This is a genomic window from Enterobacter asburiae, assembly GCA_011754535.1.
Classification (GTDB): Bacteria; Pseudomonadota; Gammaproteobacteria; order Enterobacterales; family Enterobacteriaceae; genus Enterobacter; species Enterobacter cloacae_N.
Map to the genome: position 1 here is coordinate 1,035,799 of JAAQVN010000001.1, position 57,170 is coordinate 1,092,968.

At 52.9% G+C, this 57,170-nt stretch carries 56 protein-coding genes and 1 pseudogene (2 of these 57 only partly in view); 34 read left to right on the forward strand and 23 right to left on the reverse strand.

Annotated features, from left to right (window positions below):
• On the reverse strand, positions 1 to 59 hold the start of the coding sequence (locus HBM95_04750) for a hypothetical protein (GenBank protein NIH42246.1). The gene continues 130 nt to the left of window position 1, outside the view; 59 of the gene's 189 nt are visible here — the first part of the coding sequence; the start codon lies at positions 57 to 59; its stop codon lies beyond the left edge, outside the window.
• Between the two features lie 512 nt (positions 60 to 571).
• Between HBM95_04750 and HBM95_04755 the strand changes: the two genes are divergently transcribed.
• Entirely contained in the window at positions 572 to 805 is a 234-nt protein-coding gene (locus HBM95_04755; protein ID NIH42247.1) for a hypothetical protein, read from the forward strand.
• A gap of 19 nt (positions 806 to 824) precedes the next feature.
• On the opposite strand, the gene HBM95_04760 is transcribed toward HBM95_04755, so the two are convergent.
• Both HBM95_04760 and HBM95_04765 read right to left on the reverse strand, forming a co-directional pair.
• Entirely contained in the window at positions 825 to 9,407 is an 8,583-nt protein-coding gene (locus HBM95_04760) for a cyclic beta 1-2 glucan synthetase (GenBank protein ID NIH42248.1), read from the reverse strand.
• A 452-nt stretch (positions 9,408 to 9,859) separates the two neighbouring features.
• Positions 9,860 to 10,021, reverse strand: coding sequence for a cold shock domain-containing protein (locus tag HBM95_04765; GenBank protein NIH42249.1), 162 nt, complete (start codon positions 10,019 to 10,021; stop codon positions 9,860 to 9,862).
• Positions 10,022 to 10,299: 278 nt separating this feature from the next.
• On the opposite strand from HBM95_04765, the gene HBM95_04770 reads away from it, so the two are divergent.
• From HBM95_04770 to HBM95_04785, 4 genes and pseudogenes are all read left to right on the forward strand, one after another.
• On the forward strand, positions 10,300 to 10,518 hold the full coding sequence (locus HBM95_04770; protein ID NIH42250.1) for a cold-shock protein: 219 nt from the start codon (positions 10,300 to 10,302) through the stop codon (positions 10,516 to 10,518).
• Between the two features lie 268 nt (positions 10,519 to 10,786).
• Positions 10,787 to 11,014: a hypothetical protein gene (locus HBM95_04775; protein NIH42251.1), complete on the forward strand. Its 228-nt coding sequence runs from the start codon at positions 10,787 to 10,789 to the stop codon at positions 11,012 to 11,014.
• Between the two features lie 503 nt (positions 11,015 to 11,517).
• Positions 11,518 to 11,982 (forward strand): H-NS histone family protein, encoded by a 465-nt coding sequence (locus tag HBM95_04780; protein ID NIH42252.1) that lies wholly within the window; start codon positions 11,518 to 11,520, stop codon positions 11,980 to 11,982.
• 79 nt (positions 11,983 to 12,061) lie between these two features.
• Positions 12,062 to 12,184: pseudogene (locus HBM95_04785) on the forward strand (arsenical resistance protein ArsH).
• Positions 12,185 to 12,272: 88 nt separating this feature from the next.
• Here HBM95_04785 and HBM95_04790 read toward each other — a convergent pair.
• From HBM95_04790 to HBM95_04800, 3 genes are all read right to left on the reverse strand, one after another.
• Positions 12,273 to 12,665, reverse strand: coding sequence for a hypothetical protein (locus HBM95_04790; GenBank protein NIH42253.1), 393 nt, complete (start codon positions 12,663 to 12,665; stop codon positions 12,273 to 12,275).
• Between the two features lie 111 nt (positions 12,666 to 12,776).
• Complete coding sequence (locus HBM95_04795) at positions 12,777 to 13,796, reverse strand: inovirus Gp2 family protein (GenBank protein ID NIH42254.1); 1,020 nt, start codon at positions 13,794 to 13,796, stop codon at positions 12,777 to 12,779.
• A 347-nt stretch (positions 13,797 to 14,143) separates the two neighbouring features.
• Complete coding sequence (locus HBM95_04800; GenBank protein ID NIH42255.1) at positions 14,144 to 14,347, reverse strand: AlpA family phage regulatory protein; 204 nt, start codon at positions 14,345 to 14,347, stop codon at positions 14,144 to 14,146.
• Between the two features lie 396 nt (positions 14,348 to 14,743).
• Here HBM95_04800 and HBM95_04805 point away from each other — a divergent pair, with 396 nt between their 5' ends.
• The 8 genes from HBM95_04805 (at position 14,744) to HBM95_04840 (ending at position 20,944) form a co-directional block, all read left to right on the forward strand.
• Positions 14,744 to 16,063, forward strand: a complete 1,320-nt coding sequence (locus HBM95_04805; GenBank protein ID NIH42256.1) for a hypothetical protein — start codon at positions 14,744 to 14,746, stop codon at positions 16,061 to 16,063.
• 356 nt (positions 16,064 to 16,419) lie between these two features.
• A complete protein-coding gene (locus tag HBM95_04810; GenBank protein ID NIH42257.1) occupies positions 16,420 to 16,854 on the forward strand; it encodes a hypothetical protein in 435 nt (144 codons plus the stop codon).
• 59 nt (positions 16,855 to 16,913) lie between these two features.
• Entirely contained in the window at positions 16,914 to 17,753 is an 840-nt protein-coding gene (locus HBM95_04815) for a hypothetical protein (protein ID NIH42258.1), read from the forward strand.
• 692 nt (positions 17,754 to 18,445) lie between these two features.
• Positions 18,446 to 19,267: a DUF945 domain-containing protein gene (locus tag HBM95_04820; protein NIH42259.1), complete on the forward strand. Its 822-nt coding sequence runs from the start codon at positions 18,446 to 18,448 to the stop codon at positions 19,265 to 19,267.
• A 69-nt stretch (positions 19,268 to 19,336) separates the two neighbouring features.
• Positions 19,337 to 19,807, forward strand: coding sequence for a DNA repair protein RadC (gene radC, locus HBM95_04825; protein ID NIH42260.1), 471 nt, complete (start codon positions 19,337 to 19,339; stop codon positions 19,805 to 19,807).
• 12 nt (positions 19,808 to 19,819) lie between these two features.
• Positions 19,820 to 20,146 carry a type IV toxin-antitoxin system YeeU family antitoxin gene (locus tag HBM95_04830; protein ID NIH42261.1) on the forward strand — a complete coding sequence of 109 codons (327 nt, stop codon included), beginning with the start codon at positions 19,820 to 19,822 and terminating at the stop codon, positions 20,144 to 20,146.
• 20 nt (positions 20,147 to 20,166) lie between these two features.
• On the forward strand, positions 20,167 to 20,535 hold the full coding sequence (locus tag HBM95_04835) for a toxin (protein NIH42262.1): 369 nt from the start codon (positions 20,167 to 20,169) through the stop codon (positions 20,533 to 20,535).
• 88 nt (positions 20,536 to 20,623) lie between these two features.
• Positions 20,624 to 20,944 (forward strand): hypothetical protein, encoded by a 321-nt coding sequence (locus HBM95_04840; GenBank protein ID NIH42263.1) that lies wholly within the window; start codon positions 20,624 to 20,626, stop codon positions 20,942 to 20,944.
• A gap of 124 nt (positions 20,945 to 21,068) precedes the next feature.
• Here HBM95_04840 and HBM95_04845 read toward each other — a convergent pair whose 3' ends face one another.
• The 9 genes from HBM95_04845 to HBM95_04885 form a co-directional block, all read right to left on the reverse strand.
• Complete coding sequence (locus tag HBM95_04845; protein NIH42264.1) at positions 21,069 to 21,923, reverse strand: GIY-YIG nuclease family protein; 855 nt, start codon at positions 21,921 to 21,923, stop codon at positions 21,069 to 21,071.
• Positions 21,924 to 22,059: 136 nt separating this feature from the next.
• A complete protein-coding gene (locus HBM95_04850; protein ID NIH42265.1) occupies positions 22,060 to 22,806 on the reverse strand; it encodes a class I SAM-dependent methyltransferase in 747 nt (248 codons plus the stop codon).
• Positions 22,807 to 22,816: 10 nt separating this feature from the next.
• Complete coding sequence (locus HBM95_04855) at positions 22,817 to 23,074, reverse strand: hypothetical protein (protein NIH42266.1); 258 nt, start codon at positions 23,072 to 23,074, stop codon at positions 22,817 to 22,819.
• A gap of 240 nt (positions 23,075 to 23,314) precedes the next feature.
• The gene (locus HBM95_04860; GenBank protein NIH42267.1) at positions 23,315 to 25,252 is read right to left on the reverse strand and encodes an EAL domain-containing protein; all 1,938 of its coding nucleotides are present in this window, start codon (positions 25,250 to 25,252) and stop codon (positions 23,315 to 23,317) included.
• Positions 25,253 to 25,269: 17 nt separating this feature from the next.
• Entirely contained in the window at positions 25,270 to 25,764 is a 495-nt protein-coding gene (locus tag HBM95_04865; protein NIH42268.1) for a molybdopterin-dependent oxidoreductase, read from the reverse strand.
• 797 nt (positions 25,765 to 26,561) lie between these two features.
• Positions 26,562 to 27,146, reverse strand: a complete 585-nt coding sequence (locus tag HBM95_04870) for a cytochrome b (GenBank protein ID NIH42269.1) — start codon at positions 27,144 to 27,146, stop codon at positions 26,562 to 26,564.
• On the reverse strand, positions 27,143 to 28,216 hold the full coding sequence (locus tag HBM95_04875) for a catalase family peroxidase (protein NIH42270.1): 1,074 nt from the start codon (positions 28,214 to 28,216) through the stop codon (positions 27,143 to 27,145). Before HBM95_04875 ends, HBM95_04870 begins: the two co-directional genes overlap by 4 nt.
• 328 nt (positions 28,217 to 28,544) lie before the next feature.
• Positions 28,545 to 30,329 (reverse strand): diguanylate cyclase, encoded by a 1,785-nt coding sequence (locus HBM95_04880; GenBank protein NIH42271.1) that lies wholly within the window; start codon positions 30,327 to 30,329, stop codon positions 28,545 to 28,547.
• Positions 30,330 to 30,442: 113 nt separating this feature from the next.
• Positions 30,443 to 31,552 carry an AI-2E family transporter gene (locus HBM95_04885; GenBank protein ID NIH42272.1) on the reverse strand — a complete coding sequence of 370 codons (1,110 nt, stop codon included), beginning with the start codon at positions 31,550 to 31,552 and terminating at the stop codon, positions 30,443 to 30,445.
• Positions 31,553 to 31,900: 348 nt separating this feature from the next.
• Here HBM95_04885 and mmuP point away from each other — a divergent pair, with 348 nt between their 5' ends.
• From mmuP to tauD, 6 genes are all read left to right on the forward strand, one after another.
• Entirely contained in the window at positions 31,901 to 33,301 is a 1,401-nt protein-coding gene (gene mmuP, locus HBM95_04890) for an S-methylmethionine permease (protein NIH42273.1), read from the forward strand.
• Positions 33,288 to 34,220 carry a homocysteine S-methyltransferase gene (mmuM, locus tag HBM95_04895; protein ID NIH42274.1) on the forward strand — a complete coding sequence of 311 codons (933 nt, stop codon included), beginning with the start codon at positions 33,288 to 33,290 and terminating at the stop codon, positions 34,218 to 34,220. Before mmuP ends, mmuM begins: the two co-directional genes overlap by 14 nt.
• A 177-nt stretch (positions 34,221 to 34,397) precedes the next feature.
• Positions 34,398 to 35,360, forward strand: coding sequence for a taurine ABC transporter substrate-binding protein (gene tauA / locus HBM95_04900; protein NIH42275.1), 963 nt, complete (start codon positions 34,398 to 34,400; stop codon positions 35,358 to 35,360).
• A 10-nt stretch (positions 35,361 to 35,370) separates the two neighbouring features.
• Positions 35,371 to 36,138 carry a taurine ABC transporter ATP-binding subunit gene (gene tauB, locus HBM95_04905; protein ID NIH42276.1) on the forward strand — a complete coding sequence of 256 codons (768 nt, stop codon included), beginning with the start codon at positions 35,371 to 35,373 and terminating at the stop codon, positions 36,136 to 36,138.
• Positions 36,135 to 36,962 (forward strand): taurine ABC transporter permease TauC, encoded by an 828-nt coding sequence (tauC, locus tag HBM95_04910; GenBank protein NIH42277.1) that lies wholly within the window; start codon positions 36,135 to 36,137, stop codon positions 36,960 to 36,962. Before tauB ends, tauC begins: the two co-directional genes overlap by 4 nt.
• Positions 36,959 to 37,807, forward strand: a complete 849-nt coding sequence (tauD, locus tag HBM95_04915; protein NIH42278.1) for a taurine dioxygenase — start codon at positions 36,959 to 36,961, stop codon at positions 37,805 to 37,807. Before tauC ends, tauD begins: the two co-directional genes overlap by 4 nt.
• Before the next feature lie 106 nt (positions 37,808 to 37,913).
• On the opposite strand, the gene HBM95_04920 is transcribed toward tauD, so the two are convergent.
• The 3 genes from HBM95_04920 to ampH form a co-directional block, all read right to left on the reverse strand.
• Positions 37,914 to 39,614 carry a lysophospholipid acyltransferase family protein gene (locus HBM95_04920; protein NIH42279.1) on the reverse strand — a complete coding sequence of 567 codons (1,701 nt, stop codon included), beginning with the start codon at positions 39,612 to 39,614 and terminating at the stop codon, positions 37,914 to 37,916.
• A gap of 72 nt (positions 39,615 to 39,686) precedes the next feature.
• Complete coding sequence (gene hemB / locus HBM95_04925; protein ID NIH42280.1) at positions 39,687 to 40,661, reverse strand: porphobilinogen synthase; 975 nt, start codon at positions 40,659 to 40,661, stop codon at positions 39,687 to 39,689.
• Between the two features lie 164 nt (positions 40,662 to 40,825).
• Entirely contained in the window at positions 40,826 to 41,986 is a 1,161-nt protein-coding gene (gene ampH / locus HBM95_04930; protein ID NIH42281.1) for a D-alanyl-D-alanine-carboxypeptidase/endopeptidase AmpH, read from the reverse strand.
• Positions 41,987 to 42,190: 204 nt separating this feature from the next.
• Between ampH and HBM95_04935 the strand changes: the two genes are divergently transcribed.
• The 3 genes from HBM95_04935 to HBM95_04945 all read left to right on the forward strand — a co-directional run bounded on the left by HBM95_04935 (position 42,191) and on the right by HBM95_04945 (position 45,172).
• Positions 42,191 to 42,724, forward strand: coding sequence for an isochorismatase family protein (locus tag HBM95_04935; GenBank protein NIH42282.1), 534 nt, complete (start codon positions 42,191 to 42,193; stop codon positions 42,722 to 42,724).
• Between the two features lie 115 nt (positions 42,725 to 42,839).
• A complete protein-coding gene (sbmA, locus tag HBM95_04940; GenBank protein NIH42283.1) occupies positions 42,840 to 44,060 on the forward strand; it encodes a peptide antibiotic transporter SbmA in 1,221 nt (406 codons plus the stop codon).
• Positions 44,061 to 44,074: 14 nt separating this feature from the next.
• A complete protein-coding gene (locus tag HBM95_04945) occupies positions 44,075 to 45,172 on the forward strand; it encodes a DUF1615 domain-containing protein (GenBank protein ID NIH42284.1) in 1,098 nt (365 codons plus the stop codon).
• Here HBM95_04945 and HBM95_04950 read toward each other — a convergent pair.
• Positions 45,169 to 45,468, reverse strand: coding sequence for a DUF2755 family protein (locus tag HBM95_04950; protein NIH42285.1), 300 nt, complete (start codon positions 45,466 to 45,468; stop codon positions 45,169 to 45,171). The genes HBM95_04945 and HBM95_04950 overlap by 4 nt on opposite strands.
• 250 nt (positions 45,469 to 45,718) lie before the next feature.
• Here HBM95_04950 and HBM95_04955 point away from each other — a divergent pair, with 250 nt between their 5' ends.
• Complete coding sequence (locus tag HBM95_04955) at positions 45,719 to 45,949, forward strand: DUF2754 family protein (GenBank protein ID NIH42286.1); 231 nt, start codon at positions 45,719 to 45,721, stop codon at positions 45,947 to 45,949.
• Here HBM95_04955 and ddlA read toward each other — a convergent pair.
• Positions 45,946 to 47,046 carry a D-alanine--D-alanine ligase gene (gene ddlA, locus HBM95_04960; protein ID NIH42287.1) on the reverse strand — a complete coding sequence of 367 codons (1,101 nt, stop codon included), beginning with the start codon at positions 47,044 to 47,046 and terminating at the stop codon, positions 45,946 to 45,948. The genes HBM95_04955 and ddlA overlap by 4 nt on opposite strands.
• Before the next feature lie 103 nt (positions 47,047 to 47,149).
• On the opposite strand from ddlA, the gene HBM95_04965 reads away from it, so the two are divergent.
• From HBM95_04965 to adrA, 5 genes are all read left to right on the forward strand, one after another.
• Positions 47,150 to 47,833: an extensin gene (locus tag HBM95_04965; protein NIH42288.1), complete on the forward strand. Its 684-nt coding sequence runs from the start codon at positions 47,150 to 47,152 to the stop codon at positions 47,831 to 47,833.
• A 168-nt stretch (positions 47,834 to 48,001) separates the two neighbouring features.
• Complete coding sequence (locus tag HBM95_04970) at positions 48,002 to 49,216, forward strand: multidrug efflux MFS transporter (protein ID NIH42289.1); 1,215 nt, start codon at positions 48,002 to 48,004, stop codon at positions 49,214 to 49,216.
• A gap of 210 nt (positions 49,217 to 49,426) precedes the next feature.
• Positions 49,427 to 49,687 (forward strand): anti-adapter protein IraP, encoded by a 261-nt coding sequence (gene iraP / locus HBM95_04975; GenBank protein NIH42290.1) that lies wholly within the window; start codon positions 49,427 to 49,429, stop codon positions 49,685 to 49,687.
• 287 nt (positions 49,688 to 49,974) lie between these two features.
• Positions 49,975 to 50,295, forward strand: a complete 321-nt coding sequence (gene psiF / locus HBM95_04980) for a phosphate starvation-inducible protein PsiF (GenBank protein NIH42291.1) — start codon at positions 49,975 to 49,977, stop codon at positions 50,293 to 50,295.
• A 102-nt stretch (positions 50,296 to 50,397) separates the two neighbouring features.
• Complete coding sequence (gene adrA / locus HBM95_04985; GenBank protein NIH42292.1) at positions 50,398 to 51,501, forward strand: diguanylate cyclase AdrA; 1,104 nt, start codon at positions 50,398 to 50,400, stop codon at positions 51,499 to 51,501.
• A gap of 14 nt (positions 51,502 to 51,515) precedes the next feature.
• Here adrA and proC read toward each other — a convergent pair whose 3' ends face one another.
• Positions 51,516 to 52,325, reverse strand: a complete 810-nt coding sequence (proC, locus tag HBM95_04990) for a pyrroline-5-carboxylate reductase (GenBank protein NIH42293.1) — start codon at positions 52,323 to 52,325, stop codon at positions 51,516 to 51,518.
• A 97-nt stretch (positions 52,326 to 52,422) separates the two neighbouring features.
• Between proC and HBM95_04995 the strand changes: the two genes are divergently transcribed.
• From HBM95_04995 to ppnP, 5 genes are all read left to right on the forward strand, one after another.
• Complete coding sequence (locus tag HBM95_04995; protein NIH42294.1) at positions 52,423 to 52,881, forward strand: YaiI/YqxD family protein; 459 nt, start codon at positions 52,423 to 52,425, stop codon at positions 52,879 to 52,881.
• Positions 52,882 to 53,025: 144 nt separating this feature from the next.
• Complete coding sequence (gene aroL / locus HBM95_05000) at positions 53,026 to 53,550, forward strand: shikimate kinase AroL (protein NIH42295.1); 525 nt, start codon at positions 53,026 to 53,028, stop codon at positions 53,548 to 53,550.
• A gap of 44 nt (positions 53,551 to 53,594) precedes the next feature.
• Positions 53,595 to 53,786, forward strand: a complete 192-nt coding sequence (locus tag HBM95_05005; protein ID NIH42296.1) for a hypothetical protein — start codon at positions 53,595 to 53,597, stop codon at positions 53,784 to 53,786.
• Between the two features lie 237 nt (positions 53,787 to 54,023).
• Positions 54,024 to 54,701, forward strand: a complete 678-nt coding sequence (locus HBM95_05010; GenBank protein NIH42297.1) for an AroM family protein — start codon at positions 54,024 to 54,026, stop codon at positions 54,699 to 54,701.
• A gap of 71 nt (positions 54,702 to 54,772) precedes the next feature.
• Positions 54,773 to 55,060 carry a pyrimidine/purine nucleoside phosphorylase gene (gene ppnP / locus HBM95_05015; protein ID NIH42298.1) on the forward strand — a complete coding sequence of 96 codons (288 nt, stop codon included), beginning with the start codon at positions 54,773 to 54,775 and terminating at the stop codon, positions 55,058 to 55,060.
• 48 nt (positions 55,061 to 55,108) lie between these two features.
• Here the strand turns inward: ppnP and rdgC are convergent, their stop codons facing one another.
• Complete coding sequence (gene rdgC / locus HBM95_05020; protein NIH42299.1) at positions 55,109 to 56,023, reverse strand: recombination-associated protein RdgC; 915 nt, start codon at positions 56,021 to 56,023, stop codon at positions 55,109 to 55,111.
• 123 nt (positions 56,024 to 56,146) lie between these two features.
• Between rdgC and mak the strand changes: the two genes are divergently transcribed.
• On the forward strand, positions 56,147 to 57,052 hold the full coding sequence (gene mak / locus HBM95_05025; protein ID NIH42300.1) for a fructokinase: 906 nt from the start codon (positions 56,147 to 56,149) through the stop codon (positions 57,050 to 57,052).
• A 75-nt stretch (positions 57,053 to 57,127) separates the two neighbouring features.
• On the opposite strand, the gene sbcC is transcribed toward mak, so the two are convergent.
• Positions 57,128 to 57,170 carry the 3' end of an exonuclease subunit SbcC gene (gene sbcC / locus HBM95_05030; GenBank protein NIH42301.1) on the reverse strand. The gene runs 3,089 nt beyond the window's last position, so only the last 43 of its 3,132 coding nucleotides appear in the window; the start codon falls outside the window, past its right edge; it ends in the stop codon at positions 57,128 to 57,130.

Genomic DNA, 57,170 nt, shown 5'->3' on the forward strand with positions numbered 1-57,170 from the left:
AATTTCGTCTGGTTTGAAACATATCCCGGATGCCACCCGAATAATCGCATATTTACCATTACTAAACCTGACCCTGTGAATACAGAAAGGTTGGCCAGCCTGCCCGTGACAGCTGTTCGATATGATATGCCCTTCAATAAAAACAGATTTTTTAGATTTCATTATCATACCCTCGACAACAGCAGTACAGGAGGAATGTTGTCATTTTCCGACATCACTGACGTTAAGTGGCAGAAGCTGATCAGCCGCCGATACACCAGCATTCTGAAGGTCTGAACAACAGTCCGCAGGCAGGGCACTCAAGAACCGCATCTTTTCTTAGTTTACCTGCTTTCTGATCGGCTCTGTGTGCACATACCGGACAGGCAACATGAACCGGTCTTTCTTTAAAATACCTGAGCCCATTTGTATAAGACATAAATAATTCTCTGAGGAATAGAGTAATTATTATACGCTTTAATATAAAAATAACTGGCATAAGTTATGTTAAGTTGTGTCTGAATCAGGATATCAGATATTGAAAATTGAACGTCTTATTTATGATACACTACCCTTCCGTGAGAAATTTAAGATGAAATCAGAAGACACCCTTGACTGGTATCCGGCACAATTACCGCCTGTGAAAATTATTCTTGGAGAAGCCGTGCTGGCTGTGGGTAAACAGGGCCGACCGATTAATACCCGCACCTTGCTGGAATACCTTCAGGTCATACAGGACAAACAAAAAAGGCGGGATGACAAAATCGCCATGCAGACTGCGATTGATGTTCTCAGGGATAATCAGCGCATTAACGGCAGACGTTAATGCACCTCCGGGATCAGTGTCAGTTCTGAATGATCTCAACCGTATGGTTTTGTCCATCATCCTTCAGCGGTATTCTGTCATCAGGGAGGAGAACACCATCCAGCGTCACGCAATATTCTGCATCGCCGCGTGAAACACTAATCTGATAATGGCTTTCACCATATTGATATGCCATAGAAAAAGAGGACCACTCATCCGGTAACCTGGCATGAACACTAAAGTCAGTGCCGGAACGTTTTATCCCCAGTAATCCCTCGGTAAGTAAACGCCAGGCCCAGGCTGCGGAACCGGTATACCAGCTCCACCCTGCACGTCCGGTATGGGGAGCGACACTGTAGACATCAGCACTCATGACATAAGGCTCAGCTTTATAAATCCCGACAGAGTCCGCATTCAGGGTATGATTTATAGGGCTGAGCATTGACCAGAGTTGCCAGGCTCGTTCGGCATTCCCCATTCGGGCAAAGGCCATCACTGCCCAGATGGCGCCATGCGTATACTGCCCTCCGTTTTCCCGCACGCCGGGCAGGTACCCCTGTATGTAGCCCGGATTTGGACCGTGTCCGTCGAAAGGAGGCGTTAACAGTTTGATCAGCCCTCCTTCGTTATCCACAAGGTGCTTATCCAGCGCCTGCATGGCCTTTGCGCACCGTCCCGGGCTCGCGGCGCCGGACAATACAGACCAGCTCTGCGCAATCGCATCAATCCGGCAGTCCTGTGAGGTTTTCGATCCCAGGGGAGTACCATCGTCAAAATACCCGCGCCGGTACCATTCCCCATCCCAGGCGTGGGCTTCGAGATTACTTTGCAGGCGCAGAGCCTGTGAACGGCACATCGCGGCGACGCTTTCATCCAGCCTGTGCTCCGCCAGCGCTGCAAACCGCTGCAAAATGTCGTACAGGAAGAAGCCCAGCCAGACGCTTTCACCTTTGCCTTCGATACCCACCCGGTTCATCCCGTCATTCCAGTCACCAGCCCCCATCAGCGGCAGGCCATGCTCCCCGAAGCGAAGTCCATAGTGAATAGCTTTGACGCAGTGTAACCAGAGTGTCTCTTCGGTGCCGCTGATGACCGGCGTGTCATAGACAGACTCTTCACCAGGCTGAAGCGAGCGTCCTTCCAGATAAGGAATGCGTATTTCCAGTGCATCCATATCCCCCGTCGTTTCAACATAGTGGCACACAGCAAGCGGCAGCCAAAGATAGTCATCGGAACAGCGGGTACGCACACCGTTGCCGTGTGGCGGGTGCCACCAGTGCTGCACATCCCCCTCGATAAACTGCCGTGATGCACAGAGTATTATCTGTTCACGCATCCGGTCCGGAGCAGCGTGGCTCAGAGCCAGCGTATCCTGCAGCTGATCGCGAAAACCAAATGCACCGCCAGACTGATAGTAGCCACTCCGGGCCATAAGACGGCAGGCGACCGTCTGATACAGCAGCCAACCATTAACCAGTAAATTTACGGACGTGTCGGGGGTGTTAACTACGATTTTATCGAGAACATTGTGCCAGTGATTATGAATCCGGTTCAGCTCCTGGCGGACCGTATCCTCGTTCATGTAGCGGGCCAGCGTCTCCTGAGCACAAACATCATTCTCCTCTGCGCCGAGGATAAAAATAAACGTCCTCTGGTCCCCGTCAATTAATGTAACCGCCGATTGCACCGCTCCGCAGGGATCCAGACCGGCCCCCGTCTTACCAGAAAGCTTTTGCAGTTTCATGGCCGAAGGGGCGTGAAGGGAACCATTACGGCCAATAAACTCCCGGCGATCCCCTGTCAGAGAACAATCATTACCGCTGACGGCAAAAAATGCAGTTCGGCCGCCACCATTATCACCATAAAAGTTATTCGCAAGCACCCCGCAGCCACCGGGCGTTCTGGCCACATGTGTCACAATGTGAGGGGCTGAGCGCGTTCGTGTTTCCCCGAGCGTCCACTCTACATAGCCTGTGACGGAAAGTTGACGTGTCCGTCCCGAAGAGTTACTGAGCGTCAGGAGCACCAGTTTAACCGGATCTTCTTCAGCAACCAGGACCGTCAACTCGCTGTCTATACCACTCTCACGATGGGCAAAAACGCTGTAGCCAAAACCATGGCGGGTCAGGTAGTCACCGTGTCCGCGAACAGGTAAAGCCGTCGGCGACCAGCACTCCCCGCTCTCTTCATCGCGCAGGTAAAATGCCTCGCCGCTGCGATCGCTCACCGGATCGTTCTCCCACGGCGTCAACCGGTATTCATGGGCATTCTCATACCAGGTATAGGCCTGCCCTGCCTCTGAGATCACACTGCCAAAACGAGAATTTGCCAGTATGTTCGACCAGGGAGCCGGTGTAAGCGCATTTTCCCGAAGGACGATCTGATACTCCCGCCCATCCTGAGAAAATCCACCGTACCCATTGAAATGGCATAACTGACTGGTATCAGGGCTCCAGTCCGTATGTTGATTACGCTCGCGCACAGCACGCGGAATGAATGCCCTTGCCGGCGATTTCAGGGTATGAATACGCTGGTTAAGCTGCTCATTAATACCCCCTGCGCGGTCATCAAGATAAAGACAGGCCACGCTCATCAAAAGCAACTTATCCTCAGCGGAGAGATGCTCACCGTTCCGGACAAAAAGCCCGCCCTTTTTATCCAGCAGACTGGCTTCAGACCCGGCATAAATTAACTCCATAATCTGATTTTGTAATCCCTGCTGGTAGCCGCCGGGGCTGTTATTCAGAATAACCAAATCAACATCCAACCCTTTCTGTCTCCAGTAACGGTGTGCCTGAATCAGTGTGGTCACTGAGGTGATACTTTCCTCGCTGGTTATACTCAGCAGCACTATCGGCAGATCCCCTGAAATTGCCCAGCCCCACAGTCCGGACTGGCCACGCCGGTTGCGGCCTATCGCCTGGCCTTCGGCGCGCAGCTCCTGGACAGGGTAAAGCACAGCGCTGGCGAGACTATTGAACAACGTGGCATCATCTTCACTGGCGTTCATCTGGCGCAATACCACCAGACTGTGAGACCAGGCCAGTTCAAAGACGCGATCGGCGATAGGGTAATCGCGATATTTCTCCAGCAACGCCAGGCTCTGCTGACGGGTCTCGCTGATGCCATAAATGATATCAATCGTAACCGGCTGCCCTGGCTGCAGAATGATGGCGTTGCGAATTGCCAGTATCGGATCCAGCACCGAGCCCGACGTGTTGCCTAGCATCCCTCCCGTCTCTATTGCCTGTGCATTCGCAGGGTTTCTGCCACGTCCAATAAACCTTGCCCTGTCCGTTTCAAACGACACGTTATGTCGGTTATCGCCGTGCACCACCATCATGTGAAACAGGCAAGGGCCCGGTTCATCCGGTGAGCGCGGGCGCCGGTGGCAAAGAATAGCGTCACGCTCAGGAGCCAGCTCAGTCTGAATAAACAAATTGCTGAATGCCGGGTGTGCCAGATCGCTGGCATCAGGTGCCAGTACCACTTCAGCATAGGTTGTCAGCTCCAGAGAGCGAGGCTTACGACCACGATGAATCAGTGTGAGCCGTCGCAATTCAACATCATCCTCAGGAGAGATCACCACCTGAGTTTTGACGCTGAGTCCCCCTAAGCTGCGTCTGAATTCTGCCCCCGCATCGGTGAACAACACTTCCTCGTCTTGTCCGCTGGTGTAGCCTGTTGGTTGCCAGGTATTGCTCCACACATCTCCCGTCTGGGTATCGCGGATGTAGCAGAATGCTCCCCAGTTATCACGGGTGGTATCACTGCGCCAGCGCGTTAGTGCAATATCATTCCAGCGACTGTAACCACCGCCGCCCGCGGTCAACATCAGATGATAATGGCCGTTGGACAGGAGTTGAATATCCGGGGCGGGGGTATCCACGCTATAGAAAATACGGGGTGCATAGCGAACGGGTTTGACCATGCCCTCATGAGATTCAAAATGACGGCGCGGACTGTACAGATCGACCGCATCCGGCACACGCTCCTGTAACAGCAGGCTCGCTGACCGGAATACCGTGCTGGACATAAAGCGTTCAGTCATGGGGGCGTCAAGCAGCACATGAGCCAGCGCCTGAAATGCCATACCCTGGTGATGCGCCATCCAGGACTGTACCACCGCATAGAGCTGACCGGTTGCAAGACGTGAGGGGGTATAGTCCAGCGCTTCATAAAAACCGTATTCTCCGCGTGCACCATTTTTTTGCAGCCTGAACAGGTTCTCACAGGCTCTCTGTGGGGAAACCATCAGCGCCAGCAGCGTGGCGTAAGGAGCAACAACCATGTCATCGGCAAGTCCCCTGCGTAGACCGAGCCCCGGTACGCCAAATGCCTGATACTGATAATTATGCTGAACATCAAAAGCATGATAGCCAGACTCTGAAACACCCCATGGTACCCCGCGTTCTTTCCCCCAGTGAATCTGGCGCATAACCGCCGACTGACTCATTTCATCGAGCAGGCTGCCGGGCCAGGTGGGCATCACCAGATTCGGCATCAGATATTCAAACATGGATCCGCTCCATGACATCAGGGCAGTTTCATTATCAATCGTGGTAAACAATCGACCCAGCGCGTACCAGCTTTTAAGAGGCAGCTGATTAGTCGCAATGGCAAGAAAACTGGTCAGGCGGATTTCAGACGGCAGGAGATCGTAGTGGCTCTTGTCAGGCATATTGGTGTCACAGTTATAACCGACGCTGAGCAGACTGGTTGCTTCACTGTACAGAAAGGCGAAATCCATCCGGGCATGCTCATCCAGCCGCTGTTCCAGCTCGGTGATAATATTGAGTCGCATTCGGGCCTGCTCCGCCACTGACGCCGGAGGCGTTCCTGTACCGGTTAATGTCGGACGGGCAAGCTCGCTCAGCGTCGGCAACTTCTGTTCATTCCAGGATGCAGGCAACCAGCCAAGCAACAGAGACCACTCATGGCAAAGCTGAACCAGTTGATGCTCCAGATGTCCAGCCCAGCGCATCTGAAGAGGAGATCCCTGATGACATGCGCTGGTCAGATGGTTGCACTGGGTGCGCATGCTTTTCAGTTCGCTGAAAAGCGCCTGCGGAGAGAGCGACACCGCGTTCAGGCAGTGCTTGCGCAGCAGTCTCAGGCTGTCAGGTGGGTTCTTACCCCACTGTTTTTCCAGAATATCCAGTGTATCGTTCAGTCCTGCCAGTATCTGTTGGTTGCTTAAAACAGGCTGATGACGCATGGCGGACAGGCCTGCACGCAGGGTCAATAAATGCCCGGCCATATTGCCGCTGTCGACGCTGGAGATATAGCGTGGACTTAGGGGGACCAGCGTACGGGTGTCATACCAGTTGTAGAGATGGCCCCGGTAGTGCTCCATTTTATCCATCGTGTCGAGCGTGAGCGACACGCGCCGGAGCACCTCTCCGCCAGGCAGGTAGCCAAAGTCCCATGCCGTCAGGTTAGCCATAAGTGAAAGACCAATATTGGTAGGAGAAGTTCGGTGTGCCACCGTCGGTTGTGGTATTTCCTGATAATTATCAGGCGGAAGCCAGTTCTCTTTTGCTGTGGCAAATGTTTCAAAAAAAGCCCAGATTTCACGGCTTGTCTGGCGTAACAGCTGTTTTTGTTCCTGATTAGGCGAAAAAAACTTACGCACGGGCTGGCGACTCAGCCAGCTCATCAGCAGCGGTGCCACACACCATACCAAACCGATCGGTAACGCAATCCCCAGCAGCTGTGGGGCAAATTGTCCGGTCAGTATTGTCAGCGCCACGCCACCGGCAACGTTCAGCCACATCGCCTGATAAAAACGTGCAACAGTGGGTCTGGCCTGACTGCTGTCCTGGCTGTGGCTGACCCACTGGCTGAGGTGACGCCTGCTTATCCCCAGTCGCCATAGCGTCACGGCGATCGCTTTCAGCGAATATCCGGCTTCGTGCGGCAGTATCGCAAAATTAAGGCTGATACCTGACAGACGCTTAAGCGCGCCCGCCCCCACCAGTAACAGATGCGGCTTCACGCGGCGACGCAGGGGTTTATGCAGAAGGTCGTGGCTAATGCAGAGGATGGCTGGCAGCAGCCATATCAGCAACAGTATGCCCAGCCAGTAAACCGGATTGGGTACCCAAAGCAGAGTGAAGAACAGCAATACCAGTAAGGAGGGGGCGACCAGACTGCGACGTAGATTATCGAGTAATTTCCAGTAAGAAAGCGCGGTCAGCGGATTCCTGACCCGGGTTCCATCGGCTTTTCTGACGCGTGGTTTTAGCCAGTTAAGCAGTTGCCAGTCACCCCGGATCCAGCGTGAACGTCGTGCAACATCCGACAGATAATTATTAGGGTACTGTTCGTACAGTAACACCTCGCTCAGCAGACCCGAACGTGCATAGCATCCTTCAAGCAGATCGTGGCTGAGTACCAGATTTTCCGGGCAGATGTTGGTAGTGGCCTGCATAAAAATATCAACATCGTAAATCCCTTTGCCCACAAACGAGCCTTCCCCAAAGAGATCTTGATAAATATCCGAAGACATCATCGAATAAGGGTTATTGCCCGGTACGCTGCTGCGCAGGGCTGCGTAACGCCCCTGACCGTTGCGTGGTATCTCCTCCGCAAGACCGGGCTGTAAAATACCGAATCCTTTGACAACCCTCTGGCGTACCGGATCATACTCAGGCGTATTCAGCGGATGCGCCATCGTCGCGACGAGTTTGTATGCCGTATCGCGCGGGAGCACCGTATCGCTGTCCAGGGTAATAACGTATTTTATGTGACCCGGTAAAAGGTGGGCAGGCATCTCTGCAACGCTGACGAATTGCGTTCCGGGATGGCGCAACCAGCTGTTCAGTAACGCCAGTTTTCCCCGCTTGCGTTCATAGCCCATCCACGCTCCTTCCGAGGGGTTCCATTCAGGCTGGCGATGTAACAGATAAAAACGTGGTCGGCCGGAGGGGTAGCGGCGATTAAGCGCCTGCGTATCGGCGATAGCCTGTCTGAGCAGCGCGTGACTTTCCGGCGAGGGTTCATTTTCAGAATCAGCAAAATCAGTGAGCAGCGCGAACCTGAGATTTTCGTTTTCATTCCCCAACCAGCAGACTTCAAGGCTGGTGAGGAGCTGGCTGAAACTTTCGTGGCTGGTCAACATGCAGGGAATGACTAACATGGTGGCACTGTCAGCGGGAATACCGGCTGAAAAATCCATCCCCGGCAAGGGGCGAGGAACGCGAAAACGGGTGGTTGCATCACTGAGCAAATCGCTCATTAACTGAGTTAATGCGATAATCAGAGGTAATATCACCGCGATCAATAGCCAGTCTGCGCCCTGCATGGCGGTTTCGTGCAATATTGCTGCGGTCGCTGCGGTTGTCAGCAACGCCAGGCTTCCAAGCCATGACAGCAGGGTTATTCTGTTGAAACTGTGCCGCAAGCGTATGAGCCTTGAGGCGTCTGCCAGGAGATGAATATCCAGCGCCTGTCGACCTTCGCCCGCAAGATAATAACCAACATGATGTTCCGGTGTATCGGGCGCTTTTTCCTCTGAAAGCGCCAGCACCTTCTCAGCAACCTCAGGCTCGCTGAGACCGCTGTCCCTGGCCAGAACCTCAACTACGTGCCGGTAATGATCCCGGGTATTGAAGTGCATCCGGGGATAGATGCCGGCAGGATCATTGCGTAATGCCTGTTCGACAACGCTTATCGTTTCGGCGAAATCAGCCCAGTCCGTTTCACTCAATAAACGCAGGCCCGCGATGCTGTTACTGACGGACAGCTGGCTGGCGGCAAGCTGCTGATTGAAACTATGTATGAGAACGTCAGTGGTGATCCCCTGTTCCCGAAGGCACTGATCAACCCAGGTCAGAGGTAACGACAGCGCGTTGCCATGCCCCTGCAGGCGCCGCACCAGCTCTGCGACAAACGCACTGGTTAACGGAGGTCGGGAGCGCGCCATATCGGCAACCACCATGATTAAATCACCAGGCGCACTCTCTGCGCATTCGACAATCCTTGTTATCCACGTATCAGCAAGGTTTCTGTCCTGCTGCGCTTTTATCACTTCCACACTGATACGACGAAGATTTTCAATCAGCGCAAGGCGCAGCATTCCCGGTAACGCCCAGACTTCACCCAGCGTCAGCGGCGTCACCTGTTGATAGGCAGTGAGATAGCTGGTCAGGCTGGCGGCATCCCAGCGGCCATCGCCGTGAGCAATGGCCTCAGATGCAATATGATAAATTCGTGGGCAATTCAACGGCGATACAAGCGACGGAAGACCTTTGCCAAAGCTTTTCGGCAGATGCTGGCGGACAGTGCGGATTTGTTCCTCAATCAGATAATAATTGTCCAGCAGCCATTCACCGGCGGGCATGATACTGGTCTTTTTACCCGAGTTAAGCTCATAGCAGTTTTGGGTAATGACGGCCTCATTGTCGCCAAGCCGTTTCAGAAGATAATAAGGATGCCTATCCGGTGATACTTTATGAGTCCGCGCCAGCTTCTGGCCGTAGCGTTCCATCTGGACGGTCGAAAAGAGTTCTGACCGCGGCGAGCTTTCACCGGCAGGATCGTTCGCCGAAAACGTTATGTTTTCGGCAGCATTCATCGGAATACGGGAGCGGTTAAACCACGCTCTGGGGATCATTTTCATAGCATTGCTCTGATGCGACGTTAGCGCGCAGGAGCAGTTGCGAAATCAGTTCAGAAACGTTCTCTCAGGATGGGCGTCAGGCATCAGGGATTTAACAGCTGCCGGAATCTAACATAAGTATAGGACATGAGCTCTGTTCTGCGGTTTTGGTCGAGCTAGCGTCGGGAGATAAACAGAGCCTTACATCCGGGGCAAAGCATGGTCTGGTTGAGCCGGATTTTTGACAACGGTTGTACTGATTTTAAGCCACAAACAGGACAGGCAGCAGTGGCAGTAGACGCACTGCTGAAGAATTTCATTGCGTAATTGATAACAGACATAACCATTAACCTTTCAATGAATGAGCTTCACCGTACCACATGTGGTTAAGTTTTAATCTATCTATTTTGACACACTGAAAATCAGGAAAGATAAATGTTCGCAGCCACAGGCCCCCTGAGACCGTTTATCCGTCAAAACTCTATGCGGCTTCCAGGGATGAGTAATTCTGATTCGCGAGAGTTAACGGCTGAAATGTGAAGCAGAACGTCTTTTCGTCCATCAGATGGGATGATGAGGCCTTTACCACTAAGAATATCAAAGCTTTTGACAATTCCTGTCATTTTATGGGACAAGTCAATTCCTTATTGAAAACACGTAAAGACTATACATTGAAAATGGCATTCAGCCACTTTTATTTTCCCTACAGGACCTCTGGACGGCTAAAAGATAATTTGCTTATATCGATTCCCTGTGCCTTAATGAATCCCATCAGTTCGATGTACTAATGAAAGTTAGAAATTTTCCGGGCAGTTCTCATTACCAGGCGCTATCGTTGATATCCCCTCTTTTGAGTCCATATGTTTAATCTTATACGTTTACTATCAATACAATCATGTATAACGGAGTCAGTATGACCTCTAGAATTATGGGCCTGGTTAAATGGTTTAACGAAGACAAAGGTTTTGGCTTCATCTCTCCTCTTGATGGCAGCAAAGATATCTTTGTCCATTTATCTGCACTTGATGGCGACAACTTTAAAACTTTATTTGAAGGTCAGAAAGTTGAATTCGCCATTCACCGCGGAGACAAGGGTCCTGCTGCTGCAAACGTAACACTTTGCGATAAATAAATCATTGTGGGTCTGCGATAACGATGAAGGATTATTCCTGAGTAGACAGATCCATAACTTAAATCAGATGAAAGTCGTTTATTCATAATATCTGATCAGCATATTTTTCAAAATTATGAGTATGCTAACCGATGTGATGAAGTGCAGTACTACTGCATAAAAAGTCTAAAAGCACAAACTAACCACATGTTAAATAAGAAGTGCGTAATGGCTTTGACCTTAATGGCATCTGCCAGTTAATATCCACGAGAGAACATGGTAATAGAATATGATTAAAGTCCTTGTTTTCTTTAATGCTGAATCCTGTAAAGTCATGACCGTTCTGGAAGGTATATCCTCTATCAGGCAGGAATATCCAAACGGTGAAGAAACACATCTTCGGATTATGTCTGCAGGTTTTCCTTCCTTAACTGGCGATCATGGTATTGTTTACGTGGCTACTGACAGGGAGTTAACGTCACAGGAGATACTTGATGCGGCCAGGAAATATTTATAGCATTTTTGTCATGCTCTCTGCTCCACGTTTAATTGCATGCTTACCCTATTTATCAGAATCGAACAAAAAATGAGTTGAAAACATTTATGGCCTGCTAACAGCAGGCTTTTTTTTACATTACACTTTTTTAGAAACACCTTTATAAAGAGAGAGTAATTCGCTACCTTCTGACAAAATGCAGGTGTCTCTCCCCTGCGTGCCATCTTGCCATTTGTGAAAAACCTTGCTAAGTGGCGGCGCTGTCTCTCCTCATTTTAATCTCATCAGGTGTGACTGAAGCAATAAGTTATGAGGGATATAAAAAGGCTCTCCGGATGACTCCTGGCATCATAGTTTTAAGTACCTTCAAAAATGCATGGACATTTCGTATGAGTTGTAATTTAGTTCTTGCACATTCTTCTTAATTTTTTCTTGCGATAAGAGATTTATATCAGTAGTCTAAACCTCGTTAATAACAATATGTCCCAATCGCATTAAAATGCTCAGTAAGAAAAATCGGGTTGATGAGCAACCGTCGACATTGGTATTTGCTGAACAACGAAAAAACTTTAAAAGGTCTCTTTATGTCAGATGCTCTAACACAGTTAAACAATATCCGTACCTTACGTTCTCAGACTCGTGAAATGTCATTAGATGTACTGGAAGATGTTCTGGAAAAGTTTAAAATTATTCTTATAGAACGACGAGAAGAAGAGATATTACGTCTTGCAAATGAAAGTCAGCGCCGCGATAAACTGGAAACACTTCGTCAGATGATGCTTGATGAGGGTATCGACCCCTCCGAACTTTTAGCTGCTATTGGCTCTTCGGGTAAGGCTAAAAGGACGCGCTCCCCCCGCCCCGCGAAGTATCGATATACTGACGAAACTGGAGAGTCAAAAACATGGTCAGGTCAGGGGCGAATGCCGAAGCGGATCTCAAATCTGATTGCTGAAGGTGGGGAATTAAAAGATTTTGAAATCAGCTAAAAAGAGCCGGGTATAACCCGGCTCTTTTTTGTATAGGCCGCAAGTTGCCTTAGAGAATAGTCGAGAAACATTTAGTTCCGTTGATGTAACCGAGAAGCTGTTTAAAATCACAGTGCTGCTTAAGGGACAAACCGGTTATCTTGCAGATCGTTACAGCGAGCAAAAAGAGAGCCATCAGGAGCTTTCATCCCGAGTTAATTAGGACAATATATAATGTATGTTCTTCGTGAATCCATACTGCATGAGCTTAACAACGTCCGTTATTGGCACAAAGCAGTCGATACAGCCTCTTACGCATCAGTTGTATAAATCCAGTCAGTACATTGAGGACATATCTTCTCTCCTTGCCAACAAATGTGGCACCAGTTGCATCGCCATTGCCGTATCGTCGTGTTAGTAGGTCGAAGGCGCTTTTCTAGAGGTGGAATGGTTTTTGGCAAGGTCTGTTCTGGTGCTATTTGGTGCTTGTTAAATCGACATGTTTTAAGCCGAGCAACATTGTTGATACTCCCCGGCAGGTGCACAAACGTTCTTGTAGATGTCAGGGGATCAAACTGAACACCTATCTGCAGTTTGCAGTAAATACAATGCAATGAATCAAAATCAACCTGTTGAACCGATTCTGGTGTAACCCATTCGCCCTCTACGGTGACGGCGTGAGTGGCTAAGACGAAGTAATTCATCATGAACTCCGTAACAAATGAAAAAAGCCAGCATGGTTAGCTGGCTTTGTGGATTGAAGGGGGGAAGGAAGCATTACCGACTGTTACCACGGGTTAGGTTTACCGACCTATTTATGTTCTCTTCCTTTTTTTCAATGAACGTACTTCTCCGCGACCAAAGGTTCTGGCATTACCCGGAAGAACCAGACGTGCGCAGGCATCAATTTTGGTGATGTAACTTAGTGCCTTAAGTAACCCCTTGTCCTTACTACTGTCACCGCGTTGCAGTTTGCCGAGGCAGCAGTCCTCATAACGCTCTTTGTAAGCGTTGCAGTTGTAGAACATGCCTTTACCTTTAGTAATGGTTTCATTCCAGTATTTCCCGAAAGCATGAGCAATCACGCCATCCTGTTGTGCCTTATTGCCATTTAAGATAAACAGCATGTGGTAATGAAACTTACGTTGTGGGCCATATTCCAGTTTCCATATCGTCCCGAGGACATGGCGAAATATTGGATTCTTTTGCATATTACGAAATAACTGCTGGCGATGCTTACGGGCGTCATCAGCAGTGATGTCCGCTTTATGCTCATTCGCCCATGATAAATCAACCCGCAAGATCAGCAGTCGGGAATGACGCTCCTGCAGATGTCTGATGTAATTCATCACTCCCTTCAGGTTTTTAACTGAAACCCTCTGGTACTTTCTGCATGCCTTTTTAAACCCTGCCTGACTCACTGCGAATCGGTAATCCTGCATCAACTTGTTCAGCATCTCTGCAGTAGTTACGGTATCTGCCCCTATTATTTTCCCGTTATGGACACGAGAATATAAATCGGCGCTAGTAAATAAACGCTGGAATGTAGCTATACGTGGATTAGCCATTCGTACTTTCATCGCATCCAGGGGCAACATATTGAGATAACGGATGGCATCAAGAATGATGGCTGATTCTGCACTCTCTTTGTATCCTGAACGGTTATACAGAATAGTGAAGGGTAACTTACGTCCTCTGCTGAGAGTTTTAAGGCAACTGTCCAGTTGTTCTAATCTGAACCTGAATTCATTGTCATCGGATATGATGAGATAAGGATTGTTATTCTCAATGTGATATTCAGCGTGAGATAACAGTATTGATTCTGGTAAGTTCATAATGTATTTCTCTAAAGCCAGTCAACAATAGCTGACTGGCAATATGTAAGGGTGTTTATTGAATGAATGTCTTTGTATGATATTCAGTATGAATAGTGATATCAGAGGTTATGCTTGTGCAATAACACAATGTACCTGTGTGACGCTACACTGGGTGTGATATCGCATGTTTATATGAAGTGTTATTGATAGGTGGGAGTGTATTAAAGAGCATTTGATAATGCATTAAATACAATAATAAATAAACCGTCTTTATAAATCACATGAAACCCATGTGCGACAAGACACGGAAGTATAAAATCATGGTGTGAAGTTAGTGATCTTTTTATCACTATCTTTAATTGTCTTTATGCTCTCGATTCATTAATGCGGGCTTCAAACCATTCTTTTACTTCACGTTCAATCCAGCGGGAACTGCGGCCAAACTTTACAGGTTTTGGAAATTTACCTTGCTGAGCCATTTTATAAAACCACTTATCAGACAAACCGGTCATTTCGGTAATAAACTGCATACTGACAAATCTATCTTCGTAAATATCAATCGTGTTCATGACATGTCTCCGTAAATGTAACAGGAGGACACCGGTCGGCATCCTTTCATGTCATGGGTCGCATATGTAAGATTTTACTTTTATGAACAGGAGACGCGAATGACGTAACAGTGGCCATATTTTAACGTCATGGCTGTGCAGCCGGTCCACAACCTTCTCCTCCCTCTTTTGGATGCTGCGCGTTGCGCTCACATCCATCACTTTACTCCAGCATACCTGAAGGGTATGAATTTTCACTTTTCATGCATTAAACTCAGTATTTATAGCTACTTCAGATGATTTAACACCTACGTTTTTCCCTATGAATTTGCTATAGTCAACGCCATGAAACACCCTGTGACTGACACACGAGTGGCTGAGGGATGGGAAACGTATACGGTGAGTGAGGGGAATCGAATGAGCAGGAATGAGTCAGTTGTAAAATTAAAAAGTGAGAGGGAGTTAAGATTTTACAGGTGGTTTTACCAGTATGAGTCTGCGATATTAAATTATCATTTAAAACCTTCTGTTAATTCATTAAACATTAGCCACCTTTATTCTCTGGATAACCGACAGGCATCCAGAGTAATTAACACAGCTGTACATTCATTTTATCATCCTGAAATAGCAAATGGATTCATCAGAGCTATCCGAATGAATGTTAATGAGCGCTTCATACCTTCACGTGATTTTGCATGGATAAAAAACTGTCCGGATGCATGCTATTATGTCTGGCTGGTGATAAGAACAATAAATATTAAGATGCCTTCATTATTCTCTACTCTTCCTGATGCACAGGTTTATGGCAATCCACCCATATCTCAAATATTAACTTATGATCAACTCAATCTTATCCAGTACCCTGCAAATCACACAGAACGAATGCTCACCATCACCGATTTTTTTGATCGTTGTGATTCCGGTTTAAAGGGCAAAATTGAGCTGATGAATACCATAAGAACAGAATGGTATCGTTTGTATATCTACAAAGATAAGTTTCCTTTAAATAAAAAACAAAAAGAGAAGTGTGAATGGGCCTGGAAGTACTTTCAAAAAGACAGAGCCAAAATCAAGGAAGGCGCAAAAAAAAGAAAACAAAATAAAGAGTCAGAGAAAGAAAGGCAAGAGAGTAGCTACCAAAACGCATCGCAAAACAGCAATTTTATCATGGCTTATCAAAATATATATCACCCCCCTCATATAACAACACTGACTCAGGCTGCTCAATATATACCGCAACAGTACCCGGCATCAACATTAACTCAGCTTGCTCAATATCATCCTTCCATTGTGAGGCATTATGAAGATAATGCTGATGGCCCGCTTAAAAATATGATCGAAAGTTCAGTGCATATAAATACAGCTACTTTAATGCCGTATCTTAAACCTGCCTCTAATGCAGAGAAATGCCTTATCATTCGTTGCCTTTACACATGCTGGTATCATAAAGACAGTGATTTTATAAAACGATTCAATAAAGCGTGGGAAGGCAGGAACGCCAGGAAGAAGTACCGAAGCCAGAAGAAATCGAAGGTGTCATCTGAAAATAGAGTGCCGGAAGATAATAACGTCCCTGTCAGTCAAATTGCAACACAACCCTGTGTGGAATTACCCCATGAAAAAACACCCACGGAGGCCATGGGGGCATTGAATGAGAAAAGCAGTCCCCTTCCAGCTGATGAAAACATGGACGATAAATACGATGGCAATCATCCATTTATGTGGCTGCCTTATTAACGATTATATTTCCTGGGATGTCTACTGAGACGCCGATAACATTCAGTATAATTGATTCTATTGCGCATTCCAGATTATTTCATGCCTGTATTACCTGTATGATGCCACGCCGGTATGTATTACCGGTATGGCTTCTGTACATTGATCTGTTATACCGATCGAAACCAAACGCACGATAGGTAAAAACTATTAATATCTTGGCATTGATCGTTTTTATTATAGTTAATAACGATCAATTGCGTAAAACTGATCTGTATTAACGATTATCCCATCTCCTCTCAAATGCATACGATCAAGTGGCCTTTTATGCAAAAAAGGCCCACTTCCGCTTATAAAACACACAGTAAGGAATATCTATGTTGAAGATCATCCCTTCATTTCTTTTCGGCGCAGCATTGTTCAGTGGTGCTGTGCATGCAATGGGCCCGGAGCAGCAATGGGGCAACTGGTTTGGCACTGTCAATGCGATGGAGTTTGAACTTAACGCCGACAATAGCGCCGGAGAGCGTATGACGCTCACCTGCCGGGACAGTCATTTGATAGTGAGCTACAGCGGGTCAGATAAGGAGCCAATGTATATACCAGATAATGGGAAAGAAACTATGGGAATCAATATCAATACAGTTCATTACCCTCCGAATGAGGCGGCTTTTATAGCGCTCAAAAACACAGACAGCCATGGGCAAATTGAAATCACCCGGATGAATAAATCCGTATCTCACCCCTTCAATACCGCAGGGCTCAGGGAAGCTCTGGAGGGTCTTAACTGGGAAGACTGCATCAGCCATTAACCACCCCATCCGGTAGCTCATGCTCCCGCATTGTTAATCATCAGTAAGGATATCTTTATATGGCGACATTCATTTCACGCCTTATTTTACTCTGTACGCTTTCGCTCCCGGCCTTCAGCTTTGCCATCACCATTCCCGGTAATATTCATCCAGAACGCTACACGTTCTTTCTGACAGATGGCGGTGGTGAAATGCTTCGCGAAATGAACGATGCGGCAGTCAGCGTAAAACTCAACAATAAAGCTGGTTTCAGCGCGGAGGCACAGAGCAAGGCGGCTGCAGCGAATATCTCTCCTTTATTGTACGCAGCATCACCGCTTGAACAGAACTTTATCCGCTACGACAGTAAACCGGTTAAGGCTCTGACTTGTCTCGTAACGACCCGCACTATGCCGGGTCAGAATAAAAATTACTCATGGGAGGAAACCTATTGCCTGGATGAAACCGGTGCTGCCTACATCGGCACAAAAGGCTGGCCGTCACGTGCTATCGTCGAAAAGAGCTGCGAGGGGGGTGCCTCCGGTTGTCCTGTATATCTTGTTCTGAACAATGATCCACCGACCATGCGGAATGATGCTGCGCAATATATTCCTTATAGCAGCGATCGGGCAAGCGGGCAGAAAGAACGTAACTCTGGGCCAAAATCAACGACCGCTGAAACCGTCGCAGAGCAGGACGGTTATGTGGTGAGTTTTGTTAAAGCCAGCAACTGTGCAGACAACAAACTGATTGTCAAAAACACAAGCTCCGGGAAAACCGCCGCAATTGCAGGATTAAGAGGTTGCTCTTTTGATCCGAAGAAAAATGCAGTAATTATCTTCCCTCAAAATGAATATGTCGGCGTTTACAGTGGCCCCACAAACGCTTCTGAGGAAATAGCCTCAGTCGATCTCCCCTAATTACTCTTCCAGTCCGGTATAAGCTTCCTGCGGTACCGGACACCTTTTGGACCAACCTATGAAAACTAAAAAATCCCCGGACAATACAACGCCAGATGCAGAATCATTTGGGCTGACCTGGCCCGTTGTTTTCAGCGTCGCAGGGCTCACACTGCTGAGAAGTAAGTCGGTCGTATGCCAGACAATAGGGGCCAGCCTGATGACCTATAGCCTGATAAGACTCATAAAAAAAATCGCCACGCTTGCCTGAAAAGTCCCAATCAGGCAACACGATTTGTGTTCTAACACCTGTACCAGACGTATTATCGCCTTTCGAAGCCCACCTGGAAGCTAACTCTCGACAAAAGCTGAAGCGTTCCTTTATCAAAGGGCTGGCTGCACTAGCAGAGGACAGAATCAATGATGATGCCTTTGTTTTATCGGTGTGCAGCAAAGCGTATGAACGCTTACCTCTGAACATAAGGCGAGTCGTTAAGCACGAATGGTGTCTTCGATACTTCAAGTACAGTAAACCCTTTATTCTGCGGCGATTACAACATCACCAGGCCGAAAAGCAAATACCACCGGCATTACCTGACAGAGAACTCTCGCCACAGCAGAGCCAGCCACCAGCCTCTCCCTGAACATTTTATCTTCCATCCAATGCCACTCTACTGGAGTGGTTTTTATGTCCGTTTTAAAAGGAATCAACTATGACCCGTTTAGCCAGCCGCTTTGGTGCAGTCAACCTTGTTCGTCGTGACCGCCCGTTAACTCGCGACGAACTGGCTCATTATGTGCCCAGTGTCTTCAGCGAAGAAAAACATGAATCCCGTAGTGATCGCTATACCTATATCCCGACAATTACCCTTCTCGATAACCTGCAACGCGAAGGTTTCCAGCCATTCTTCGCGTGCCAGACCAGAGTCCGCGACCAGAGCAAACGAGAGCATACGAAGCACATGCTGCGCCTGCGTCGTGAAGGCCAGATTACTGGCAAACAGGTTCCCGAAATTATTCTGCTGAATAGCCATGACGGCTCCAGCTCATATCAGATGCTACCGGGGTTATTCAGAGCAGTTTGCCAAAATGGGCTGATTTGCGGTGAGAGTTTTGGCGAGGTGCGCGTCCCGCATAAAGGCAACGTAGTAGAGAAAGTCATCGAAGGGGCCTACGAAGTACTGGGAATATTTGACCGGGTAGAAGAGAAACGCGATGCCATGCAGTCGCTTTTGTTGCCGCCGCCCGCTCAGCAGGCGATGGCGAAAGCGGCGCTGACATATCGCTTCGGTGAGGAACACCAACCGGTGACAGAGACGCAGATACTTTCCCCACGCCGCTGGCAGGACGAAAGCAACGACCTTTGGACCACTTACCAGCGTATTCAGGAAAACCTGATCAAAGGCGGTCTGTCGGGACGAACAACCAAAGGAAAGCGCACCCATACCCGAGCAGTGAAAGGTATTGACGGTGATGTGAAGCTCAACCGTGCCCTCTGGGTGATGGCTGAGAATATGCTTCAGCTTGCTTCATGATCCCTTCCACCATTTTTCCTTAACACCTTTCCGAAGATTCGGAAGGGCTTTTCTTTCTAAGGAGCAACCATGTCTACGATCAATTTATCCCCGGTATTTCCTGCAAACGAGCAGCGAGTCATCCAGCGAGCATTACGTCTGCTGGAGAAATACCAGCGTCAACCGAGTGAGTCATTTACCTCCAGCAGCCTCACAAAAACCTGGCTGCAACTGCAGATGGCTCACCTGGAGCGGGAAGTCTTCATCGTGATGTATCTCGACAATCAGCATTGCCTGCTGGAGCGAGAAACACTGTTTACCGGCACGTTCAGCCATACCGAAGTGCACCCCCGCGAAGTGGTTAAATCAGCCCTGAAACATAACGCCGCTGCGGTCATTCTGGCACACAACCATCCGTCCGGCACGACAGAAATCAGCCTGCAGGATAAACATATTACTCAGAGGATTATGAAAGCGCTGGCACTAGTGGAAGTACGTGTGCTGGATCATCTTGTGGTGGGAAACGAGGTGGCGTCATTTGCTGAGCTTGGTTTGCTTTAAAGGGAGATTTTTATGTCATTAATACCAGCCCATGAATGGGGTCTAAAAAGCGATATTGTTCCACGGTTTGGTGCCAGATTAGTTCAGGAAGGTAACCGGCTGCATTATCTGGCTGACAGGGCTAGTTTGATAGGCAATTTCAGCGATACGGAATGCTTCAAATTGAATAACGCATTTCCACACTTCATCAGCCAGATGGAATCGATGCTGACCACTGGTGAACTGATCCCCTGTCACCATCACTGTGTCACTCTCTACCACAACGGTTTTACCTGCGAAGCCGATACGCTTGGTAGTTGTGGTTACGTATACATCGCCGTTTATCCCACACAACGTTAATTACTTTCACGAGAGAAAAAATGAAATTTCTACCTGCAACAAATTTGCGGGCGGCGAAGCCATGCCTGTCGCCCGTGACTATCTGGAAAATGTTACTTAGTCGTCTGCTGGAACAGCATTATGGCCTGACGCTAAACGATACACCTTTCTATGATGAAACCGTCATACAGGAACATATTGATGCCGATATCACTCTGGCTAATGCTATTAACTTTCTGGTGGAGAAATGTGAGTTAGCCCGTATCGATCGCAGTGGATTTTCCTCACAGGGAAAAGCGCCATATCTGACCGTGACAGATATCCATCATGCCAGAAAAGCATGTGGATTAATGAACAGTTGTTCTTATCGGGAAGTAAGTAATATTGTTCTTAGCAGATCGCGTCAGTGAGGGGACGGCTTAAAGAGCTGAGAAGGTTTGCACGGTCTGTGAAGAAATTGGTGAGATTAGCGACTCGATGAAAGGCTCATCGAGTCGCATGAAAAACAAGGTGGGGGCACAAAAGGGGGCATTTATAAAGATGAAGCAAGGAAATGTATTTATTTATCAATGGTTATGTTGGTTTTGTTGTGTTCCTATTATCGCACCATTTCTTCCTCATAAGTCTATAATTCCTCTAATTTATAAAGCTTTATCTACACAGCTAGCGGTAGTGCTTTCAGATAAGAGTGTGACAGAAGCGGAAACGTTGAATATCCTGTTACTGGGTGAGCCTGGCGTTTTACTCGGAGCGGTAGAAATGGCCGGTGCAATGGCATTATGTATTGCTCGTAAACTGACTGGACTGATGAAGGCATGATGTGATGTTATTGCAACTTAAATTCTTACCCGGCGTTGGAAAAACGTTGGACGTTTTTTGGGTTTCTTGATGACCGCGCGTCGGTATGTCTTTGAATAGCAATAAGTGTTGCGGCATTAGCAACTTAAGCCTCGTCTTCACTCTGTAATATCTCACGCAGGATGCGGCTCGATTCCAGTATCGGCAGATCTTCCATTAATAACGACGATCTCGATGGCAATTTATTAAACAAGCGCTCCGTTTGCGAGGCGAGATAGGCCACCAGAGGATGTGCGTCAGGGTCGGCTGAAATCAACTCCACGTTGTATTGCGTGATCGTGCCTTCACCAAAGACCCCCGAGCAGTAGTTGGTCCCGCCCATGTATCTGAAGTCTTCAATAAAAAAGCTGAACATATGCATTATTTTGTGAATGTCGCGTTGGTTAGTACGGTTATCCGCTATCCGAAACAGTATGGTATTACCTTCAATGTCATATTGATAACGAAGGCGCTGCTGCTTAAACAGCAAGATAAGCAGTAAGCGATTTATCCTGCTGAACTGTTCCGTCACCCTGACAACGTTGCTAATCATTGCATCTGACCGCTTTTTCATTTTCCCGTGACGGTGCGCCGCGCTTTTACCGGGGCGAAGCTGTGGCTTTTCGATCCCCTGCAGTAGCTGAGCATTAATGACGCCATGCTCAATAACGTAATGAATATGCTTAATTGCGGGCTCCAGCGCCTCAATGGAAAACAGCTCGGTATAGCCGTCGCCGGCATCAATACCCGTTTGATATTTGGCCAAAAGAAAATGCAGCATTTTCTCCAGCTTAAAAACCTCGGACTGCGGCAAGGCAATACGGTAAGAATGGGCATAATCCACATCGCCCCAGAACCGTTTTAGCGACTGAATTCGGTTATAGATGTTGTTGGCTTTACCCACTTTCATCATTTTTTTGGCCGGGAAAAGTAATAAATAGAGAAAAGAAGGGGTGTCCATAAGGCGCCTGTGATTACGGTAACCGAAAAAGCAATGATAGAAGTTTTTCATGTCAGGCGTAGCGCAGCGTTCACAACGCTGAGCGCTTCCTGCTTAAGGCGGTATAGCCCCAAAAGACTATACCACTCGTTCCCTCCTATCGTGCAATTAACGCAAACACGCCCCAGCCAACATATTCCCTTGTGTAAGCCACGTGGCGCTTGGGCGCTACCGTCAGCTCCGCGCGCACCTCCTGTGCAAAATCATCGTCGGGGTTGTGATCCAGCCAGCGGCGCATTGTCATCCATTTCGCGGCTTCGTATCTGTCCCAGCCCTCCTGGTCTGCCAGCACCATTTCGACCAGGTCATAACCCTGCTGATCGAAAGACGCGACGAGATCGGGCAGGGTGAGAAAGTCTGCGGTGGACGAGACGCCGCAAGCCCGAGCCGTCTCCTCCGTTGCGGGAACCTGTCGCCAGTAAGGTTCGCCGATGAGCATGGTTCCCCCAGGCTTAAGGCTTTGTGCCAGCAGGTCCATCGTCCCGGCAACGCCGCCCGCAATCCACGTGGCGCCAACGCAGGCCGCCACGTCGCATTGTTCATCAGCCACGTAGCCTGCCGCGTCGTTATGCACAAAATGGACGCGTTCGCTGACGCCGAGCGCCTCTGCGCGCCGCGTTGCCTGCGCGGTAAAGAGCGGGCTCATGTCGATGCCGATACCAGTAATCCCGTAATCACGTGCCCAGGTGCACAGCATCTCTCCCGAACCGCTGCCGAGATCGAGAATGCGTGCGCCTGGCTTCATGCGTAACACGCGCCCCAGCGTGGCGTACTTTTCTGGCGTGAAGGGGTTATGAATGCGATGTTCGCTTTCGCTAATGGTAAAAATACGTGGGATATCCATCATCCTCTCCTTAACGATTATCAGGCTGGGCACGGACGTTATTCAGCCCGGTGGTATTGATGCGGTAGGGCTGACCGTTAACGGATTTGATCAACTTTTTGGTTTTGAGTTTTTTGAAGACGGCGAGCGTGCAGTCGCTGAGCAGCAGACCTTCGCGGCTGTAGCATTCAACGGCGGTGACGCGGCCGGACGTATCGCGGACGTGCACAATACGGCCACCTTTGGCGAGAACGTGTAAGGTACGCTGTTCCTGACGGGATAAATTCATACTGGAAAACCTGTTTCATCATCATGTGCAAAACGTGCAAACACACAGCGGTGTCCGCATTCGATTTCGGCGCAGTGATAATCAGTCCGGCCTGAAAAGGTCGGGGAAACTGATTATCGGATGATGACATTCTCCAGCATCAAAGCCTCGGGTTGAGTAGAAAGGTATTTACGGGGTGAATGGTAACACCGGGTTATTGTATGTGAATACCCAGAGCTAAAAAGTGTGATCCCGGTAGGATCACACGGTACCTTTTTTTATTTTTCTGTCGATTTCAGCCTGCGGCTTGCCGAAAAGATAGCCCTGCACGAGGTCGCAGCCAAGCGCCTGAAGGCGTTCAAGCTGCGCTTCGGTTTCCACACCTTCTGCAATAACCCGCATATTCAGGCTCTTCGCCATGCTGGTAATCAGTTTAACGATATTAAGGGCATCATCCTGCGTGGATATCGGATTCACAAAGGATTTATCTATCTTAATTTTATCAAAATTCAGTTCACTCAGTCGCGAGAGCGATGAATATCCCGTTCCGAAATCATCGATGGAAATTTTGACGCCCAGTGCTCGGAGTTTTTTGAGAATAGTGATCGGCATGTTGCTGTCACTGAAGAGCGAAGACTCTGTTACCTCTAACTCAAGTCGGCTGGCCGGCAGGCCTGTCTCTTTCAGGATGGACTGAACCATCGTCGTAAACGATTTTGTGCCTAACTGAACGGGTGAGACGTTCACCGAGATTCTGGCCGGGACCGCCCAGGACACCGCTTCCCGGCAGGCAAGTTCAAGCACATTTTTGCCGATCTCATTGATCATGCCGGTTTTTTCAGCAACAGAAATAAAGTAATCAGGTGACAATATCCCCTTCACCGGGTGTATCCAGCGAATAAGCGCTTCATAGCCGTAAATTTCATTGCTGAATGAATCGACAATAGGCTGGTAATAAACAACGAATTCATGGTGATCGATCGCGAGGGCCATATCATGCTCAAGGGTTCTGCTTTCCTGCAGCTTCTGCAGCATCCACTGGCGGAAGACTTTTATCTGCTGTGAGCCCTCTTTTTTGGCTTCGTAGAGGGCAAGATCGGCGAATTTATAGAGATAATCCGAGCGCCGTTCATTATCAGATAAAACGATACCCACACAGGTGGCAATTTTTATCAGCTGGTTATTAATCGTATAGGGCTGACTGATACGATCGCTGATCTCTTTAGCGCGCGAAACCGCAGCGCTTTCGGTCAGGCCGCTCGAGAGAAGTGCAAATTCGTCACCGCCCAGGCGGTAAAACGTATCTGTCGCGTTGCTCATTGAGGTAAGCCGTCGGGATACCTGATTCAGCAGTAAATCGCCCGCATCATGGCCATAGGTATCGTTGACCTCTTTAAATCGGTCTAAATCAAATAACATCACCGTAACAGGGGTATGGTTTTTATCTGCCTGAAGGTTAATTTTATTGAGGTCGTCCCAGAAGAAAAGACGGTTTTTCATGCCGGTGAGGGAGTCATGATACACATCGTATTCCAGCTTCGAATTCTGGATTTGCAGCGTTTCTTTTGACAGCTGAAGTTCGTCAGCGAGGGTTTTCACCTGCATATGGGCTTTAAGGATATTTTTATTCTGGTAGATCATTAAGAATCCCAGAATAAAGCTTAATATCACCAGCAGTAACGAAAGTGCTGAGTAAATATAATAAAGAATCTGTATTTTATGGTTGGATTCATTAATCGTGTTAATATCTTTTGTTAACGCACTTGAAGACAGTTGACTTAGCGGCGCGTCGAGCAGGTGCATATTTGCCAGGTATTTTTTTAACTCTGCATGGCTCATTTTTTCCAGATTACTGTCCAGATACGCCAGTATTTCTTCCAGGCGTGCAGCAAGCTCTTGATGCGTTTTATCGCTCCCAATATAGCGGCCTAAATCTCCTCCTTTCAGCAATTCGCCCTGGCTGAGCATAATTTCGAGACGCATGCGGGCCTGGTCTATCGTAACGTCATCGGTATCGGTTGCGTATAGACCAAGCCATGATTCAAATCGGTAATACTCGGATACCAGTTGAGCCACGGACCAGGACTCGGTGTAATGAGTTAATTTTTGCAGCTCTTGCTGACGATCGTAAACAAGAAAGGCAATATATCCCGTCGTGATAAAAAGAGAAAAAATGATACCAACCAGTATCCTGTTCATTATGTTCTCCTGAACTGCTACTCAATCTTCATTTTGCTAACCTGCCATGCTGAACGCGAGTAATAAATCTGATTATTCAACTCAGGAAGACTGTCATAAGGGTATACAATGAATGAGGGTCCTTTATCGCGGATGCGCATATATTCGCCATTAATCTTTAAGGCAAGAATGGCATTATATTTTTTAAAATCACTAAGAGGTATAGCGGTAGCGTAATCATTGAGCGCAATCACATTTACGTTAGTCCCTTTTGCCCCAACATAATCCATGAGCTTGCTCATTGGAACACCCTCAAACTTCGTGCGGCCCGTATACCAGGGAGAGGTCGTCTCGAAGCTCACCATACCCAGTTTTTCAAGGCTGGCGAGATCAAACACTGCTTTTCCAGCTTCGTTCGTATTTTCTATATTACCGTAAATCGTCAAAATGGGTTTTCCCGCGGGTTTCGGCAACTCACCCGCCCAGGCTAAACTCTGAACCAGACAGCATACCAGCATTAGGGTTAATCGCATTATGGCCTCCACTTTTGAACAGAAGTATATGAATTATAATTTAGTAATCCTACTAGTTTATATATTTTGTTGAGCCACCCTTATCTTTGCAGTGGTTTTCTTTTAAATTTCTTACTAATCATATGGTTAGCGTGTTTTTGCAATGGTGGGAGTAAGGGGCCTTAAACGCGTCATTTTTTTTAGATACGCTGGCTTTACTTGAATAAACTCTCTGGCGTTTAAAAAACGATCGTTTTTATTGACTCACGTTTTTCTCTCCGCAGATTCATCTGTGATACAAACCCTTTAAACGTACTTAACGCCTGAAAGAGGTGTCGTTATCCGCCCGGGCAGGCGCCGGGATGCTACCCGCTCATACGCTATGCTACCCTGCTAAATCGTGCCCCTGCATGTCTGACGACGGGGCGACAGGCGACAGTCTTTTTTTAGAAGTTTGTTGGGTGCGCGAACAGTAATCTTTATTTGTCACGCCTGAAATTATGACCTGACTTTGTACCAACGGCGAAAGAGTAAAATGTCGTAGAGCTGCTTCCATTTTTCCAGGAAAAATCTTAGACCTTCGTCTGTGGATATTATCCATTTCTTTAATATATCAGTCGCGTTTATTCTGGCAGGGGAGCCCCGGAATGTTCGGCATAATATCGGGAGTGTCGATAATATTTTCATGGTATTTCAAGGTGTACCCAGAGCGAAAACAATATGCCTCGCTCAGGTTGCTAAATGATGCGCCACCCGATTTCCATCCGGGTAGCGAACAGGGGAATTAAACAAACGGACGCGGTTGGGCGATGGGAATGTTAGCGCTCTTGAGGCGGCTGACTCGCCGATTTGCCACTTTTCGCCATGCTGGCAAAAACGCTGTCCCGGTAGATCCAGGCATGAACTAATGCGGCTGAAATATGTAAGAGCACCACGGCAAAAAGGAGTTTCGCCAGAAGGCTATGGGCATCGTGGCACCATGCGAAAAGCGTTGGGCTTGTTGGCACAATCGGTGGGAGGTTAAAACCCTCAAACATAACGACGGGCAAGCCTGCTGCCGACAGCTGCGCCCAGCCCAAAAATGGCATTGCCAGCATGAGCGCATACAGCAGCCAGTGCGACGCCTTTGCCGCAAATACCTGCCAGAAGGGCAAATCTGCAGGGAGCTGGGGGGGCTGGCTACGCAGGCGGTTCATCAGACGGAGCAGCGCCAGCAGTAGTATGGCAATCCCCAGAGGGCGATGCAGGTCGATTAGCGCTATCCGATGATGGAGCGTCGTCATCATTGCCGTACCAATGAACAGCATTGCCAGAATCATCGCCGCCATGAGCCAGTGCAGCCCTCGAGCCAGCGCGTTGAAATGCTGGGGCGTTTTTTCTTGTCCTTCACGGTTCGGGTTCATTTAACCTCCTGCATTTGAACGGCCTCGGTTGCCTTGCCGTAGCCAATTTCCCGCTCGCGGCGGCTGAAAGAGTGTGAATACGCGGCAGAACGCGCGTTCAGGACAGGATCGGCAGACACTTCCACACCCGCTGGAACCGTCGATGGGTCGAAGTTAACGTCGCGGCAGGGACCCTCTGCCTGGGCTTCCACCTGCGTCACCTCCAGCGTTCCGGCCACAATTTGCTTGCGATCGTTCGGCCACGGCTGGGAAGGGTCATCCACCGGGTCACCCGGCTGCGCGAGCTGAAGAACGAAATCCCAGTAGAGTGGTTTCTGAGCAAGTCTCTGGCTGACGCCCTCGAACATGGCGTTGCGATCGGCTGTCTGACGCTGAGCCTCGCTCAACGATATAAAAGGATCGTGCGGGCGCATCATCCAGCGCACCGCCTGGCGATTACCGTGGGCGTCAACAAGATAGAAGGCGTTAATGCTGTAGAACGTTGCGCCAGCAAAACTGCCGGGTGCGGGTTTTTGTGCCGCCCATTTAAGGTATTTTTCTGCTTCCGGATAGGCTTTTAAGAATGCAGCGAGGCGCTGCGGATCCGGTTTGCCGGTTGCTGCATCTGGCGCGGTTGCTTTGCGAAGAGCCAGAAAGCCTTCTGGATCCCGGGTGGCAAAGTAGGGCTCGTTGTTCATCGCCATACGCCACTGCTGTTTGTCGTCTGTGCTGAACATCAGTGCCATGCTCAGGGTTTTCGTTGAGTTATCCGCCGCGTAGGGGTTGCCAGTGCCAATAGAGAACCGGCCGACAACGCGCGTTTCCGTTTGTGAAAAGAGACGCGCAGTAGACAGTGACCTCGCAGCTCCTTCAGGAACGAAGTTTCCGCTAAAGCACATCCCTTTGCCGTGCGCACGGCGAAATCCAGGAGGAAACGGTGTTGGCGTTTCCGGGACTAATGCCTGGCTGATGGTGCGTGAACCAAGCCAGCCCGCCGTCCACGCAAATGCGGAAGCCATCGCCCCCGCGATCGCGGCAATTAAGGCCAGCGCTCCCCAGGTTTTTTTGGATCGTAAATCCACTTTAGACATAGACGTTTTTCCATTGTGAAGAATAATGCCTGCCACGCTCACAATCTTCTGCGCTGCATGCATTAATACAGGGGTAAAGATGAGGCGATTATTTTTTTATAATCGCGGTAACATTAACGCCGTGGTTAATATGCCAGAGGATATTTTTATGATGAGGCGGCCACCTGCGCGCTAAATAATAACTGACTGAAAAGTCAGTATTTTTATAACGTGCGTTTGTCCGCTCTGAGAAGAGTATATGAGGTAAACCCGATCAAAAAAGAATATCACGAAAAGTTTATCATTTTCTGATACCCGACATTCTTGCGTCTGCCACCCGGCGGGTGGCCTAGCCCGCCTCCAGCATCCCAAAACTCACAATTCGCGAGCGTCCCAGCTCTTTCGCCCGGTACAGGGCCACGTCCGCGGCGCGCAGCAGGTTGTCGCTCTGAGCATGCTCTGGATAGCTGGCGATGCCAATCGACACGTCCACCGGCCCAATCTCGGTCAGCCCGTAGCGAAGCGACAGTTCATGCACGGCGGTGTAAATCTTCTGCGCGCAGGCGTGCGCCTCTGCTTCACCGGCATTGGGAAGCAGAACCAGAAACTCCTCGCCCCCGTAGCGGAACGCCAGCCCGCTGTCGTGCGCGGCCCGCTGAACAATCGACGCCACGTTTTTGATCACCCCATCGCCGGCCTCGTGACCAAAGCGGTCATTGATGCTTTTGAAGTGATCGATGTCGATCATCATGCAGCTTAACGGCTCGCCGTTGCGCATGGCCTGCGTCATTTGAGTATGCAGGGTGTCTTCCAGATGATGGCGATTACGCAGGCCGGTAAGCGGGTCAAACAAGGCTTTTTCCAGCAGCGCGTCGCGCAGGCGCTGGTTTGCCAGCGCCAGCCCGAGCGCCTCGGCCATCAGTTCCAGATACGCGCGGGAAGGGGCATTTTCCGGGGTGATGTTCTGGAACGAGAGCAGGCCAATAGCCTCTCCCTGGGCGATAAGCGGCACGCACAGCGCGCTTTCCGCCTGTGACGCCGGGAGATGATAGCAGGCGACATCCGGCTCACCGTTAACCGGCGGGTGGCTCTGACCGCGACGCACGGCCCAGCACGCATCGGGGTGGAACGTGGTCTCATCACCGGTCGGTGAAAGCCATTGGGCGGCGCAGCGCATTTGCCACGGATCGCGATCGAAAACGTAGAGCCGTCCCGCTATACCCGGCGCGATGTTGGGAGCAAACATCTCAGCCACGTTAATGACATCGTTAAAGTTTTCACACCCCTGCAGCCGCTGCGTCATGCGCGCCAGCAGCTCGCGGATGGCCCAGTCGGCGTCGCGCTCTTTTTCCAGCCGCTGTCGCGCAAGGCCGTTTTCGCGGAAGATGCGGATGGCCTGAGCCATATCGCCTATCTCATCAACCTGGGTGAAGTTCGGGGGTTCGACGGCGTAATCCTGTGATGCCAGACGATGAACGACGTCGCTCAGGCGTACCACCGGACGCAGCACGCGACGCTTGAGGATAAAGCCCATCACAAACAGGAAGAGCACGGCGGTCAGTCCGACCATCACCTCTGAAGCGGTACGAAGCGCTTTTGACGTTCTGGTGGCAGCCTGCACGTCGGCGATAATGCGCTTGTCCAGCAGCAGGCGAAAGCGGTCGATGTTACTCTGCGCCCGCTCTAATTCCAGTTCATAACTTTTACCGAAGAGTAACGCAACGGCTTGCCGATCTTCGCCCCGGGTGATGCCGTCAATGGCTGCCTGCTGCTCATCCTGCAGTTCGTCAACAATCTTCAGTCCGTCATACAGCAGCGCCAGCTCCTCACCCGATGCTCCCATGTTTTTGAGCTGCTGCAGCGTATGTTCAATATTCTTCAGTTCAGCTTCTTTCGCCTGATATTTCTCCAGCACATCAGGCTCTTTTTTAATGGTGTAAAGTCGCGCTAAATCAGAAAGCATCCAGGCGTCTGTTTCGATCTCTTCCGTAATCTCATCAAACACTTGCCGTTGTTTAACGGCCTCACGTTCTATGTTGTCGGCATGGGAAGCCATCACCATGACGATGCCGGAGGCAATGGTCAGGCACACCGTGACCCCATAAGCCCAGTTTGTGATCGTGGCGATTCGCACCTGTTGGTTTCCTCTACGGCAAAAATGGATGAACTTTCTTTCAGATTATAGAAAACCTCTGATTCAGAGCGAAAAAAAAGGCGGCACAGCGCCGCCTTTCAGAACGCCTGTTCTTACAAATCAGGAGAGTTTTTTCCCTCTTCGATGAAATCCGCGTCCAGCTCTTCGGCGTTGCCTTCGTGATCGCGTCCGGAGAAGAGGTTCCAGCAGGCGATAAACAGCGCGGCGATGAGCGGCCCGATCACAAAGCCGTTAATGCCGTACAGCTCCATACCGCCGAGGGTAGTGATCAAAATCAGGTAGTCCGGCATTTTGGTGTCTTTCCCCACCAGCAACGGGCGCAGGATATTGTCTACCAGCCCGACGATAATCACGAAGAAGCCAACAATAAACAGCCCCTGCCACAGCTGGTGAGTGGCAAACAGGTAGATGGCGGCCGGCACCCAGACAATCGCCGAGCCGACGGCGGGAACCAGCGAGAGGAACGCCATCAGCGCACCCCAGAGCACGCTTCCGTCGATGCCCGCGATGGCAAACGCGATCCCGCCGAGCGTGCCCTGAACGACGGCCACTACCGCCGTTCCTTTCACCGTCGCCCGGGAGACGCCGACAAACTTGGCGAACAGGTGCTGTTTAACAAAATCGGACAGCGGCAGGGAGTCGAGGATCTGGCGCACCAGATACGGTCCATCCTTCAGGAGGAAGAACAGCAGATAAAGCATGATGCCGAAGCTAATGGCAAAGCCAAACGTGCCTTTGCCGATCAGGAACGCGCTGCCCGCCAGATACTGCCCGCCCTGCAGCGCGACGTCGGAGAGTTTTTTCTGAATCTGCGCCGCGTTGGTCAGGTTGTGGTCCGCCAGGAAGCCGCTGGCCCAGTCCGGCAGGTGGTTAAAGATGCTCGCCACCACTTCCGGGAATTGCGTGTTGTTCTCCTGGAGCTTCGTGTAAACCACGTTCAGCTCAATGGCGAGCGAGGAGAGGATCACCATCAGCGGGATGAAGACGATCAGGCAGATAATGCCAATCGTCAGCAGCGAGGCCAGCCCGTTGCGATCCCCCAGCGCGGCGCGCAGCCTGTTTTTTACCGGGTTGAAGATGACGGTCAGAATAGCGGCCCACAGTATCGCGGAGAAGTAGGGCGACAGCACGTCGAAGAAGGCCCAGGTCACAAGGGCGAGAATGAAAATAAAGAAACCTTTGGTCAGTCCGTTAAAGCGCATCAGTCAGTCCTGGTTACTAATAAACTGTGTCGACTATAGAACTGATTGTGAGAATTACCAACCTTTGCGCCAGGTGGCGGCCTGTAGGGCAATATCGCGGTATGAATTCGCGCTTCACGGATAGCACTTTCGACTGACCGAAGATCGCACGCTCCCGCACCATGCTGTAAGTATCTGCTTGCGGAGGTGCTTATGGCCTGGCGTCCGATTCTCTATGTGATCCTCACAACCCACCCCAGACTCAGCGCGCGGCGCGCCCGCTTGCGTCTGGTCATCTAGCTTTTTGTTAATAATCGCGGTATAACACCTTCTTTGGATGTTTAGATGTCCATACGTATAGAAGGTAATATGCAAACACAACAAGAAAATGGGCAGCTTAAGCGCACCATGAAAACACGCCACCTGATTATGCTCTCCCTGGGCGGCGTGATTGGGACAGGGTTGTTTTTCAATACGGGATACATCATCTCCACCACCGGTGCGGCGGGCACGCTGCTGGCGTACCTGATCGGCGCGCTGGTGGTCTGGCTGGTGATGCAGTGTCTGGGCGAGCTTTCCGTGGCGATGCCGGAAACCGGCGCGTTCCACGTCTATGCCGCCCGCTATCTTGGCCCGGCGACGGGCTACACCGTGGCGTGGCTCTACTGGCTGACCTGGACGGTGGCGCTCGGGTCGAGCTTTACCGCCGCCGGGTTCTGCATGCAGTACTGGTTCCCGCAGGTGCCCGTCTGGGCGTGGTGCGTGGTCTTCTGCGTGGTGATTTTTAGCCTTAATGTCATCTCCACGCGCTTCTTTGCCGAAGGGGAATTCTGGTTCTCGCTGGTGAAGGTCATTACCATCGTCGCCTTTATTATCCTCGGCGGGGCGGCGGTCTTTGGTTTCATCCCGATGCAGGACGGGTCACCCGCGCCGGGCTTAAGCAACCTCACTGCCGAGGGCTGGTTCCCGCACGGCGGCCTGCCGATCCTGATGACCATGGTGGCGGTGAACTTTGCCTTCTCCGGGACCGAGCTTATCGGCATCGCGGCGGGTGAAACGGAAAATCCGCACAAGGTCATTCCGGTTGCGATCCGCACCACCATCGCGCGGCTGATCATCTTCTTTATCGGCACCGTGTTTGTGCTGGCGGCGCTGATCCCGATGCAGCAGGCGGGCGTGGAAAAGAGCCCGTTCGTGCTGGTGTTTGAGAAGGTCGGTATTCCTTATGCGGCTGATATCTTTAACTTCGTGATCCTGACGGCGATCCTCTCGGCGGCGAACTCCGGGCTGTACGCGTCTGGCCGCATGCTCTGGTCGCTCTCGAATGAGAAAACGCTCCCGCGCTGCTTTGCCCGCGTGAACAAAAACGGCGTGCCGCTGACGGCGCTCTCGGTTTCCATGCTCGGCGGCGTGCTGGCGCTGTTCTCAAGCGTGGTGGCCCCGGATACGGTGTTTGTCGCGCTCTCGGCCATTTCTGGTTTTGCGGTGGTGGCAGTGTGGATCAGCATCTGTGCGTCGCACTTCGTTTTCCGCCGTCGTCATCTGCAGTCCGGCCAGCCGCTCTCTGCGCTGCAGTACCGCGCGCCGTGGTATCCGCTGGTGCCGGTGCTCGGTTTTATCCTCTGCGTGGTGGCCTGCGTCGGCCTGTGGTTTGACCCCAGCCAGCGGATTGCCCTTTATTGCGGGCTTCCGTTCGTCGCCCTGTGTTATGGTGCCTACTATCTGACCCGAAATATGACATCGCAGGAGCCTGAACATGTCGCAGAATAATCCGCTTACCGCCATCCTTGAAAAACAGCCGTTTGTGGTGCTGGATGGCGCAATGGCAACGGAGCTGGAAGCGCGCGGCTGTAACCTTGCAGACAGCCTCTGGTCTGCCAAAGTGCTGGTGGAAAACCCGGATCTTATTCGCGAAGTGCATCGTGATTACTACCGCGCGGGCGCGCAGGTGGCGATCACCGCCAGCTACCAGGCCACGCCTGCGGGCTTTGCGGCACGCGGTCTGGACGAGGCGCAGTCCCGCACGCTGATTGGCAAAAGCGTGGAGCTGGCGCGCAAGGCGCGCGAAGCGTATCTGGCTGAAAATCCGCATGCGGGCACGCTGCTGGTGGCGGGATCCGTTGGGCCTTACGGCGCGTATCTGGCGGATGGCTCAGAGTATCGCGGCGACTACGTGCGTAGCGCCGAAGAATTCACAGAATTCCACCGCCCGCGCGTGGAAGCGCTGCTGGATGCGGGCGCTGACCTGCTGGCCTGCGAAACCCTACCGTCCTTTGAGGAGATTAAGGCGCTGGCGGCACTGCTGACCGAGTATCCCCGCGCCCGGGCGTGGTTCTCATTTACCCTGCGCGACAGCGAGCACCTGAGCGATGGTACGCCGCTGCGTGACGTAGTCAACGTGCTGGCAAACTACCCGCAGATTGTCGCGCTGGGCATTAACTGCATCGCCCTGGAAAACACCACCGCGGCGTTAAAACATCTGCAAAGCCTGACGGCGCTGCCGCTGGTGGTTTACCCGAACTCGGGCGAGCATTATGACGCGGTAACCAAAACCTGGCACCACCACGGCGAAGCGTGCGAGACGCTGGCGGGGTATTTGCCCCAGTGGCTGGCGGCGGGAGCGAAGTTAATCGGCGGATGCTGTCGTACCACGCCGAAGGATATTGCGGAGCTGAACGCGCAGCGCTGATGCCCTCACCCTGACCCTCTCCCACGGGGAGAGGGAAAAAACCAACCGCACAAAACCAACTATTCTTTCCCGCTTTTTTTCTAAAAACGAATCGTCATTAACGATTCTTTTTTATTCCTTTATCAAAATTCCTGCGCCGGAAATACTGCCCTCATAACAACAAGGGGAGCAGGCACTATGGCAAATTCATCGCGAATCACACTTCTCGGCGCGCTGGCGCTGTGGGCATTTCAGGCGCAGGCGGTGGACGTCACCGTCGCGTATCAAACCTCTGCGGAGCCGGCGAAGGTTGCGCAAGCAGACAATACCTTTGCGAAAGAGAGCGGCGCGAAGGTCGACTGGCGCAAGTTCGACAGCGGCGCGTCCGTCGTGCGTGCGTTAGCCTCCGGCGACGTGCAGATCGGCAATATTGGTTCAAGCCCGCTGGCGGTCGCGGCCAGCCAGCAGGTGCCGATTGAGGTTTTCCTGCTCGCCTCGCAGCTTGGTAACTCTGAAGCGCTGGTGGTGAAGAAAAACATCACCAAACCGGAAGATCTGATCGGCAAACGCATCGCCGTGCCGTTTATCTCCACCACTCACTACAGCCTGCTGGCGGCGCTGAAACACTGGGGCATCAAGCCGGGTCAGGTACAAATCATCAACCTGCAGCCGCCGGCGATTATCGCTGCCTGGCAGCGCGGCGATATTGACGGGGCCTACGTGTGGGCACCGGCAGTGAACGAACTGGAAAAAGACGGCACCGTGCTGACCGACTCCGAAAAAGTGGGCCAGTGGGGGGCGCCGACCCTCGACGTGTGGGTAGTGCGCAAAGACTTTGCCGAGAAGCATCCTGAGGTGGTGAAAGCCTTCGCCAAAAGCGCGATTGACGCCCAGCAGCCGTACATCAGCAATCCGGAAGAATGGCTGAAGCAGCCCGCCAACCTGGAAAAACTCTCCCGCCTGAGCGGCGTGCCGGAATCGGACGTGCCGGGGCTGGTGAAGGGCAATACCTATCTGACCCCCGCGCAGCAGGTGCAGCAGCTGAACGGGCCGGTGAGCAAAGCGATTGTTGATACCGCCACCTTCCTGAAAGAGCAGGGCAAAGTGCCCGCGGTAGCGGCAGATTACAGCCAGTACGTGACCGACCGCTTTGTGAAATAAGGAGTCCGCCATGCTGAATATTACTAACCTGTACGCCGATTACGGTGGGAAACCCGCGCTGGAGGACATCAACCTGACGCTGGGCAGCGGTGAACTGCTGGTAGTGCTCGGGCCGTCCGGGTGCGGAAAAACCACGCTGCTGAATCTGATCGCCGGGTTTGTACCGTATCAGCACGGCACCATTCAGCTGGAAGGCAAAAAGGTGGAAGGCCCGGGCGCCGAGCGCGGGGTGGTCTTTCAGAACGAAGGGTTGCTTCCCTGGCGTAACGTGCAGGAAAACGTAGCGTTTGGGCTACAGCTTGCGGGCATTAACCGCGAACAGCGGCTGGAAACGGCGCGGGTGATGCTGAAAAAGGTCGGGCTGGAAGGGGCGGAAAAACGCTTTATCTGGCAGCTTTCCGGCGGTCAGCGCCAGCGCGTCGGCATTGCCCGCGCGCTGGCGGCCAATCCGCAGCTGTTGCTGCTGGACGAGCCGTTCGGGGCGCTGGATGCCTTCACCCGCGAGCAGATGCAAACCCTGCTGCTGCGCCTGTGGCATGAGACGGGCAAGCAGGTGCTGTTAATTACCCACGATATCGAAGAGGCGGTGTTTATGGCGACGGAGCTGGTGCTGCTCTCGCCGGGGCCGGGGCGCGTGCTGGAGCGCTTGCCGCTGGATTTCGCCCGCCGCTACGTCGCGGGCGAACCCGTGCGCAGCATCAAATCCGACCCGCGGTTTATTGAGCAGCGCGAATATGTCTTAAGCCGCGTGTTTGAGCAGCGGGAGGCCTTCTCATGAGCATCGTTTTCAGTGAAAAAACGCGCCGCACGCGTCTGGCGCTGCGCTGGCCTTTCTCGCGCCAAATCACCTTGAGCGTCGGTACGCTGCTGGTACTGTGGACATTGTGGTGGGCGGTTGCGGCCCTGCAGTGGGTCAGCCCGCTGTTTCTGCCGCCGCCGGGACAGGTGCTGGACAAACTCATTACCATCGCCGGGCCGCAGGGCTTTATGGATGCCACACTCTGGCAGCATCTTGGGGCAAGCCTGACGCGCATTCTGGTGGCGCTGCTGGCGGCGGTGATTATCGGTATTCCGGTCGGGATCGCGATGGGCCTAAGCCCGACGGTGCGCGGCATCCTCGACCCGCTGATTGAGCTTTACCGTCCGGTGCCGCCGCTGGCCTATCTGCCGCTGATGGTGATCTGGTTCGGCATCGGTGAAACGTCAAAAATCCTGCTGATTTATCTGGCGATTTTCGCCCCGGTTGCCATGTCGGCGCTGGCGGGCGTGAAGAGCGCCCAGCAGGTGCGGATCCGCGCGGCGCAGTCGCTGGGGGCCAGCCGCACGCAGGTGCTGCTGTTCGTGATTTTACCGGGCGCGCTGCCGGAGATTTTAACCGGGATACGCATCGGGCTTGGCGTGGGCTGGTCCACGCTGGTGGCGGCAGAGCTGATCGCCGCCACGCGAGGATTAGGGTTTATGGTGCAGTCGGCGGGGGAGTTCCTGGCGACTGACGTGGTGCTGGCAGGGATTGCGGTAATTGCTGCGATCGCCTTCGGATTAGAACTGGGGCTGCGCGCGTTACAGCGCCGCCTGACGCCCTGGCATGGAGAAATACAATGAGTGAACGTCTGACCATTACCCCGCTGGGGCCGTACATTGGCGCGCAGGTGTCGGGCCTGGATGTGACCCGTCCGCTGAGCGATAACCAGTTCGAGCAGCTGTACCACGCGGTGCTGCGCCATCAGGTGGTGTTCCTGCGCGAGCAGGCAATCACCCCGCAGCAGCAGCGCGCGCTGGCCCTGCGCTTTGGCGATCTGCATATCCACCCGGTCTATCCGCATGCGGAAGGGGTAGAGGAGATTATCGTTCTGGACACCCACAACGATAACCCGCCGGATAACGACAACTGGCACACCGATGTGACCTTTATCGAGACGCCTCCCGCCGGGGCGATTCTGGCGGCGAAGCTGCTGCCGGAGACGGGCGGGGATACGCTGTGGGCCAGCGGGATTGCGGCGTATGAGGCGCTTTCCGCACCGCTCCGGGTGCTCCTGAGCGGGCTGCGGGCGGAGCACGACTTCAAAAAATCGTTCCCGGAATACAAGTACCGTAAAACCGAAGAGGAGCACCAGCGCTGGCTGGAGGCGGTGGCGAAGCATCCGCCGCTGCTGCACCCGGTGGTGCGCACCCATCCGGTCACGGGCAAGCAGGCGCTGTTCGTGAACGAAGGGTTCACGACACGCATTGTGGACGTGACGGAAAAAGAGAGCGAGGCGCTGTTAGGTTTCCTGTTCGCACATATCACTAAGCCGGAGTTTCAGGTGCGCTGGCGCTGGCAGGAGAACGACCTGGCGATCTGGGATAACCGCGTGACGCAGCACTATGCCAATGCGGACTATCTGCCGCAGCGAAGGATTATGCAGCGGGCGACGATTTTAGGGGATAAGCCGTTTTATCGCCCTTGATCCTGCAGTACACGTAGGCCGGGTAAGGCGTAGCCGCCACCCGGCAATTGTGCACCGTTCTTGCCGGGTGGCGCTGCGCTTACCCGGCCTACAAAAAACTGCACATTTAAAGGTGCGCCTCAATATACCGCTGATAGCGGTTCGCCTTCAGATAACACAAATCCACCAGCACCAGACCGTCTACGCAGTTGTTAAACGCCGGGTCGCTGCCAAAATCAATAAACTGCACGCCGCCGGGTTCACAGAGTTCGGAATACTGCTTGTAGAGCGGCGGAATGCCGCAGCCCAGATTACCGAGCAGGGATTTCAGCTTTGTCAGGTCATCCACGTAATCCACCCCGCCAAACTGCGCGAGAACGTCCGGCAGCGACGCCGGGTAAGGCTGGCGTGACGCGGCCAGCGGATGCGTCGCCGGGAACCACAGGCGGTAAAAGGCGACCAGCAGATCCCGCGCCGCAGGCGGTAAGCCACCGGAGATGGAGACGGGCCCAAACAGGTAGCGGTAGTGAGGGTAACGCGCCAGGTAAGCCCCGATGCCGGACCACAGATAGTCCAGACCGCGACGCCCCCAGTAGCGCGGCTGAATAAAGCTGCGCCCCAGCTCAATACCGTGCTCCAGCACGTCCTGCATTTTGTCGTCGTAGTGAAACAGGCTGTAGCTGTACAGCCCGTCAACGCCGCACTTTTCGACCTGCATGGCCGTTGGCATAAAGCGATACGCGCCGACAATCTCCAGATCCTCTTCATCCCACAGGATCAGGTGCAGATAATCATCATCGTAGCTGTCGGTGTCCCGGCGTTTACCGCTCCCTTCCTCCACCGCACGAAACGCAATCTCGCGCAGGCGGCCCAGCTCGCGCAGAAGAGGAGCCTCTTCCTGCCCGTTGCGCTGCCACAGGTAGATGGTTTTGCCGTCGCTGGTTTTACCCAGACACTCGGCCTGCGCCAGTTCACGTCTCAGCGTGGCCCGGTCTTCCGGACGGGCAATCGCACACTGGGTTTTAAAGACGCCAGGCAATCCCTTGCCAAGACGCATCACGTGCTGACGGCACTGCTCGGCCATCTCACGAGACGAAAGGGTAGCGCTAAACCAGCTGTTCCACGCAATCTGCTGGCCGATTTTAATCGGCAGCTGGCTGTGGCGGCGGCGGAACATCTGCTGCATCAGCAGCAGCATCGACAATGTCGGCGACACCAGCGTGCTGGTATAAAAGAGCAGGCTGTTGTGCGCCTGAATATGCACCGGCAGCAGCGGGGCGCGCAGCTTGCTGGCGAGTTTGATAAAGCCGGAGTGCCATTTTTTATCGCGAATGCCTTTGCGCGTGGGCCGTGAAACTTCTCCCGCCGGGAAGAAGATCAGCACGCCCGCGTTTTGCAGATGCTGCTCCATCTGAACCAGGGACGACTTCGCCGTCCTGCCGCCCATATTGTCGACCGGAATAAACAGAGAACTGAGGGGCTCAAGGTGGGTCAGCATCCGGTTGGTCACGACTTTAACGTCGCGTCGCACGCGGGAGACGGCGTACATCAGCGCCAGCCCGTCCAGGGTGCCCGTCGGGTGGTTGGCAATAATGACCAGCGGGCCATGTTCGGGGATTTGTTCGAGATCGCGGGCGGAAACGGTGCAGAGAATATCAAGGTGTTCCAGAACTTGCTCCACCATATCCAGCCCTTTCAGGTGGCGGTGAGCGGCGGCAAACTGCTGGAATTCGTCTTCGTAAAACAGCCTTTTTAACAGACTTTTTTGCCAGGGTGCAGGCCTCGCCTGAGGCCAAAGATCGTCGAGAACGCTATCGAGGCTAAACATGATTACTCCTCCTGCCGTCTTGCGAAGACAGTAGAAGGAGCAGATGTCGGTTGTATTGCAGTTTGGTGAAGATTAGCGGAGGATTTTTTTCTCAGCCAGATCCAGCGCGAAGTAGCTGAAGATCAGATCCGCGCCCGCGCGTTTGATCGCCCCCAGGCTTTCGAGGATCACTTTCTCTTCGTCGATAGCCCCTGCCAGCGCGGCGAATTTGATCATCGCGTACTCGCCGCTCACCTGGTATGCCCCCAGCGGCAATTCGGTGCGCTCGCGGATGTCGCGCAGGATGTCGAGATACGCGCCAGCTGGTTTCACCATCAGGCAGTCTGCGCCCTGAGCTTCATCGAGCAGGGATTCACGAATTGCTTCGCGGCGGTTCAGCGGGTTCATCTGATAGGTCTTACGATCGCCCTTCAGCGCCGTGCCGGCTGCTTCACGGAACGGGCCGTAGAACGAGGAGGCAAATTTGGTGGAGTAGGACATGATGGCGGTGTCGGTAAAGCCTGCCGCATCCAGCGCCTGACGGATCGCCTGAACCTGGCCGTCCATCGCCGCAGACGGCGCGATGAAGTCCGCACCCGCAGCGGCAGCGACCACAGCCTGCTTGCCGAGGTTCAGCAGGGTGGCATCGTTATCCACGCCATGATCGCACAGCACGCCGCAGTGACCATGGGAGGTGTATTCGCAGAAACAGGTGTCGGACATGACCACCATTTCCGGCACGGTCTCTTTGCAGATGCGGGACATGCGGGCCACGAGCCCGTCTTCTTTCCACGCATCGCTGCCGGTCGCGTCAGTATGGTGGGAGATGCCGAAGGTCATCACCGAGCGGATCCCCGCGTTGGCGATGCGTTCGATCTCGCGCGCCAGATATTTTTCAGGAATGCGCATCACGCCCGGCATGGCTTCGATGGCTTTGTAGTCATCAATCTCTTCTTCAACAAAAATCGGCAACACCAGATCGTTTAAGGTCAGTGTTGTCTCTTCAAACATAGCGCGCAGTGCAGGTGACTTGCGCAGGCGGCGGGGGCGTGCAATTAAATCGGTCATGGTATGCCTGATGTTTGTGGAACAAAGAAGGTTAGTGTAACCGAAAGCACCGTGAGGTGTTTATTAAAGTGGGCGGTTTAGCGGTAGATAATGCAAGACTGCGGAAGGGGGAGCGTTCGGGGCAAACGGTTTAACATCAACCGCTTGCCCTGAGATTATTAAGATCAGTTAGACGCGGTAAGCACCTGGGCTTTATTGGCGCTCAGCTCAGCCACCAGGTTATTAATGCCGTCACTCATATTAACGAAGCGCGTGTTAGGAGAACGGGTGACCACCACAAACGCGCCCACGTTGGACTGCGGAATCATCGCCATGTAGGTGATGAATCCGCCGCCGCCGCCGGTTTTCTGAATAATGCCCGGACGGCCATTTTTCGGCGCCATATAGACCCAGCCCAGGCCGAGCGCATCGGCTTTACCCGGCACGTCCATCCCGATGACGCGGTGCAGCTGAGTACGCTGATAAATGAGGGTCTGCATACGATCGGCCTGGCTGCTGCGGGAGTAGAAATCCGAAGAAAGGAACTGCTGCATCCAGCGCATCATGTCGCCAGGGGTGGAATAGACCCCGCCGCTGCCCACGGCCGCCAGCGTGTTGTTACACGGGCTTGCGCCTTTCTCTGCCACCATCAGGCGTTTGCACTGGTCCGGGGAAGGGGTAAAGGTGGTGTCTTTCATGCCCAGCGGACGTGTGATCTGCTCTTCAAACAGCTGCGGATAAGGTTTGCCCGCCGCCGCTGAGAGCGCATCCGCCAGCAGATCAAACGCCAGGTTCGAGTAAGAGGCCTGCGATCCCGGGGCGGATTTCAGCGTGGCGGTACTCAGGTAGTTCCAGCGCTGTTGGCGCGTTGGCCAGACAAAAACGTCGCGGTGCGCTGCACCGCCCGGCTGCTCGCGCGGCAGAGCGCTGGTGTGGGTTGCCAGGTTCACAAGGCGGATTGGCGTGCCCTGATACGTCGGAACACGGGCACCCGGCGGGGCGTATTTGCTGAGCGGATCGTCGAGCTTCACCACGCCCTGGTCGAGTAGTTTCACCAGCATTTCACTGGTCATCAGCTTGGTTAAGGACGCGACGCGCACAACGGAATCCAGCTGCGGGCGAACGTTATTACCTGGACGTGTTTCACCAAAGCTGCGAAAAACGCGCTGGTTGCCGTCGATGACCACCATTGCCATCCCGGTCGCGCCGCTGCCGTAATAGATAAGGTTCGCGTAGCGATCGGCAATATCTGAAGCCAAAACGGGCGCCGTCAGCGGCTGAGCTGCCTGGGCGGTGGAGAAGCTCACCGCACACAGCGCGGCAAAAGAGAGCAGACAACGTTTCAACGAAAAGCATCCATGAAGTGAATGAGGAAAGTAATGGGTATTTATACTACTAATCGGCACCGTGCAATGCCCCGATTAGCATAACCATAGCGAGAAAAACGTAACCATGGGTAAATATGAAGAATTTCCCTGCGAGCGCTCTCCCATTTTGTGACATCGGGCTTATGATAGGTACCAGTGTTACTCAATCTTGCGGAGAACGGTATGTCTGAAAAGCGTGTGGTAATGGTGGTTGATATGCAGAACGGGGTGTTTGAAACCCCTCGTCATCAGCGCAAGAACTGTGTCTCTTTGATCAACCAGCTTACGCAGGCAGCCGACACGGTGATTTTTATTCAGCATGCCGAGGCCGGGGGGCTGGAAGAGGGAAGTGAAGGGTTTGCGTTGCTGCCTGAACTCCATCAGCCCGCTGGCGCGCTGTACGTGACCAAGACCGCGTGTGATGCTTTTTACAACACCACGCTAGAAACGCTATTACGCGAGCAGGGCATTCGTGAGTTTGTCATTTGCGGCTGCGCCACCGACTACTGCGTTGACGCCACGGTCAAAAATGGCGTCAGCCGGGGTTACCACATTACCGTGGCGGAAGATGCCCATACCACCGCCAACCGCCCGGCAGCTGAAGCACACATCCTGATTAACCATCACAACGACGTCTGGCGAAACTTCATTGCGCCGGCGAACCCTGTCGCGGTGAAACGCACCGAAACAATTCTCGAAAACTGGAAAGCGAACTAATAATCAACCCACGGGTCTGACTTTTTTGCCCGAGCCGGGAGACCGGCCCGGGCAAGGTATTCGTGTGGTAATGCGTTGAGCACAGCAACAACCATAACAACAAGAAGGAAGCATCATGTTTAAGTCTTTTTTCCCAAAGCCGGGGCCTTTTTTCCTGTCGGCATTTATTTGGGCACTGATCGCGGTCGTGTTCTGGCTGGCGGGCGGCGGTGCATGGCTGGCACGCATCGTGGGGGCGACAGGCGAGGTGCCAATTAGCGCGGCGCGCTTCTGGTCGTTCAGCTATCTGCTGTTTTATGCCTATTACGCGCTGTGCGTGGGGCTGTTTGCGCTGTTCTGGTTTAATTATTCCCCTCATCGCTGGCAGACGTGGTCCATTCTGGGAACGTCGCTGATTATTTTTGTCACCTGGTTTCTGGTCGAAGTGAGCGTAGCCATTAACGCGTGGTATGCCCCGTTCTACGATCTCATCCAGAAAGCGCTGAGCGCCCCTAACAGGGTGCCAATCGGCGAGCTTTATAATCAGTTAAAAATTTTTATGGGCATTGCGATGATCGCTGTCACCGTGGCGGTGCTGAATAATTTCTTCGTCAGCCATTACGTCTTCCGCTGGCGTACGGCGATGAACGAATTCTACATGACGCACTGGGAGCGTCTGCGTCATATTGAGGGTGCTGCTCAGCGCGTTCAGGAAGACACCATGCGTTTCGCGTCAACGCTTGAGGATATGGGCGTCAGCCTGCTTAATGCCATCCTGAAACTGTTTGCGTTCTTACCGATTCTGGTCGCGCTTTCTCCCCATATTTCAGCATTGCCGATTGTCGGACATTTACCGTACGGCCTGCTCATCCCGGCGCTGATTTGGTCGCTTATGGGCACAGGCCTGCTTGCCGTCGTCGGGATTAAGCTGCCGGGCTTAGAGTTTAAGAACCAGCGTGTTGAAGCGGCCTATCGTAAGGAACTGGTCTACGGAGAGGACGACCCAACGCGCGCTGCGCCCCCGACGATAAAAGAGCTGTTCCGCAACGTCCGTTTCAACTACTTCAGGCTCTATTTCCACTACATGTATTTCAATATTGCCCGTATTTTCTATCTGCAGGTCGATACTGTTTTTGGACTATTCCTGTTGTTCCCATCTATTGTTGCGGGAACAATCACGCTGGGCTTACTGACCCAGATTACGAACGTGTTCGATCAGGTCAGAAACTCATTCCAGTATCTGATCAACTCCTGGACCACGCTGGTAGAGTTGATGTCTATCTATAAACGTCTGCGCAGCTTTGAACATGAGCTGGGCGATCGTGACCTGCAGGAAGTCACCAACACATTTAGCTAATACAGGAAGTTGCTATGTCTTTTGCCTTACCGCGTGCGTTACCGTTGTCCTTGCTGGCTGCCCTCGTTCTGGCGGGCTGTGCCGAAAAAGGGGCGACTCCGCTTAAAAAGGGTGAGAAGCCCGTGGATGTGGCAAGTGTTGTGCGGCAAAAAATGCCCGCCAGCGTGAAGGATCGCAATGCGTGGGCCTATGCGCTGGCAAAAACCTTCGAAAGCCAGAAGATTGCCCCTACCGAGGAGAATATCTGCTCGGTGCTGGCGGTGGCGCAGCAGGAGTCGATGTACCAGTCAGACCCGGTGGTGCCGGGTCTCAACAAAATTGCCTGGAAAGAGATTGACCGCCGCGCGGAATCAATGCATATCCCGGTGTTCCTCGTGCATACCGCGCTGAAAATCACCTCGCCAAACGGTAAAAGCTACAGCGAACGGCTGGACACGGTGAAAACCGAAAAACAGCTCAGCGCCATCTTTGATGATTTCATTAACATGGTGCCGATGGGACAGAAACTGTTTGGCTCGCTGAATCCGGTTCACACCGGCGGCCCGATGCAGGTGAACATTGCGTTTGCTGAGAAGCATACCGACGGCTACCCGTGGGAAATTGACGGTACGGTGCGTCAGGAGGTCTTCTCCCTGCGCGGCGGGCTGTGGTTCGGCACGTATCATCTGCTGAACTATCCGGCGAACTACAGCGAGCCGCTGTACCGCTTTGCAGACTTTAACGCGGGCTGGTATGCCAGCCGTAACGCGGCGTTTCAGAGTGCGGTCAGCCGCGCAAGCGGCGTCAAGCTGGCGCTGGACGGCGATCTTATCGCCTACGGCAGCAGCGAGGCGGGAAGCACCGAGCGGGCGATCCGGAAATTATCGACAGCGCTTGATATGAGTAATGGCGACATTCGGCGTCAGCTTGAGAAAGGCGACAGCCTGGCGTTTGAGAAAACGGCTCTCTACAAGAAGGTATTTGCCCTTGCAGAGAAGAAGAGTGGGAAAACGTTACCGAGGGCTATTCTGCCGGGTATTCAGCTGGAAAGCCCTAAGATCACGCGTAACCTGACAACAGCATGGTTCGCGAAACGCGTGGACGATCGCCGGGCTCGCTGTATGGGGCTTTAATGGCGACGACGAAAGCGCAGGACGAGCGCGACAACGCCTAAAATCATACACCCCGCGAGGAAGGGAACGAGGCCAAACAGCGTGCTCACGCCAAACCCGATTTCAACCCGCGGGCGTCCGTTATCCTGCACCTGCATCAGGTGTTCATAAACGCCCGGCGCGTGCACCAGCATATTGAGCAACTGGGAGCCAGCCCAGAAACAGAACAGGACAAACAGGGCATACGCGATATTACCCGCCGTGGAGGTTTTTGGTTTGCCGCCAAAAATCGGTTTCGACAATGTAAAGTCAGCCATGTTGACCTCCCGAGATATCACTCTGTTTTAATACGCGTCTTACGGAGTGAGTTTGACAGGTCATCGCATTTGTCAATATCAGAATCGTGGTAATTTTCGCTCAGGAATTCTCCTGGATTGTTGATTTCTGCAGCATGTCACAATTTGTTAACTTAAATGAAACTGCGCCGCGTTTCAGAATTTCCGCATCTGCCACAGACCTGGCGGTAAAACTGTGAGAGGATGTCTTTTTTTCCCTGCCGGAGTTGTTATGAAGCTCACGTCCAAACTTCGCCGTGACTGGCACTACTACGCCTTTGCTATTGGCCTGATTTTTATTCTTAACGGCGTCGTGGGGCTGTTGGGATTTGAGGCAAAAGGCTGGCAAACCTATGCCGTGGGCCTGGTGACCTGGGTAATCAGTTTCTGGCTCGCAGGGTTGATTATCCGCCGTCGTCCGGAAGAGACGACAGCGGAGGAGACGGCTAAGGGTGCCGATTAACCGTTAACGGAACTTTTCAGGGCGCTGTCGGCGGCGTGACGCTCCAGCGCCAGTTCGATCAGGCGGGTGATCAGCTCAGAGTAGCCTAGCCCGCTGGCCTGCCACAGTTTTGGATACATGCTGATGTTGGTGAAACCCGGCAGCGTGTTGATTTCATTGATAACAACTTCGTTCTCCGGCGTCAGGAACACATCTACGCGCGCCATGCCGCTGCAGCCGAGCGTCTGATAGGCGCGAATGGCGATCGCCCGGATCGCGTCGTTGATCACCGGATCGATATTCGCCGGAACGACAACCTGTGCGCCTTTATCATCAATGTATTTGGTGTCATAGGAGTAGAAGTCGCTGTTTAAGACCACTTCACCGCAGGTGCTCGCCTGTGGAAAATCGTTGCCCAGCACGGCGCACTCAATTTCGCGGCCTTTGATCCCCTGCTCAACCACCACTTTATGGTCGAACTCAAACGCCATACGAACGGCCTGCGTGAACTCTGCTTCGCTGGTGACTTTGCTGACGCCCACGGAGGAGCCCTGATTGGCCGGCTTCACAAACAGCGGCAGACCCAATTCAGCGCTGATCTGCGCGAAGCTGTGCTTATCGCGGTTGGCGCGGGTGAGCGTCACGAACGGTGCGATATTCAGGCCGGCATCACGCAGCAGACGTTTGGTGACGTCTTTGTCCATGCAGGCGGCGGAGCCCAGCACGTCCGAGCCGACGAACGGCAGGTTGGCCATGCGCAACATCCCCTGCAGGGAACCATCTTCGCCCAGGGTGCCGTGCACGATAGGGAAGACCACGTCGATCTGGGCGAGAGCCTGCGCGTTGCCTGCGTCGATGAGCTGTCCCTTCATGACGCCGGGTACGGTGGCGACGCTGATCTCCGAAGGGTTGAGGGCGATGTGCGCCGGATCGTGGGCATTCAGCAGATACTGGCTGGCATCGTTAACGTGCCACTGGCCCTGTTTATCAATGCCCAGCAGCACCACGTCGAAACGGCTTTTATCGATCGCATCAACGATATTTTTAGCCGATTGCAATGACACCTCGTGCTCTGCTGATTTTCCCCCAAAGACAATACCTACGCGCTGCTTTGCCATCTCACTCTCTTCCAGTCTGACGAAAAGCCAATAACATACCACGATGCCCTGCGGGTTTCGCGGCCTTCTGCCATAATGTTTTGGGGAACAGTGAGGGGGGAGAGTGAAAGGAAAAACGTTGCTGATCGTTTTCATCCTTGGGGCAATCGCAACGGCGGGCTATCGCTGGTTGCCGTCTTACTACAACCCCTTCACGCCGCTGACCCTGGACGACCCGCCTGGCCGCATTACCCAGTATAAACTTCGGCGCTTAACGCCCGAAGCCTGCTCGAGCCTGTTAGCGCAGGCTAATCAAAGAAACCTTATTCGCACCCAGGCGGTGGCTGACAGCGGCGGGGAATGTCCGCTGAGGAACGTCGTGCGCGTGCGAGACTTCGGCCCGGTGAGCCTGAACGGCAGTTTTCTTGCCAGCTGTCCGCTGGCGCTCAGCTCGGCCCTGTTTGTCAGCCAGCAGGCCCGGCCCCTGACTAAACGCTTCACCGGCAGTGAACTGACCCGCATTGAGCACCTCGGCAGCTTTGCCTGCCGCAATATTTACCACCGGCCCGATGCGCGGCGCAGCGAGCATGCCACGGCAGAGGCGCTGGATATCGCCGCTTTTCGGCTGGCGAACGGGGAGCATGTTACGGTGCTGAAGGGCTGGAAATCGGCAAAAACGCAGCCCTGGTTGAAGGCTCTGCTGGCGGCAAGCTGCGGCTACTACGGTAACGGTCTTGGGCCGGAGTATAACGCGGCGCACGCCAGCCATTTTCATCTGGGAATGCGCGGCTTTGGCCTCTGTCGCTGAAGCATAATCTTCCGCCAGAAAATGGATGATTTGTGACTTATTTCACAAATATGATGACTGGGAAGATAAAACACCAAAGTCAGCAAGGCCGCATCTCTGGTGCGACGTTAAGGCGCGTAACTTGCTAATCTGACGGCGAATTCGCCTAAAAATGAAGACTATTTCTGTATGGAATCCTGGAAAGTTAATCTCATCTCGGTCTGGTTCGGCTGCTTCTTTACAGGGCTTGCCATCAGCCAGATCCTGCCGTTCCTGCCGCTGTACGTCTCGCAGCTGGGGGTCACCTCGCATGAAGCGCTCTCCATGTGGTCCGGCCTGACGTTCAGCGTCACGTTTCTGGTTTCCGCCATTGTGTCACCGATGTGGGGCAGCCTGGCCGACAGGAAAGGGCGCAAGCTGATGCTGCTGCGCGCCTCGCTCGGGATGGCGATAGCTATTCTGCTCCAGGCCTTTGCCACCAACGTCTGGCAGCTGTTTTTCCTGCGGGCGGTGATGGGGCTGACGTCCGGGTATATTCCCAACGCCATGGCGCTGGTTGCCTCTCAGGTGCCGCGCGAGCGCAGCGGCTGGGCGCTGAGTACGCTCTCTACCGCCCAGATCAGCGGCGTTATCGGCGGCCCGCTGCTGGGGGGCTTTCTGGCTGACCACGTCGGGCTGCGCGCGGTGTTCATCATCACCGCGATCCTGCTGGTGATCAGCTTTCTGGTTACGCTCTTTCTTATCAAAGAGGGTGGCCGCCCCGTTATCAGTAAATCTGAGCGCCTGAGCGGCAGGGCCGTCTTCGCCTCGCTGCCTTACCCGGGACTCGTGATTAGCCTGTTTGTCACCACCATGGTGATCCAGCTCTGCAACGGTTCGGTCGGCCCGATTCTGGCGCTGTTTATTAAGTCGATGGAGCCGGACAGCAACAATATCGCCTTTCTCAGCGGCATGATTGCCGCCGTGCCGGGCGTTTCCGCGCTGATCTCTGCCCCGCGCCTGGGCAAGTTAGGTGACAGGATCGGCACGGCGCGCATCCTGATGGCGACGCTGATTTTTGCGGTGGTGCTCTTTTTCGCCATGTCGTTTGTTACCTCTCCGCTTCAGCTGGGCGTGCTGCGATTTTTACTCGGCTTCGCGGATGGCGCTATGTTGCCTGCCGTACAGACGTTGCTGGTCAAATATTCCAGCGACCAGGTCACGGGGCGTATTTTTGGTTATAACCAGTCTTTTATGTATTTAGGCAACGTTGCCGGTCCGCTTATTGGCGCATCCGTTTCTGCAATGGCGGGTTTTCGCTGGGTATTTGCCGCGACGGCGATAGTCGTTTTAATCAATATTATTCAGCTGGCTATTGCCCTGCGTCGCCGCAGGCAAATAGCGGAGTCGAAATCGGCGAAATAACCGTTGTTAGATGTATTATATATTCTTATGGTTGCCGCATTTTTATATAACAAAATGCGGCGTTTATTTTATAGAAAAACGTTTCGCTGAAAATGCCGGGGCGCTAATTTGGCGACAGCGTCACTTTTGCATAAGATAATACTTTTCTCCGCTTTGCATATTTCATTCCTGGTGTTAATTTCAGAGAAAATCCCATAAGGAAATAGCACGATGAAGAATCTCATTGCTGAGTTGCTGGTCAAGCTTGCACAAAAGGAAGAGGAGTCGAAAGAACTGGTCGCCCAGGTCGAAGCGCTGGAAATCGTTGTCACGGCGCTGCTGCGGCAGATGGCAACATCTGACCAGCAGGCGTTAATTGATAGCATCGAAGGGGCGCTGGACAAGGCGCGGCCCGATACGCAGGTTCCGCCAGAGGATGCCGAGTTGCTGCAGCAATACGTAAAGAAGCTGTTGAGGCATCCGCGCAGTTAAGCCGTTACGGACGGTGCTGACATATCATAAAATTGTCATGCCGGATGCCTGTGGTCGCTCTGTTTTATTTTTTATGTATTGGGACCTGGATAAAATAAATTGAAACAGAGCGCATGTTTCATCGCGTTACTTCCCCTGTTAATTACCCCGGCTATTTATGCCGAGACCGTCCATTTCGGCGCGCTGGATATGAAATGATAAATTCCCGGCGGAAATCACATCTGCCGGGTGGTTTTTTTTCTGTCACGAACCAGACTTACAGGGAATATTCACAAAAGGATGGTGCAATGAAAACAACATTACTGGTTACTCTGTTCTCCGGCCTGTTCCTGATCTCCTCGGCGAATGCGGAAGAGAAAACGCTCACGCCGCAGCAGCAACGTATGACCACCTGCAATCAACAGGCGACGTCCCAGAGTCTCAAGGGGGATGCGCGTAAAACCTACATGAGCGACTGCCTGAAAAACGGCGCCACGAAACCCGGCGAAAAAAGCCTGACGCCGCAGCAGCAAAAAATGCGCGAGTGTAATGCGAAAGCGACCGAACAGTCCCTGAAGGGAGACGATCGCAGCAAGTTCATGAGTGCCTGCCTGAAGAAAAAAGTGTAGTTCTAACGGGTGAGCGGCGCGGGCTGCTCACCCGAAATTTCATACTTTCCTTGCAGACCCCCTCTCTATAATTTGGGAAAATGTTTCAGAATATTCCCAAAAATGATGAATGATGAAACGTACTACACCAAAAAGCGCATTCGGGAAGAGTGGAGTTTAACTCTTTCTCAGGATGACCCTCACCGCGCCGGCTTCCAGCTCGCCAGGCGAGTTCGGCTGGCGCGCGCTGTCGGGCTGGCGGCGATGTTTTTCCCCGTGGCAGAAATGCTGGTCAGCCATTTTTTACCCGGCGGCTGGTGGTTGTTACTGGTGGGGTGGGCATTCGTCTGGCCGCACTTCGCCTGGCAGTTATCCTGCCGCGCCGCTTCACCTCTTCAGCAGGAGATCTTCAACCTTAAGATGGATGCCATTATCGCCGGGCTATGGATTGGCGTGATGGGGGTTTATGCGTTACCTGCGGCAGCGCTGTTGATGATGGTGGGTATAAATATGATGGGCTCAGGCGGCTGTCGTCTGTTTATTTCAGGGATGGCACTCACCACGCTTTCCGTGCTGGTCACATTACCTCTCGTTGGCCGCGTGGTGCCCTTTAATCCGGGAGCGCTGGAGTGGGGCTTAACGCTTCCCGTCCTTATGCTTTATCCCATGCTGTTTGCCTGGCTTAGCCATCGCACTGCCGTCAGGCTGGCGGAACATAAGCGGCGGCTGGAAATGATGAGTACCCGTGACGGCATGACCGGGGTCTTTAACCGTCGACATTGGGAAATGCTGCTGCGCAATGAGTTTGAGCTCTGTCGCCGGAGCCACTGCACCGCCACGATATTGCTGATTGATATCGACCACTTTAAAAACATCAACGATACCTGGGGGCACGACGTGGGCGACAAGGCTATCGTGGCCATTACCCGCCAGCTCCAGATGTCGGTGCGGTCAGGCGATGCGATAGGCCGGTTTGGCGGGGATGAATTCGCGGTGATTATGTCCCAGACGGCCGCTGAAAGCGCCATCGCCGTCATGTCGCGGGTTCACGCGCGGCTGGAAACGCTCTCGTTACCGTGTGCGCCGAAAGAGCCTCTGCGCATCAGCGTGGGCGTGGCTCCCTGGGGACCGCAGTTTGTGCACTATCGGGAATGGCTGAAGGCGGCAGATGTGGCGCTGTATAAGGCGAAAAATGCCGGGCGCGGCCGCACCGAAGTGGCGGCCTGACGCCCGACCAGACATCAGGATTTACTCAGCTTCTCTGACTTTTCCATGCATTTGGCCATCGCCTCGATGACGGCCGAACGGAACCCGCGCTCTTCCAGCACCCGCACCGCTTCGATGGTGGTACCGGCCGGGGAGCAGACCATATCTTTCAGTTCTCCCGGGTGTTTACCGGTCTCCAGCACCATTTTGGCGGAGCCCATCACTGCCTGTGCGGCGAATTTATACGCCTGCGCACGCGGCATACCGCCAAGCACGGCGGCGTCCGCCATCGCTTCTAAAAACATGAAGACGTACGCGGGGGCTGAACCGCTCACGCCGACCACCGGATGGATCATCGATTCCGCAATCACTTCCGCCTCGCCGAAGCAGCGGAAAATGTTCAGCACGTCCGCTACCTCTTCTGAGGTCACCAGCGCGTTAGGGGTGACGGAGGTCATGCCAGCGTTGACCAGTGAGGGGGTATTCGGCATCGCGCGGACGATTTTACGGTCGTGGCCCAGCGCGCGGGCCAGCTGATCGAGCGTCACGCCCGCGGCAATCGACACGACCAGCGTCTCTTTATTCAGGCTGGAGGTGATGTCGCTTAACACTTTGATCATGATGTTCGGCTTAACGGCACCAAAGACGATATCGGCAACCTGGGCCACCTCCTGCGCGCTTTCGGCGGCGTTGATCCCGTATTGATCGCGCAACGCGGCGACGTTATCCGGTGACGGGGTATAGACCCAAATCTGACCCGGCAGGACCTGCCCGCTGGCGATCAGGCCGCCCAGGATGGCTTTGCCCATGTTACCGCAGCCGATAAACCCGATTTTCTTATCCATCACGATTCTCCGTCATTATGCGTTGTTTTCTCTGATTGATAGCTTAACAACGAAATGCAGGCGACAATAGTCGGCAGAGTCATTATGGGGAGACAATATGGCGATTTGGGTTGATGCGGACGCGTGTCCGAATGTGATTAAAGAGATTTTATTCCGCGCCGCCGAGCGCGTTCAGATGCCGCTGACGCTGGTGGCGAACCAGAATATTCGCGTACCGCCTTCGCGGTTCATCCGCTCCTTGCGCGTGCCGGCCGGGTTCGACGTAGCGGATAACGAAATAGTTCGTCTGTGCAGCGCGGAGGATCTGGTTATTACCGCCGACATACCGCTGGCGGCTGAAGTGCTGGAGAAAGGGGCGGCGGCGCTCAACCCACGCGGTGAACGTTATTCGCCTTCAACCATTCGTGAAAAGCTCACCATGCGCGATTTTATGGATACGATGCGGGCCAGCGGCGTGCAGACCGGTGGACCGGACAGCCTGTCCCAGCGCGATCGCCAGCAGTTTGCCGCCGAACTGGATAAATGGCTGCTGGAAGTGAAGCGCCGTACAGCGTAATGATAATTATTGTCAATTTGTGGTACAGTGTGGCTTCCACAGGGTTGTCATCCCGTACCGCTTTGCAGTAAAGTAATCGACACATCTTCTGCAATTATTTCTTTACACTCTTCAGCCATTCGGCATCAAGGGGAACACCTGGCTATGACCCAACCCATCTTTTTAGTTGGCCCCCGCGGCTGTGGGAAAACCACCGTTGGCCTGGAACTGGCACGCGCGTGTCATCGTCAGTTTATTGATACCGACCACTGGCTGCAGACCGAGGCCGGCAAAACCATTGCAGACATCGTGGAGCAAGAGGGATGGGAAAGCTTTCGCGCCCGCGAAACGGCCGCGCTGAAAGCGGTCACCACGCCGTCAGCCGTCATTGCGACGGGAGGCGGCATTGTTCTGGCCGAATGTAATCGTCACTTTATGCGCGAAAAAGGCATTGTGATCTATCTCTGCGCGCCGGTGGCGGCGCTGGTCGGGCGCCTTGAGGCATTTCCTGAAGAGGGACAACGCCCGGCGCTGACGTCAAGGCCGCTCAGCGAAGAGGTGAGCGAAGTGCTGGCCGAGCGCGATGCCCTGTACCGTGAAGCGGCGCACCATGTTGTGGATGCCTCTGCGGCCCCGGAAGATGTGGTAATTCAGATTATTACCGCCCTGCGTCTGGCGTGTGCCAGCTAACCGCCGTCTATACTGATAGCTCAGACATAAAAAAAGGATGAGCTATGCCAACCAGACCTCCCTATCCGCGCGAAGCACGTATTGTTACCGTTGAAAAAGGCAATGGCGACCAGACTGTCACCTGGTACCAGCTGCGTGCCGATCACCCCAAACCGGACTCGCTGATCAGTGAACATGAGACTGAACAGGAAGCGCTGGATGCCAAACGGCGCTACGAAGATCCCGATAAGTCATGAATGTTTTCCTAAACGCTCCAATACCGTGCCTGAATCACACTTTTTACTCATCGCAAATGTTAAGCAGGAGTTAATATTTAGTTATTACAGGTAGCTCCGTTACCGGCAGGCGATCTTTACATTTCGGAACAGAGATCGCCTGCTACGCTTGGTGCTGTTTTGTTGAAAAAACGAACTGTGCAGCGTAGTGAGCCTGTACCTGTGTACACGTTTTTGTAGTGATGGAAGGCGAAGAAGATGAAAGCAACGTTGGCGATCCTCACCATTGGTGTGGTCCCTGTAAGCGAAGTGTTACCGCTCTTAACCGAGCATGTATCTGAACAACAGATCACGCATCTTAGCCTGCTGGGTAAGATGAGTCGGGAAGAGGTCATGGAAGACTACGCTGTAGAGGCGGGGGAGGATCCCCTGGCGACGTTATTAAGCGACGGTAAACTGGCGCATGTTTCTCGACAGAAAATTGAGCGTTCGCTGCAGGCTGTAATAGAAGTACTCGATAATCAAGCGTATGACGTTATTTTGCTGATGAGTACCGCCCCCATTAAGGGACTCATTGCGCGTAATGCGATTCTGCTTGAGCCAATGCGCATTATTCCTCCGCTGGTGGCCTCCATTGTTGACGGGCACCAGGTTGGGGTCATTGTGCCCATTGAGGAGCTCATGGACAACCAGGAAGCAAAATGGCATGTGCTCGAAAAAACGCCCCTGTATGCGCTGGCAAATCCCTTCTGGGACAGCGAGGCTAAACTCATTGCTGCCGGGAAGGCGCTGCTGGAGAGAGGGGCAGATGTGTTGATTCTGGACTGTCTTGGTTTCCACCAGCATCACCGCGATTTACTGCAAAAGGCGCTGGACGTGCCGGTGCTGTTATCCAACGTTCTGATGGCTCGCCTGGCCTCAGAGCTTCTGACGTAATGATTTTGCGTGACAGGTGATGAGCATGGCCCCTATAGTGAATTTTTATCTCTGAATATAAGGGCCAGTTCATGCTTCAAAGTAACGAATACTTTTCCGGTAAAGTGAAATCCATCGGTTTTACCAGCAGCAGCACTGGCCGCGCCAGTGTGGGCGTGATGGCTGAAGGGGAATACACCTTTGGCACGGCTGAAGCGGAAGAGATGACGGTGGTCAGCGGCGCGCTGAACGTCTTACTGCCGGGTGAAACGGAATGGAAAGTTTACGCTGCCGGGCAAGTTTTCAACGTACCTGGCCACAGCGAGTTCCATTTGCAGGTTGCTGAGCCGACCTCTTATCTGTGCCGCTACCTGAAATAAAAAATAAGCCGGGTGGCGCTCACGCTTACCCGGCCTACGTTTTGCCTGTTATCTCTGCGCTTCGCCGCCAAGACCTTCCACCAGATTCTGAATTAACGCGGCCAGCTCGCCGGTCATCAGGATAAAGTCCGCGTCAAAGCGCTGGGCGTAATCTTCCCGGTCGATATCTTCGTTCTGATCGCGCAGTTCATCGCAGAACTTCAGACGCTTCACGGAGCCGTCGTCACACATCACGAACTGAATGCGCTGCTGCCAATCGAGCGCCAGTTTGGTGACCACTTTACCAGCCTCAATGTGTACGGCGATCTCGTCGCTCACCAGATCCTGCTTCTTCGCGCGGATCACGCCGCCATCTTCCAGCAGGGCTTTCAGCTCGGCCTCGTCCAGGATCTGGAAACCTTGCGCCGCGGTACCGCTGCGGACCCATTCGGTCAGGGTCAGCTCAATCGGCGTTTCCAGCGCCAGCGGAACGACCGGTAAAGAGCCGATGCTTTTACGCAGCAGGGCCAGCGTATCTTCGGCTTTTTTGGCGCTGGCGCAGTCCACCATAATCAGCCCGTTAACGGTATCGATCCACATCATCGTCTGGCTGAAGCGGCTAAAGGCACGCGGCAGCAGAGAGTGCAGCACTTCGTCTTTCAGCGAATCTTTTTCGGTTTTTTTCAGCTTGCGGCCCTGTTCGGCTTCCAGCTTGAAAATTTTTGCTTCAAGCGCCTGCTTAACCACCGGCGTGGGCAGAATTTTCTCTTCTTTGCGGGCGCAGACGATGATTTGACCCGTGCTGCTGGCGTGGGTCAGTGCATCGCTTTGTGAGCCCATTGGCGGAACCCAGCCGGTTTTCGCCATATCCTGGCTACCGCAAGGGGAAAAGCTATAAGCGGCTAACTGTTTTTCCATCTCTTCTGCGCGCAGCGAAACGTCGCGGCTGAGACGGTAAACCATCAAATTTTTGAACCACAGCATGATAATTTCCACGGCCTTGTCGTTAAATCAGCGGGCATGATAACGAATTGTCGCATCGCTTGCATTGCTAATCGGGAAGCGTGCTTCTACTCTGTTGATAATCAAAATAATGAGGAGAGTCTTGTGCGTATTGGGATTGATTTGGGCGGCACCAAAACAGAAGTCATCGCACTGAGCGAGCAGGGGGAACAGCTGTTTCGCCATCGTCTGCCGACGCCGCGCGATGACTATCACCAGACGATCGAGACGATTGCCCGGCTGGTCGATATGGCCGAGCAGGCGACAGGACAAACCGGCAGCGTCGGGATGGGGATCCCGGGGTCGATCTCGCCGTATACCGGGGTGGTAAAAAACGCCAACTCCACCTGGCTCAACGGTCAGCCGTTTGATAAAGATTTAAGCGTGCGCCTGAACCGGGAAGTGCGTCTGGCCAACGACGCTAACTGCCTGGCGGTCTCTGAGGCCATCGACGGCGCGGCAGCCGGGGCGCAGACCGTGTTTGCGGTGATTATCGGTACCGGCTGCGGCGCGGGTGTGGCCTTTGGCGGACGTGCCCATATCGGCGGCAACGGCACGGCGGGCGAGTGGGGACACAACCCGCTGCCGTGGATGGATGAAGATGAGCTTAAATACCGCGCCGAGGTGCCGTGCTACTGCGGCAAGCAGGGCTGTATCGAGACGTTTATCTCCGGCACCGGTTTTGCGACTGACTACCATCGCCTGAGCGGTCAGCCGCTCAAGGGGAACGAGATTATGCGTCTGGTGGAAGAACAGGATCCCGTGGCCGAACTGGCGCTCAGCCGCTACGAAATGCGTCTGGCGAAATCGCTGGCGCACGTGGTGAATATTCTTGACCCGGACGTGATTGTGCTCGGCGGCGGCATGAGCAACGTTGATCGACTGTACGCCACGGTACCGAACCTGGTGAAACAGTGGGTCTTCGGCGGCGAGTGTGAAACCCCGATCCGTAAAGCCGTCCACGGCGACTCCAGCGGCGTGCGAGGCGCGGCGTGGTTATGGCCGGAATAAACGCAGGTTGTGTTAGTACCCTCTCCCTGTGGGAGAGGGCCAGGGTGAGGGCATCAGACCGAACGATCCCCCCATTTATTCCACCGCAAACACCCTATCCAGCCTGCTATACCCCAGC

What these genes read in the sequence shown, in the direction of transcription:
- HBM95_04955 (NIH42286.1), top strand. Translation starts at nt 45,719, where the DNA reads ATGAAGCTCACGTCCAAACTTCGCCGTGACTGGCACTACTACGCCTTT.
- HBM95_04885 (NIH42272.1), bottom strand. Translation starts at nt 31,552, where the DNA reads ATGCGCTTTAACGGACTGACCAAAGGTTTCTTTATTTTCATTCTCGCC.
- mmuP (NIH42273.1), top strand. Translation starts at nt 31,901, where the DNA reads ATGCAAACACAACAAGAAAATGGGCAGCTTAAGCGCACCATGAAAACA.
- sbmA (NIH42283.1), top strand. Translation starts at nt 42,840, where the DNA reads ATGTTTAAGTCTTTTTTCCCAAAGCCGGGGCCTTTTTTCCTGTCGGCA.
- ddlA (NIH42287.1), bottom strand. Translation starts at nt 47,046, where the DNA reads ATGGCAAAGCAGCGCGTAGGTATTGTCTTTGGGGGAAAATCAGCAGAG.
- HBM95_04850 (NIH42265.1), bottom strand. Translation starts at nt 22,806, where the DNA reads ATGGATATCCCACGTATTTTTACCATTAGCGAAAGCGAACATCGCATT.
- HBM95_04970 (NIH42289.1), top strand. Translation starts at nt 48,002, where the DNA reads ATGGAATCCTGGAAAGTTAATCTCATCTCGGTCTGGTTCGGCTGCTTC.
- HBM95_04875 (NIH42270.1), bottom strand. Translation starts at nt 28,216, where the DNA reads ATGTCTAAAGTGGATTTACGATCCAAAAAAACCTGGGGAGCGCTGGCC.
- HBM95_04790 (NIH42253.1), bottom strand. Translation starts at nt 12,665, where the DNA reads ATGAATTACTTCGTCTTAGCCACTCACGCCGTCACCGTAGAGGGCGAA.
- mmuM (NIH42274.1), top strand. Translation starts at nt 33,288, where the DNA reads ATGTCGCAGAATAATCCGCTTACCGCCATCCTTGAAAAACAGCCGTTT.
- HBM95_05005 (NIH42296.1), top strand. Translation starts at nt 53,595, where the DNA reads ATGCCAACCAGACCTCCCTATCCGCGCGAAGCACGTATTGTTACCGTT.
- rdgC (NIH42299.1), bottom strand. Translation starts at nt 56,023, where the DNA reads ATGCTGTGGTTCAAAAATTTGATGGTTTACCGTCTCAGCCGCGACGTT.
- HBM95_04920 (NIH42279.1), bottom strand. Translation starts at nt 39,614, where the DNA reads ATGTTTAGCCTCGATAGCGTTCTCGACGATCTTTGGCCTCAGGCGAGG.
- HBM95_04770 (NIH42250.1), top strand. Translation starts at nt 10,300, where the DNA reads ATGACCTCTAGAATTATGGGCCTGGTTAAATGGTTTAACGAAGACAAA.
- proC (NIH42293.1), bottom strand. Translation starts at nt 52,325, where the DNA reads ATGGATAAGAAAATCGGGTTTATCGGCTGCGGTAACATGGGCAAAGCC.
- HBM95_04800 (NIH42255.1), bottom strand. Translation starts at nt 14,347, where the DNA reads ATGAACACGATTGATATTTACGAAGATAGATTTGTCAGTATGCAGTTT.
- HBM95_04855 (NIH42266.1), bottom strand. Translation starts at nt 23,074, where the DNA reads ATGAATTTATCCCGTCAGGAACAGCGTACCTTACACGTTCTCGCCAAA.
- HBM95_04935 (NIH42282.1), top strand. Translation starts at nt 42,191, where the DNA reads ATGTCTGAAAAGCGTGTGGTAATGGTGGTTGATATGCAGAACGGGGTG.
- psiF (NIH42291.1), top strand. Translation starts at nt 49,975, where the DNA reads ATGAAAACAACATTACTGGTTACTCTGTTCTCCGGCCTGTTCCTGATC.
- hemB (NIH42280.1), bottom strand. Translation starts at nt 40,661, where the DNA reads ATGACCGATTTAATTGCACGCCCCCGCCGCCTGCGCAAGTCACCTGCA.
- iraP (NIH42290.1), top strand. Translation starts at nt 49,427, where the DNA reads ATGAAGAATCTCATTGCTGAGTTGCTGGTCAAGCTTGCACAAAAGGAA.
- tauC (NIH42277.1), top strand. Translation starts at nt 36,135, where the DNA reads ATGAGCATCGTTTTCAGTGAAAAAACGCGCCGCACGCGTCTGGCGCTG.
- HBM95_04815 (NIH42258.1), top strand. Translation starts at nt 16,914, where the DNA reads ATGGCGACATTCATTTCACGCCTTATTTTACTCTGTACGCTTTCGCTC.
- HBM95_04835 (NIH42262.1), top strand. Translation starts at nt 20,167, where the DNA reads ATGAAATTTCTACCTGCAACAAATTTGCGGGCGGCGAAGCCATGCCTG.
- HBM95_04795 (NIH42254.1), bottom strand. Translation starts at nt 13,796, where the DNA reads ATGAACTTACCAGAATCAATACTGTTATCTCACGCTGAATATCACATT.
- HBM95_04865 (NIH42268.1), bottom strand. Translation starts at nt 25,764, where the DNA reads ATGCGATTAACCCTAATGCTGGTATGCTGTCTGGTTCAGAGTTTAGCC.
- HBM95_04950 (NIH42285.1), bottom strand. Translation starts at nt 45,468, where the DNA reads ATGGCTGACTTTACATTGTCGAAACCGATTTTTGGCGGCAAACCAAAA.
- HBM95_04805 (NIH42256.1), top strand. Translation starts at nt 14,744, where the DNA reads ATGAGCAGGAATGAGTCAGTTGTAAAATTAAAAAGTGAGAGGGAGTTA.
- HBM95_04755 (NIH42247.1), top strand. Translation starts at nt 572, where the DNA reads ATGAAATCAGAAGACACCCTTGACTGGTATCCGGCACAATTACCGCCT.
- HBM95_04830 (NIH42261.1), top strand. Translation starts at nt 19,820, where the DNA reads ATGTCATTAATACCAGCCCATGAATGGGGTCTAAAAAGCGATATTGTT.
- HBM95_05010 (NIH42297.1), top strand. Translation starts at nt 54,024, where the DNA reads ATGAAAGCAACGTTGGCGATCCTCACCATTGGTGTGGTCCCTGTAAGC.
- adrA (NIH42292.1), top strand. Translation starts at nt 50,398, where the DNA reads ATGATGAATGATGAAACGTACTACACCAAAAAGCGCATTCGGGAAGAG.
- aroL (NIH42295.1), top strand. Translation starts at nt 53,026, where the DNA reads ATGACCCAACCCATCTTTTTAGTTGGCCCCCGCGGCTGTGGGAAAACC.
- HBM95_04845 (NIH42264.1), bottom strand. Translation starts at nt 21,923, where the DNA reads ATGGACACCCCTTCTTTTCTCTATTTATTACTTTTCCCGGCCAAAAAA.
- tauB (NIH42276.1), top strand. Translation starts at nt 35,371, where the DNA reads ATGCTGAATATTACTAACCTGTACGCCGATTACGGTGGGAAACCCGCG.
- HBM95_04775 (NIH42251.1), top strand. Translation starts at nt 10,787, where the DNA reads ATGATTAAAGTCCTTGTTTTCTTTAATGCTGAATCCTGTAAAGTCATG.
- ppnP (NIH42298.1), top strand. Translation starts at nt 54,773, where the DNA reads ATGCTTCAAAGTAACGAATACTTTTCCGGTAAAGTGAAATCCATCGGT.
- tauA (NIH42275.1), top strand. Translation starts at nt 34,398, where the DNA reads ATGGCAAATTCATCGCGAATCACACTTCTCGGCGCGCTGGCGCTGTGG.
- HBM95_04810 (NIH42257.1), top strand. Translation starts at nt 16,420, where the DNA reads ATGTTGAAGATCATCCCTTCATTTCTTTTCGGCGCAGCATTGTTCAGT.
- HBM95_04870 (NIH42269.1), bottom strand. Translation starts at nt 27,146, where the DNA reads ATGAACCCGAACCGTGAAGGACAAGAAAAAACGCCCCAGCATTTCAAC.
- HBM95_04780 (NIH42252.1), top strand. Translation starts at nt 11,518, where the DNA reads ATGAGCAACCGTCGACATTGGTATTTGCTGAACAACGAAAAAACTTTA.
- HBM95_04760 (NIH42248.1), bottom strand. Translation starts at nt 9,407, where the DNA reads ATGAAAATGATCCCCAGAGCGTGGTTTAACCGCTCCCGTATTCCGATG.
- tauD (NIH42278.1), top strand. Translation starts at nt 36,959, where the DNA reads ATGAGTGAACGTCTGACCATTACCCCGCTGGGGCCGTACATTGGCGCG.
- HBM95_04860 (NIH42267.1), bottom strand. Translation starts at nt 25,252, where the DNA reads ATGAACAGGATACTGGTTGGTATCATTTTTTCTCTTTTTATCACGACG.
- HBM95_04820 (NIH42259.1), top strand. Translation starts at nt 18,446, where the DNA reads ATGACCCGTTTAGCCAGCCGCTTTGGTGCAGTCAACCTTGTTCGTCGT.
- HBM95_04945 (NIH42284.1), top strand. Translation starts at nt 44,075, where the DNA reads ATGTCTTTTGCCTTACCGCGTGCGTTACCGTTGTCCTTGCTGGCTGCC.
- HBM95_04840 (NIH42263.1), top strand. Translation starts at nt 20,624, where the DNA reads ATGAAAAACAAGGTGGGGGCACAAAAGGGGGCATTTATAAAGATGAAG.
- radC (NIH42260.1), top strand. Translation starts at nt 19,337, where the DNA reads ATGTCTACGATCAATTTATCCCCGGTATTTCCTGCAAACGAGCAGCGA.
- HBM95_04995 (NIH42294.1), top strand. Translation starts at nt 52,423, where the DNA reads ATGGCGATTTGGGTTGATGCGGACGCGTGTCCGAATGTGATTAAAGAG.